Here is a 57,671-nt window from a genome sequence, read left to right as displayed (position 1 = left end):
AGTTATTTGTTGCTCCTGCGTCAATCTGTTTTTCGCTACAAATAAAAGTGCGGTCTTCAACACGAGCCACATCTGATGGGTCAGAAAATGCCAAATAAGAATCAGGATGCTTCTCTTCATTCAGTTTGACCATTGTGCCATTATCAATCATGAGTTGGATTAGGCGATCATACTCTTCTTGTGAACCATCACACCACTCAATGCGAGCAGGTTTGGTCAGTTTGGCAATCTTAGCAACCCAATCAATGATGGCTTGATGGCGAACAAAATCAGGAGTGTTTAGAGTGGTTGTGGTCATAAAAATCTCGCTTGATAAAAGTGGGTTTATGGTGAGTTATTTATCAGTAGAATTAAAAAAATACGCTATTAAACCATATTTTCTTATGAATTGTAATATTTATTTACTTAAAAAATGAATGTATTTTCAAAAAAAATGAACATATCTGAATATGTTCATTTTAGGTTAAGTACTGATATATTAAAGTCAAGAGACTATCTTAAAAAGAAAAAAGCCCATATTGTAACGATGGCAATGGATATGAAGTTTAGGATAAGACCAACTTGCATCATCTCTTTTTGTTTGATGTATCCTGTGCCCATGACGATGGCATTTGGTGGTGTGGCAACAGGTAACATAAACGCACAAGAAGCGCCGATGCCAATGACCATGATAAGTGCCTCAGGGGGAAGACCAAGCTGTACGCCAATCGGAGCAAATAGTGGCACAAGTAAGGCGGCAGAGGCGGTATTTGAGGTGAATTCGGTCAAGAAGATAATGAATGCAGTGATTGCCAAAATAACTACAAATATCGGTGCAACCGATAAGGCATTGGCGATTTGTTCACCCAACAAAGCAGAAGCACCCGAGGTTTTCATGACCTCTGACAGAGCAATACCACCGCCAAAGAGCATGAGTACACCCCAATCGGTGTTATCAGATACTTGTTTCCAACTGACCAGACCGCACCCAAGCACTGCCACCGCTGCTGCCAAAGCAATGATGGTATCAGGGGATTTAAATGCGAACATCTCACCGAGTTGTTTGCCAAAAATCCATGATAGGGCAGTAGCCACAAAGACAACGATGGTTAAAATCCGTGATGGTGTCCATGGAATGACCTCATCGTTGATGACCACATTCTGTTTTAGGTTGGGTTTTAAAAAGACGTACATCGCCCCAAGCAGTATCGGAAGCATGACAAGCATCATCGGTACACCAAATTTCATCCATTCTATAAAACTAAGCTCCAATGCTTTGGCAGCAATACCGTTTGGTGGTGAACCAATCATCGTGCCCAATCCGCCGATACTGGCACAATAGGCGATACCTAGTAGGACAAACAAAAAGGTAGAACGGTCTTTTTCTTTGTCAATCTGCCCTAAAAGTCCCAAGGCCAGTGGCAACATCATGGCAGCGGTTGCGGTATTGCTGATCCACATTGATAAAATGGCGGTAGCAAAAAAGATATAAAATACTGCCAAGCCCAGCTTTCCACCTGCCAGCTTGACCAAGCCAAAGGCGATTTTACGGTCAAGTTTTTGTACATGTAAAGCAGCAGCCAAAGCAAAACCGCCAAAGAAAACAAAGATGATGGGGTGAGCAAAATTTGCCAAGGCTTGTTTGGTGTCAAATTCAGGTACGCCAAATAACACCGCAAGAATTGGCACCAAAATGGCTGTGGCGGTTACATGAATGGCCTCGGTAAGCCACAATGTGCCAATGAAGATAAGTATCGTCAAGCCTTTATTGACATCAGTGCCAAAGGGCATGACCTGATATAGCACGATGCAAATAATGGCAGTAACAGCAAAAATAATTATGCCTTTGATGGCGTCTTTGGTAATGACGCCAGATGGCGTTTTATCGTTGCTATCACCCATAAAGTCGGTGTCTAAGGTAAGTTTGGAGGCATGTTCGTCGCTATTGTGTTTATGACTGTTGTGTTGATTGGGACTGGTCATGATTTTCCTTTTTTTATCAAATATCATCGCTTGAAAATCAGTCATTACTAAAAGGTTAATGAATGAGTGGCATAAAAATACCAATATGACACATCTGACCAATGATTACCTTAGAGTCATGTGTGTTGTTATTGGTATGTTTGTTTGTATCATGTTAAAGTCAAATATCACTAAAATGATACGTTTACACAAATTATAATAACAGAATTGTAATCATTTGAAAATGGTTTGTTGATTTTGTTTTTAAAAATAGACAACGTTTAACCCATTTGTCTAAATAATCATATTTTGCAACAAAATATTGACAATAAAGACATAATAAAGACCTAAGACTTGAAAAATTTGCTTGCTTGATGAGAAGTGATTGGGTAAAATGAGTTTTTTGTTTAGCTGAGAATGACATGCCTAAGACCAGTAGCTCTCCAACAACTTTCAAAGAAGCCTATGACATCTTAAAACGCAACGCTGATGCATTAGAACACAGTCAAACGCCAGACATTGATAATTTGCTGGATGTGGTAGAACAGTCCATTGGTGCTTATAGAGTCTGCCAAGAACGTATCAGTGCCGTAGAACAAGCATTAAAGCATGCCTTTGACATCTATAAAAAAGATGACACCGCCTCAAATAACTAACTCATTGACCACACTTATGACTGATTTTAACCAAAATAACGACAGCACTTTCTTAAAAAGCTTTTTTGAATCCAAAACTTTGACCGAACTTGGCGTTTATGGGCGTACTTTGACGGTCTCTGTCAATTATGAAGCATGCCAATTTGAAAAAACAGGCATGCTTGATTTTGCCAGAAAAATACCCCCATTAAAGGAGCAAACCCCATTTCGCTCACCAACACTTGATATGGACATTGATTTATCCTGTGTGGTGCTAGATGACTCACATCAAGTGCTAGACAAGGTTTGGTATGGTAACGTGCGAAGTGCTGATGAGAATATCCGTTACATTGGGTCGTTGACAGGAGCGGATAACTTTGAAGAGACACTCATGCCACAAGAGCTTATTACCATCAAACTAAATGAGCTACCTAGTACGGTACAACGGTTGATATTCGTCATATCAAGTCATCATAAACATCCACTTTGTCAAACCAAAAGAGGCATCACGAAAATCAGTGATGATGGCAGTATCATTCATGCCTATGAGTTGGCAACGGTAAGTGCAGGCGAGCATGGAGTGGTGGCGTGGATTCTTGAACGTGATGGCGATGATTTTAGGCTGTCTGCCCCACAAAAGAGCTTAGGCAGGTCATTTAATACTGATGCACTGGCTGATGAATTGGATAAACTGGCAAATGGATTCTAAGGTGATACTATATAAGAGCATGTTAAAAATAAGAACATGTAAAAGCGTGCTGGGTTTTACCTTTGATGACAATCGTTATTTGTCAAATCATTTGGTCAAGTGTCAAAACCATTTACGGCAATAACCCGCTCATCAGTTAAGCGATAAGCCACAAGCCTGCCTCCCCATACACAGCCCCCATCTAAGGCACGGACGTGTTGGGTGTCAATCCTTGCTTGTAGTGCTGCCCAGTGCCCAAATAAAATCTTGCGTTTGCGTGTCATTTTCCATAAGAACCAAGGGCGAAACCCCTTAGGCATCTCATCATTTAGGCTTTCTTTGAATGAAAATTCAAGTGTGCCATGCTTGTCGCACAGTCGCATGCGTGTTAGATAGTTGGCGATGAGTCGCAGGCGAGCATGTCCTGTTAGTTTGTCAGACCAAGACTCAATGGCTTTACTGTACAAATTGGGTAAAAGCTTATCAAGTTCATCCAAATCACCAGCAAATGCCTGTTCTAATTCTCTGGCATACCTTTTAGCATCTTTGATTTTCCAATGAGGTGGTATGCCAGCGTGGGTTAATACCGTGCTGTCATCAGGGTACACCAAAAATGGCTGATGACGCAACCAATCTAGCAACTCATCACAATCAGAGGCGGTAAAAATGGGTGCGGTTTTATCTTTGGGTTTGATGGGCAGCACCCCACGCCATGTGGCGATGAGTGTGATGTCATGATTGCCAAGCACGGTTGTCAACGCCCCAATCTCCGATAAACGTTTGACCTGTCTTAGGGTGTCCAATGAATTCTCACCACGGGCCACGATATCACCACACAGCCAAATTTTATCTTGGGTCTCATCAAAGTCCAAAGCAATCAGCAAGCGGTTAAAGGCGTAAAAACAGCCCTGCAAGTCGCCAATGACATATTCATGGCGATAAGTTTTTTGTGGATTTTGGATTGTCATGTTTGTGTCAATTTTTTTGTAATCTTTCAAAGGCAATATCAGACAGTCGCACAAAGTCTGCCACGCTCAGCGTTTCGGGGCGAGCTTGTGGGTGAATGCCTGCCTTGCTAAAATCATCATCGTCCAAAGTTGGCAAGACATTCACGCTTTTAAAAATCGCCCTCAAGGTTTTGCGTCTGTGGTTGAAAGTCTCACGCACGACGTCAGCAAAGAGTTTTTCATTTTGGGCTTGTAAGGGTTTAAGCTCAAATGGTGTCAAGCGAAATACCGCAGAGGTAACTTTTGGTGGAGGGTTGAATGCACCATTTGGCACGGTCAAAAGATAATCAGTGGTGCAATGATATTGCATGATGACCGACAGACGTCCATAGGATTTGGTGTTTGGTTTGGCAGTGATGCGGTCAACCACTTCTTTTTGGAGCATAAAATGCATGTCGGTGATGACCTCGCTAAATGCCAACAGGCGAAATAAAATGGGTGTGGAGATATTATAAGGTAAATTACCAACCACACGGAACGGTCCACGCCCCACACGCTTGGCAAGCTCGTGATAGTTAATGTGCATGGCATTATCATTGATGATGGTGAAATTTGGATGGCTGTTTGCCCCAATGTTGATTTTTAGAGCATTTGCCAAATCACGGTCAAGTTCAATGACCGTCATGCCATCCACCTCTGCCAACAATGGTTCGGTTAATGCACCAAGCCCTGGCCCTATTTCTAGTAAATTATCCGAGCGAGAAAGGTGAATGCCATCAACAATCTGACGGATAATGCCTGTATCATGTAAAAAGTTTTGCCCAAAACGTTTGCGTGGTGCGTGGTGAAATTCCTTTGGCGTGCGTATGCTCATGATTTGCCTATTATTAAAACTTAACTTTAAGATTTTAGCCAATTATAGCACCCTTTGCCAAAAAACAAAAATCGGACGAACTGTCCATTCACGTTAATGATGGGAAATTCGTCCAATGATGTGACCTGCACCGAATTTTACATGCCACTTTGAAAGTGGTCAAAAGAATAACTGTAAAAGGGTAATTATTGTGCAGGATTGATGACCTCAGGGGTTACCGAAATGATGTTGTTTAGTTTCCACACAGGAACGACCTTGCCTGCATTGGTGTCATTGACCGCTGTTTGGCTGATGTTTAGCACATAACGGTTGCCCTCTTTGAAGTTAAACCCTTCGATGTCGCCACTTAGAACGTTGTAGTTACGCTCGTGAGTAGCACGATATTGTAGGCATTCGCTGGCAACACTATTACCTGCGGTGTCGGTTAACTGACAAGTGGCTTTGCGTGGTGCAATTTCAATGTCAAAACTTGGGATATTAACGACTTTAACGGCTTTAATTTCGCCCTCAACGGTCTTGACACGAGTGTCATCAAGTTTAGCACCAACACAACCAGTAAGTGCCAAAGCCATAATGGATGATAGTGCAATGATTTTTTTCATGGGATATCCTTTGGGTATTTATGATAAAATTTTGCAAGGCACATGATTGCCTGCAATTTCATTGTAGCTTTTTTATCTTGCTATATTCTTTGTAAATTGTAATAAAAGGTAATAAAACGTTGATTTGCCTTATATTTAAACAGTTTTTTTATGAAAAATGAAGATATGATGAGTTTTATTAGGTTTTTGATATGGTTTGATTGGTATTTTAAAATAATTTTTAATGTCTTTACAAAAAATAGCAATCGCTTAACAAGTGGCGGTTGTGAATTTGTTATACTGGTCATTCCTTGCCTGTCTTATGAAGACTTTTTGTCATGATTTTATGATAAGTGCCATTCACTCATCAGCCAAAAAATTCAACCAAGAGAGAAGAGATATTAAATTATGCGTTTATTTAACAGCACCGCTTTGATTTTGACTGTCCTAATTGGCATGCAAGCGTCTGCTCACTCAACCACAGCATCTTATTATGCCGATAAGTTTAATGGTCGTAAAACTGCCAGTGGTGAAATATTTAGCAATGATGGCATGACTTGTGCCTCTAACCGCTACGAGCTTGGGACTTATGTGGAGGTTACCAATGTCAAAACAGGCGAATCCATCACTTGTAAAGTTGATGACCGTATTGGCAAGGCGGGGCGTATTGACCTGACCAAAAACGCCTTTAAACAGCTTGCTCCACTATCGGTTGGCTTGCTAAAAGTGCAAGTAAAGCCTGTGGATACAGATGGTAAACAGGAGAACACAGCTGATGTCATGTTTGCCAAAGATGCTCTTGCTAAACAAAAACTGGCACAAGATGAGCAAAGGATAAATAAAAACAATCAAGATGGCACAGTGCATTTGGCATTTGACCAAGACAGATGATTTAAAATCACTGCCAAAATCACTGCCATTTTTTTATTTGCTTTTATCAATCACAAAAACAATTAATCACAAAAACAAAAATCCGTCATGTGATTTTAACTGGCGGATTTTTTGTGTTTATTTTGAAAAAGCTGACAAGTGGTATTTATACAAGAATCAAATATATAATTTTGCTCCGATAGCCAATCTCGGCTTACCTTGTAAAATGTATTGTCAAGTTCGGCTTTACGTTCTGTTAATTGTTGCTTGACTTGGACTTGGGGGTCAATATTTTGGCAGTGGATTTGACAAGTAGCGACAAGCCCCTACCATCATACAGGCGGTAAGGTTTGGCGATGGGCTTGGCGTTGTCAATCTGTTTTACGGTAAGAGGTTTAATAACTTTCATAATCTTTGTAGTATGTTGGTTGGCGTACTACAAAGCATACTACAAAAATAGAGCGATTACAAGCGACAATGAACGACTTTAAGCGACAATAAAAAATAAAAAACCCTGTTTTTACAGGGCTTTGGCGATAGTTAGCGACAATGAGCGATTTATACTGACATTTTCCAGTCAAAGGGCATCTCATGATGCCCACGCAGTGCCATCATGAGTGTTTGTTTCATGTGTTGTAAGACCTCAGGGGTATAAGAGATGGCAGGATGACCCCAAACAGGATTGGGCCATTTGGTATCATTTTGATAGCGGACGACATGATGAAAGTGCAGTTGGGATACTTGATTGCCAAGGGCGGCAATGTTCATTTTGTCCGCCCCAAATATTTTAGCCATTTGACCAGATACCCAGCTTGATTCACGTAAAAATTGTATCTGATCAGCTTCGCAGAGTTCATAAATCTCTTTGATGTTTGAGACACGTGGCACTAAAATTAACCAAGGAAATTGACAGTCATTCATTAAACGCACGGTACACAGGGGCAAATCGCCAACCAAAAAAGTATCTTTGGCAAGAGTGGGATGTAACTGAAACATGGGTTCGCCTTTTTTAATGATGAAGTTTAACAGAGTATTGTAACATGATTTTGCCAAAAATTTTAGCGCTGTGGCGAAATTTTACAAGTTTTTGGCACTCTGTATGTATTTGTCTGATGAAATTTGAAATTTAAGCTGGTTTTTTGGCATGAATGTGTGTTAAACTAGACGAGAAAAACGCCAAAATTTGGCATTGGTTTAACTTTAAAAAGGTGAAAGAGATGGGTAAAAATGTTGTTGTGCTTGGCAGTCAGTGGGGTGATGAGGGCAAGGGTAAGATTGTGGATTTGCTGACCGAAAAAGCAAGTGCAGTGGCACGCTATCAAGGTGGACATAATGCAGGACACACGTTGGTGGTTGATGGCGAAAAGACCGTACTACACCTTATTCCATCTGGAATTTTACGTGAGGGGGTAACCTGCTTTATTGGTAATGGTGTGGTGCTGGCTCCTGATGCTTTATTAAAAGAGATGAAAGGCTTGATTGACAAAGGCGTGCCTGTGCGTGACAGACTGCGTATCTCGCCTGCCTGTCCGCTTATCATGCCTTATCACAGTGCCCTTGACCAAGCTCGTGAGTTAAAGCGTGGCAATGGCAAAATCGGTACGACAGGGCGTGGCATTGGTCCTGCTTATGAAGACAAAGTAGCTCGCCGTGGACTTAGAGTGGCTGATTTATTCTGTGAAAATTTGGCGGACAAATTGGCGGATATTTTGGAATATCATAATTTTGCTCTGACGCAGTATTATAAAGTTCAAGCGATTGACTATGATGCTACTTTTGCTTTATGTCAAACATGGGCAGAGGAGTTAAAAGCGTTGGTTGTGGATGTAACGGACGAATTAGAAACACGCCGTCAAGCAGGCGAAAATCTGATGTTTGAGGGAGCTCAGGGTACTTTGCTTGATATTGACCACGGTACTTATCCTTTTGTTACCAGCTCTAATACAACCGCAGGAGGCGTGGCAACAGGTACAGGTTTGGGGCCTTTGTATTTTGATTACGTGCTTGGTATCACCAAAGCTTATACCACACGTGTCGGTTCAGGGCCTTTTCCAACAGAGCTTTTTGATGATGTGGGCGAACATTTGGGGCGGATTGGTCATGAATTTGGGGCGACCACGGGGCGCGCCAGACGTTGTGGCTGGCTTGATGCTGTGGCTCTAAGACGTGCGGTTGTGCTAAATTCCATGAGCGGTATCTGCCTAACCAAACTTGATGTGCTAGATGGTCTTAGTGAGATTAAGATTGCCACAGATTATACCTTACCAGCGGGTGAGATTAAGGGGGCGTATGATGCTAAGTATTATGCCAAGGTAGTGCCTGTTTATGAGACGCTACAAGGTTGGAGCGAATCTACAATTGGTATTACTAATTTTGATGATTTGCCAGATAATGCTAAAATCTATATCAAACGTATTGAAGCATTGGTTGGCTGTCCTGTGGACATCATCTCAACAGGGGCAGACAGAGATGAGACCATTGTGTTAAGAGACCCATTTGATGCGTGATATTTTTTAACATAAAAACCACTTATTTTTACAATAAGTGGTTTTTTGTTGTTATTATTTTACCATAATCTTGAAAAAATTCTTGACTTTGGGGTCATAAAACGATTATATTTAGTTGTCATTTGGGCATGTGGTACGCCTGCCTTTTATATTTGCTATAAGAGTGATGCAAAAGGACAAAAGACAGGCAGATACATCACAACTCAAATAACAAAAGTCAATTCATTTTTATCTGATATAAGGACATCCCATGAATGCAAAATTTGCACCATCAGCCTTGCTCGTGTCGCTCAGCCTTGCCTTGTTTGGCTGTGGTGATAATGGGTCAAATGCCAATACGCCAAATGCCAACACATCGGCGGATGGTGCATCAGTTGTTGCAGGCGAACTTGCTGACACCCAAGAGATAACTATCAATAACGCCGCCGAGCCTGAGTCGTTAGACCCACATAAAATAGCAGGCTTGCCAGAGTCTAACATCATCCGCCAGCTTTTGGTTGGTCTAACATCAACTGATGCCGATGGTAATACTGTGGCAGGCATGGCACAATCGTGGGAGAGTACTGATAATAAAGTATGGACATTTAAAATCCGTGATGCCAAATGGTCCAATGGTGACCCTGTAACCGCTCAGGACTTTGTGTATAGTTTTAGACGTTTGGTAAATCCTAATACAGCATCGCCTTATGCTACTTATTTGTCAGGACTTAAAGTGGTCAATGCCCAAGAGATTGTAGATGGTAAGGCAGGCGTGGAGACGCTCGGTGTCAGAGCCGTTGATGATAAGACACTTGAAATTAGCTTATCTGAACCTGTGCCTTATCTGCCTGATACACTGATTCACACCGCCGTCAAACCTGTCAATCAAAAAGCGATAGAACAGCATGGCGACAAATGGACGGCACCGGGCAATTATGTCGTTAATGGTGCTTATAACTTAAAAGACTGGCAAGTCAATGAACGCATTGTACTAGAACGTAATACCAGCTACTATGATGATGCCAATACAACCATCAATACCGTAACGATATTGGCAATCCCATCGGAGGTAACTGACGTAACCCGCTACAAGGCAGGCGAGATAGATTTAACATCAGATTCTCTGCCATCAGAACAATTTAAACAACTTCAAGCAGAGCTGGGCGATCAAGTTAAGATTCAGCCTAAGCTATGCACTTATTATTATGAGTTTAATCACACCAAAGCTCCATTTGATGATGTGCGTGTACGCAAAGCACTGTCCTTGACACTAGACCGTGAGATCGTCACGAATAATATCTTGGCACAAGGTCAGACGGTGGCTTATCAATACACGCCAAACGCCATCGCAGGCATGATAGATTATGAACCTGATTGGAGGGCATGGGATAAAGCCAAACGCATAGAGGAGGCTAAAAAGCTACTTAATGAAGCAGGTTTTAACGAATCTAACCCTTTAAAATTTGAACTGCTGTATAACACCTCAGAGTCACACAAAAAGCTGGCAGTGGCAGCGGCATCGTTTTGGAAGGATTCTTTGGGCTTTGTTGAGGTAAGTCTTAACAACCAAGAGTGGAAAACTTATCTTGAAACTCGGCGTACTCAAAAACATCAAGTCTCTCGTGGGGGCTGGTGTGCTGACTATAACGAAGCATCAACGTTCCTAAATACATTCGTCTCAACCGATTCTAACAACTATGGCAAATATAACAGCCCAGAGTTTGACCGTCTGATGAATGGTACTTTGGGGGGAGATGTAACAGCAGAACAACGTGCCCAGTTATATCGCCAAGCTGAGGCGGTGCTGGACAAGGACAGTGCGACCATCTTTGTGTATCACTATGTATCACCTCGTTTGGTAAAATCATATGTTCTGGGCTATTCAAGCAACGACCCACAAAATACATGGCAAGTCAAAGACTGGAAAATCGCCAAACACTAATCATGTCATGACAGCACAAATCGCCTGTTGGTGATTTGTGTTTGCTGTTTATGATTTTTGACCATCATGCCATTAATAAAATCAGCAACATGCCATCAGTCAGATTAACACGAACATATTAAGTTAGATGACATCTGCCAAGATTTGTCATCCGTTCATCATCATGGAGAAGTAAGATGAAATTATCAACACTAAGTTTAGCCATATTCACGCTATTTGGAGTTTTTGCTCTATCAGGTTGTGGGAGTGATAACCAACAGTCTGCACCATCTTTGGCGACAACAACCAAAGATGAGATAGCCATTCCCAATGGTGCAGAGCCTGAATCGTTGGATTTGCATAAGGCATCAGATTCAAGTTCATTTGCCATCATTCGCCAAATGTTTGTCGGATTGGTCAGTGCTGATGAAAAAGGAGCGACCATACCAGCATTGGCAAGTGAATGGGACAGTGCCGATGGTAAAGTGTGGACATTTAAAATCCGTGATGCCAAATGGTCAGATGATACACCGATCACCGCTCATGATTTTGTGTATAGTTTTAGACGTCTGACCGATCCAAATACCGCATCACCATATTCTAGCTATTTGGTGGATGCCAAAGTCGTCAATGCCAGACAAATATCCGATGGTAGGGCAGGCGTGGAGACGCTCGGTGTCAGAGCCGTTGATGATAAGACACTTGAAATTACCCTGACCGATACCGTACCTTATTTGCCTGACTTATTGGTATTGCCTGTGGCGTATGCTGTGCCAAAACATGCCATTGAGACCCATGGCGACAAATGGCTTGACCCTGCCAATATCGTGGTCAGTGGTGCGTATAAATTGACCGATTGGGTGGTTAACAGTCATATCAAAATAGAGCGAAACCCTGCTTATTTTGGGGAAGTGGCGGGCAATATCAATAAGGCAACTTTTTTGCCCATTACATCAGCATCCACAGAGGTCAATCGTTATAAGGCAGGTGAGGTTGAGATTGCTGCCATTCCATCGGAGCATCTAACCAGCATCAAAAATGAGTTGCCAAATGAGGTGCATTCATCGCCAAAGCTATGCACTTTCTTTTTAGAATATAATCACACCAAAGCACCATTTAACGATGTTAAAATTCGTCAAGCCATCTCTATGGCATTAGACCGTGAGACGATTGCCGAAAAAGTGTTGGGTCGTGGTGAGAGGGCAACTTACCAATTTACCCCACCTGCCATTCATAACATGGGTGAGGTTAATTACCCATGGACAAAAATGGACAAAACAGCACGTATGGAACATGCCCAAAAGCTGATGTCACAGGCAGGTTACTCATCTGATAATCCACTTAAATTTGAGCTACTATATAGTACCAGCGAAACAGGCAAGCGTATCTCCACAGCAGCGGCATCCATGCTAAATGAGTCATTTGGTGGCAGTGTCAATGTTTCTATCATCAACCAAGAATGGAAAACCATGCTAGATACTCGCCGTCAAGGTAAGTTTGATACGGCATTTGCAGGATGGTGCTCTGATTATAATGAACCATCATCCTTTTTAAATGTGTTGCGTTCGGACAACAGTAATAACTCAGGCAAATATGCCAACCAAGCATTTGACCATCTGCTTGATTCAACCTTGAATGCAGGTCTAGATGATAATGCTCGCATGAACAAATATCATGAAGCAGAACAAATGCTTGATAAAGATGTTGCCATTTTGCCTATTTATAATTCTGTATCAGTACGCCTACAAAAACCTTATTTGCAAGCAGAGTCATTGAACGACCCAAGCAATAACTGGCAAATCAAGGATTGGTCATTTGACCGTAATGCACAATAAATCTGATGTCGGTCTGATGTTTGTTTCGGTTTTGTGGAAAAAATAGGGCGTATTAGAGCAATGTTTGTATACTTAGGTGCGTCCTAATTAAATTGCCTTTGTAATTTGCCATGGATTTGCAAATAATAAGAGAGAGCTTATGTTTAAACTCGTTTTTAAGCGTGTGTTAGAAGCCATTCCAACCATGCTATTTTTGATTACCATTTCGTTTTTTATGATGCGACTTGCCCCTGGCAGTCCTTTTACAGGCGAACGTAACCTACCTCCTGCGGTGCTTGCCAACATTGAGGCAAAATATCATCTCAATGACCCGATGTGGCTTCAATTTGTCAATTATCTAAAACAGCTTGCCCAAGGGGACTTTGGGCCATCTTTTAAGTATAAAGACCACACCATCAATGAACTGCTCGCCCAAGCCCTGCCTGTGTCGGTAGAGATTGGATTGTACGCTTTTATCATTGCGGTGGTGTTGGGGATTGGTTTGGGGGTGATTGCTGCCTTAAAACAAAACAGCTGGCTTGATTATACGTTGATGACATTGGCAATGACAGGCATAGTCATACCAAGTTTTGTCAAAGCACCGCTACTTGTGCTTATTTTTGCGGTCATGTTAAAATGGTTTCCTGCTGGGGGCTGGAATGGTGGGGCATTCATGAATTTGGTGTTACCTGTGGCAGCATTGGCGATAGGTTATGTGGCAAGCATCGCTCGCATCACAAGAGGTTCGATGATTGAGGTGATGAATAGCCCCTATATTCGTACCGCCAAGGCAAAGGGATTACCTTTATCACACATTGTGATTAAACATGCCTTGCGTCCTGCCATGTTGCCCATCATCTCTTATTTGGGGCCTGCATTTGTGGGGATAATCACAGGCTCTATCGTGATTGAGACGATTTTTGGTTTGCCTGGTATTGGTCAGCTTTTTGTCAATGGTGCTTTAAACCGTGATTATAGCCTTGTGCTAAGTTTGACGATTTTGGTGGGGGTATTGACAATCCTATTTAATGCGATTGTTGATATTTTGTATGCGGTGATTGACCCAAAAATTAAATACTAATAATGAAGGAATGTGTATGTCTATGAATGCAAGCAAAACCGTGCAAACCATAGAACCTGTGGTAAAGGGACGAAGTTTGTGGCAAGATGCATGGCGACGTTTTCGCCGTAACAAAGCTGCCATAGCAAGTGGTGTGGTATTACTTCTTATCACGGCATTTGTGATTATTGCCCCCATGTTGTCATCATTTGGCTATGCTGATACGGATTGGAGTAACATGGGTATTGCCCCATCCATGCAAACCAAGCACTATTTTGGTACAGATACCTTAGGGCGAGACCTGCTCGTACGGACGGCAGTCGGCGGACAAATATCACTGATGGTGGGGATTGCAGGTGCTTTGGTGGCGGTACTGGTAGGTACGGTTTATGGTGCAGTCTCTGGCTTTTTGGGCGGCAAAGTGGATATGGTCATGATGCGGTTTTTAGAGATTTTAAGTGCCTTTCCTTTCATGTTTTTTGTGATTTTGCTTGTTACCTTGTTTGGGCGTAATATCATCTTGATTTTTGTGGCAATCGGTTTGGTCTCATGGCTTGATGTGGCTCGTATCGTGCGTGGTCAGACATTGAGTCTAAAAAACAAGGAATTTATTGAAGCTGCCCGAGTAACGGGGGTTACCAGCTGGCAAATTGTCATCCGTCATATCGTGCCAAATGTATTGGGTGTGGTTGTGATTTATGCATCTCTTATTGTGCCTGGGATGATTTTATTTGAATCATTTTTAAGTTTTTTAGGGCTAGGTGTGCAAGAGCCCAGAACCAGTTGGGGGGCACTGCTTCAAGAAGGAGCTCAAACCATGCAGGTTGCTCCGTGGCAGCTGCTTGTGCCATCTACTTTTTTGGTGATAACACTGTTTTGTTTTAACTTTATCGGCGATGGTTTGCGTGATGCCTTAGACCCAAAGGACAGATGATATGACATTATTACAAGTAAAAAATTTGGATGTATTTTTAAAAACCGATGAAGAGCTTGTCCATGCGGTCAAAGATTTATCATTTACCGTAGAAAAAGGGGAGACGCTTGCCATCGTCGGTGAGTCAGGCTCAGGTAAGTCGGTAACGTCAATGGCAATCATGCAGCTTTTGCCAAAAAATATCACCACTTTTGGCAAAAAATCATCGGTGCTTTTTAATGGTAAAGAGCTGCTTGACTTATCTGAAAGACAGATGCGTGCCATTCGTGGTGATAAGATTGCCATGATTTTTCAAGAACCCATGACATCACTCAATCCATTTGTCCCCATTGGCAAACAAGTGGCAGAAGCGGTCAGTATTCACAATCCAAGCGTCAGTCGCTCACAGGCGAATAAGCTGGCACTTGAAACTTTACAAAAGGTCAAAATCCCCAATGCTGACAAAAAAATGACAGCATATCCACATGAGTTTTCAGGTGGGCAACTTCAACGTATCATGATTGCGATGGCAATCATTAATAAACCCGACCTACTCATCGCCGATGAACCGACTACCGCTCTTGATGTAACCACGCAGGCAGAGATTTTAGATTTAATGCTAGAATTGCAGCGTGATTTGGGCATGGCGATTATTTTAATCTCTCATGATTTGCGATTGGTGAGAAAGTACAGCGATCAAGTGTGTGTCATGCAGTATGGCGTGATTATTGAACGTGGCACGACCCAAGAGGTCTTTGATAATCCACAACATCCTTATACTGTTGAGCTGTTGACCCCCATTCCCAACAATCACAAACCCATCCTTGATGAATCCGCCCCAAAGCTCATCACAGCAGAGGACATTAAGGTGGATTATGTCATCGCACGCAACTTCTTTGGCAAGCCTACCAAAACCTTTAATGCAGTCAAGGGCATCACACTTGACCTAAAAAAAGGCGAGACATTGGGCATTGTCGGTGAGTCAGGTTCGGGAAAATCCACATTGGGACGTGCCATCATGCAGATTGTACCGTCTGTGGGCGATATTCGTTTTAATGGTGAAAAAATCATTGACACCACAGGCGATAAACGCCAAGCATTGCGTCGTGACATGCAAATTGTATTTCAAGACCCCTTTAACTCATTGTCGCCTCGTCTGACCGTGCGTGAGATTATAGAAGAGGGGCTTACTGTACATTTTCCGCAGATGAGCAAAGAAGAACGTCGGCAAAAGGTGGTTAAGATCTTAAAAGAAGTTAATCTGTCACCTACCATGATAAATCGCTATCCACATGAGTTCTCAGGGGGTCAGCGTCAGCGTATCGCCATCGCCCGAGCGATTATTTTAGAGCCAAAATTTGTTTTGCTTGATGAACCGACATCTGCCCTTGATCGCTCTACCCAAATCATGGTAGTCAATCTTTTAAATGACCTACAAAAAAAATATGGACTAAGCTATATTTTTATCAGTCATGATTTATCGGTGGTCAAAGCACTCTCTGACCGTGTGATTGTCATGAGTGAGGGCATGGTGGTGGAGATGGGTACGGCAAAACAGATTTTTGAAGAGCCACAACATGAGTATACCCAGCTTTTGGTACAAGCCTCTAATTTGTCTTAACTTTAACATTGACCAAACAAAAACCAGTCAGGCGACTGGTTTTTTGATGATTGTCTTAAAAATCAGTTTAAGCATCCTAGCCGATAATTTGAAAAAATTGTAATAAAAACAGTACGGTAAACCCTGCCAAAAACACAATGCCACAGATGGCATAAATGTTCATCATAGGTGAGTATTTCTTGCCATGACTTTTGATGAGTGAGTAATTAAGATAGGCAAAAATGGGTGCAGTAACAAAGGCTGAAATCATCGCAAATTTGAGCAAGGTTGCCATCTGCCCCATAAAAAATGTAATGAGCCCAAAACCTGTGATGGCGGTAACCGTCGTCCAAAATGACGTGATTTTGCCTGTTGATTTGTGTCCGCTGATGAGTGCAAAACATTCGGCATTGGCACGCCCATAGCCATCCACACACGTGATTATTGTGCCAAACATACACAAAAAGGCGATGAATGTTACCAAACCTCTTGACCATTCGCCAATGGTGTTGGTGTACATATTGATGAGCTGTCCGATATAAGCACTGCCCTGCATGGCAATTTCTTGTCCTGTGCCATATTGGACAAACACTCCCAAAGCCAAGAAAAATAACGCCAAAATGGCAGAGCTAAGATAGCCGACATTAAAGTCAAGCAAGCCTTGTTCATGTGTTGGATGGTCATCACGAATTTTTTTGGATGTCCATACCGATGAGATGACGGAGAATTCTAATGGTGTTGGCATCCAGCCCATCAAGGCGATGATGAAGGAAAGTCCTGCCATGTTAAACGGTGATACTGCCACAAAGTCATGGGCAGGTGGTGGTGCTTTTACCCCTGCGATGATGACTGCCAAGATGGTCGTAACGGTCAGCAAAATAATGATCCATTTGGTCACATTATCAAGCATCCGAAAATGCCCAAAGATGAGCAATGTCCAAGATGCCACCACCATCACCGCCGACAGTACAACTGTGGAGAGTTCAAAGGGGAGCATATAACTTAAAATCACCGCTGTCAGCAGTACCACAGCCCCTGTACTGATCATGCCTGATATCATGGATAGAATGAAAAATGCCCAAAGATAAAATTTAGACTTTTTGGCGTAGCCTGCAATGAGACTCTCACCCGTTTCATAAGCGTAGTCGGTGGCAAAGCGAAAAAAAGGGGTATTTAAAAAAGTTTGCCAATAAAATGATGATGGCAAGTTGCCAACCATATAACGCCCCCGCCTGTGTTGATGCGATCAAGTGTGAACCACCAATGGCGGCAGATGCAATCAAAATACCTGGCCCAAAGGCTTTCCAGTTAATGCCAATTGCCATAATTACCCCAAAGTAAACATAAAGTAGAAAATAAAGTTTTTGAATATTAACATATTATATCTTATTATTTCATAATTTTTTATGATAAATTATTTGTATTTTTATACAAACAGTTATATTTTGAGCCAAATTTGGTTTGAATGCACTTGACTGTGTCATTTATTTAAGCCGTACCCTTTGTATTTGAGTATTTGCCCCCATCATATGTCATTATTTTTTAAGAGCCATTGTAAATGACCGCTTCAATGACCACATTTGTCAGTTTTAACATTAATGGGCTACGTGCCAGATTACACCAACTGCTTGCTGTACGTGATACGCTTGGAGCGGATATTATCGGTTTACAAGAAACTAAGGTTCATGATGATGCCTTTCCCTTACAAGAGGTGATAGATTTGGGCTATCATGTAACATTTTTTGGACAAAAAGCACATTATGGTGTGGCGATTTTGTCCAAATTTGAGCCGATTTTTGTGCAAAAGGGCTTTCCCTTTGCTGATGTGGATGCTCAAAGACGGCTCATTCATGCCCGATTTGATGTCAATGGGCGTGAGATTGATGTTATCAACGGCTATTTTCCCCAAGGCGAAAACCGTGAACATGAGACCAAATTCCCCATGAAACGTGCTTTTTATGCCGACCTAAACCGCTACATTGACGAGCTAAAAGGGCAGGGGCGTGAGCTTGTCATCATGGGCGATATGAACATCTCGCCCCATGACAACGATGTGGGCATTGGCGAGCCAAACGCCAAACGCTGGCTAAAAAATGGTACTTGTTCGTTTTTACCCGAAGAGCGTGAGTGGTATGATGCCTTAATGAGTCGTGATTTGCACGACACTTACCGTAAGTTTAAGCCTGACAGTGCAGACGAGTTTAGTTGGTTTGATTACCGCTCAAAAGGCTTTGATGACACGCCAAAACGAGGGCTTAGGATTGACCATATTTTATGCACAGACCAACTCATCAAAGACTGCGTGGATGCTGGAATCAGTTATGATATTAGGGGGTTAGAAAAGCCATCCGACCATGCTCCGATTTGGGCAAGGTTTAAGCTGTCATGAGTATTTGACAACGTCATCGCAAACCATTTTAAAATACCAATAACTCAAATTACCATCAATACACGCTCAACACGCTCATTTGGTATTTTTATTTTTAAAATTTATTTAACATAATCATATTTAAGTTTTCAAAAATTAATCCTAAAATCCTAAAATCCTAAAATCCTAAAATCCTAAAATCACCTATATAAGTAGCATTTTCTATATTTTGTTTTTATGTTATAATAAATCATTTTCACCTTTTAAAAATATGAACACTCTAAAACCAACAACTTTAATACCTGCCAAGCATATAAACAATGACGCTGTACTTGAAGTGGATGCTCATTGGACAAAGTCGGACACACTTGCTCTGATTTGTCATCCCAACCCCAAAGCAGGAGGAACGATGAATAATAAGGTCGTTACGACCCTATACCGCTTTTGTAAAAAATCTGGCATGGACACTGTGCGATTTAATTATCGTGGAGTGGGGCGGTCAAGTGGTGAGATTGAGTATGGCAATGGCGAGTATTTGGACAGCCTATGCGTGCTTGATTGGGCATTAAAACAAACCTCTGCCAAAGTACTGTGGCTTGCTGGTTTCTCTTTTGGTGGATTTATTGCATGCCGTGTGGCGGATAAGGTGTTGACGGATAGAGATGTTAATCTGCAAAAACTCACGCTCATCGCCCCGTCTGTGGAGAGAAATGACTTGACAGGTCTTAAATTGCCGACAGATACGCTTGTCATCTATGGCGACCAAGACGAGTTTGTTCGCCCAAGCAGTATGGCGGATTTTGCCGATGAGTTTGGCATACGCAGTAAAGTGATGACAGGGGCGAGCCACTTTTTTCATGGGCGACTTAGTGAGTTAAAAGAATTGATTGAAAAATAAACCATGTCAAAATCAAAAGACCCAAATAAAGTCAGTCTCGGCGAAGTGTTTGCTTTAATAACAAGCAATAAAGCGTTATGTTGGGTGGTGGTTTTGATTACTGCTTTGATAATTGCCGTGCTTTGTGGGATTGCTTATCACAATCAGCAAAAAACCATAAAGAAACATGAGTTATTAAAAGACAATGGCGTGTTGATATTAGCCACGTCCTACCGTGAACATTGTGGAAAGAATGCCACAAGATTTTATCGTTTTGATGTGAATGGTAAAAGGTACATCAAATCTGTTGGAATGTCTTGTGGTAAGCCTTTGGGCGATACTGTCGAAGTGTATTATTTAAAAGACAAACCGCACATCAATTTATTTAAAACACAGTTACAACATGGCGTACCAAGCCATTGGCATTCGGTATTTATGATAATTGTGTGTACGTGTTCGTTGTTATTTTTGACCGTTTATAAAATCATACATTCTTATTTGGTTGCCGAAAAACATTCACAAAATGAGCTTAAATTAAGGAAAAATAATGACCAATTTATCCCCCCAAAAACGCTATGATGAAGCCCTAGCCACAGGCAATTTTAGTCACGATGACGTACAAGCAAAGGCAGTTGCCTATCTTGACAAATTGCACCATGAAATCATAGCAAACCAAAATACAAATCAAGGATTTTTTGCCAGCCTGTTCAAATCCAAACCCACAGCTCCCAAAGGCTTATATATGTGGGGCGGTGTTGGGCGTGGCAAGACGTGGCTTATGGATATGTTTTATGACAGCTTGCCAATAGAGCGAAAAATGCGACTGCATTTTCATCATTTTATGAAACGAGTGCAATCTGAACTTGTCAAATTACAAGGGCAATCTGACCCCTTGCAAAAAGTGGCGGACATCATTCATGGTGAGGCAGTTGTTATTTGTTTTGATGAGTTTTTTGTATCAAACGTATCAGATGCCATGATTTTGGGTGATTTATTCACCATGCTCTTTGAGCGTGGCATTACCCTTGTGGCAACCTCTAATATTGAACCATCTGGGCTGTATAAAAATGGCATTCATCGTCATCGTTTTTTGCCCGCCATCCATCAAGTTGAAACACACACAACCGTGATGAATATTGATGCAGGCGTGGATTATCGGCTAAGGCTATTAAAGCAAGCCAAACTCTACTCATCACCTCTAACAGATGATACCAAAGACTGGCTGTCCAAGCGATTTGATACGCTTGCCAGTGGTCAAAAAGTAGTAAAAGACCCCATCATTATTGGTGGGCGTGAGATTTCTATCATCAAGCGTACCGAGACCATGCTTTTGGTAAATTTTAGGGATGTGTGTATGCAACCTCGTTCAGCATCTGATTTTATTGAGATTGCCAGTGATTTTGATACGGTCATGGTGGACAATGTGCCTGCATTAACTGATACATTGATGGACCCAACCAGACGCTTTATTTATTTGGTGGATGAGTTTTATGACCGTCGTGTCAAACTCCTTGTGCGTGCTGAGCAGTCCATTTTGGACTTGTATCAAGGTGAAAAACTTGCCTTTGAGATTGAAAGAACACGTTCACGCCTGCTTGAAATGCAATCGGAGGATTATTTATCAGAAGAGCATCGGATGGAATAAGACAATGAATTTTAAAAATCAATCATTAGCCATTTTTAATCAAGGTCATTTTGAACCTATTAATAGAGAGTTTTTAACTAATAGAGAGTTTTTAACTCAAACCACATCCGCCATAGCCCCTTTATTAAAAATTCAAGAAGAATTCAAAAAATTAGATAATGATACTTTCTTTAACGAATATAAAGACAGTTTGATTGCCAGTTATTTAAATTTTGAATTAGTAAATACCCAAAAACATGGTTTTGATGCCAAAAAATCTCACCATGAGAATATATATTTAGAGGTTAAGCAAGCATCTTTATCTGCAAAAAGTTGAAGAATGACTTTTAATGATACAAGTGAAGAAAAAGCCGAAGCTTTTATGGACAAAAAAATGTTTTTGGCTTTGAGTGTCGTATTGATATACCAAGCTATCGTTAAATCATCTTGCCATTATGCCAAATGGTGAAAAGTGAATTTAAGAAGAATGGTATTATCAGTGCTAACAGTTTACTAAAAAATAAACTTAAATATTATAATGATGAGATGCTTCGTTGGATAAAAAATTATTCTATTGTAGACGAAAATGGTGATATTTGTTTTGCCAAAGATTTATCCACACCATCAAGACCGCATGATTTAGACATTCCAGAGATTAATATACATTTACCAGCTTTAAAAACTCGTGGTTGGTCATCAAAAGAAAAATTTATACAACTTTATCATGAAAATAAACTCATTTTTAAAGATGGCAGACCTTATGAGAAACATCTGTTGATTGATAGTAAAGACAGTGCAATGAGCATTCTTAATTTTTATTCAAGGCAAGGTAAGCATGATTTGGAAAAATTAGGCTTAGGGCATATGTTTAAAACTGCAAAACCTGTTCAAATGATAAAATACTTTATCAAACTTTGCACCTCTGATGATGATGTTGTCATGGATTATTTTGCAGGCAGTGGCACAACTGCTCAGGCAGTCATTGAATGCAATCTAGAAGATGGGTACAACAGATGCTTTTTGTTATGCCAAATTGTTAAACCCATCAAAAATAATCCAGAAGCCATTCAAACATTATTAAAATATGGTTATACTGCTACTATTGATAATATTGCAAGGCTAAGATTAGAAATTCTTGATAACAGACACCAATATGAACAAGTTCAACAATAATCTTTATTTTAAATGAGAAACCCATGAACGATTTAATCCATCTCATTCACACCAGACGCAGTATTGGCAATTTATCTCTACCCATGCCAAGCCATGATGAGCTAAACAGTGCCCTAGCATGTGCAATGAGTGCCCCTGACCATAAGGTATTACGCCCTTACCGTTTTAGTGTCATGACAGGCAAAACCCTTGATGATTTTGGTCAGGTACTGTTACAAGCAGGGCTTGATAACGCCAAAGCGGACAAAAAAAGCCTAGATGACATCGCACGCACCAAACTTATTAATATGCCAAAACGAGCCCCCATGATTATCACGGTGGCAACCGATTATAAACAGCACCCAAAAGTACCACAATTTGAACAACTTTTGTGTGTAGGGGCAGTGGTACAAAACCTACTACTTGCCTTACAAAGCATGGGCTACCAAACGGTATGGCGAACAGGTGATTTGTGTAACACGCCTGCCATCAAAGATTATTTTGGTGTCAGTGATGATAATACTGTCTGTGGATTTATTTATGTTGGGTCAAGCGATGTTGTCATGCCCAAGCGTGAAGCGGTAGATTTGGCACAATTTGTTCATTTTTATCAATGAGTCAAAATATAGAAAATGAACAGATAAAAATCATTATCCAAAAAAGTCATTCAAGGATAAAAATACCATGAAATTGCCAAAAGACAATCCCAAAGTCAAAAAAATTGTAGATGTAGCAAGCCAAAGTATCAATCAAGGCTTAGAAGAAGCCCGTCATTTGCTTGAAAAATCCGAATCCGAAGGTGGGCTTTTGGCAAACCTTGCCCACTTTACCAAAAAACGCAAAAAACAAACAGACCTTGACACACTTGGCATTCATGTGGATAAAGACACAGACACGCCCTTACGTATCGTGGTGCTTGGTGGTGGCAGTTTTGGTACAGCAATGGCGAATTTATCCGCCAAAAACGGTTGTGAGACGACCCTGTGGGTGCGTGATAAAAAGACGGTCAAAGCCTTACAAAAGACCTATATTAACAAAAAATATCTGCCCAATCATGTGCTAAGCCCTCATCTGACATTTAGCCATGATTTGGCACAGTCGGTCAAAAACAAAGACATCATCTTTGTGGCAGTGCCAAGCTCGGCGGTGCGTGAGACCCTACAAAAAATTCGCCCTCACATCACCCATCAGGCGGTGGTATCTTTGACCAAAGGCATAGAAAAAGGCACGTTTGCCCTAATGAGTGATATCATTAAGGATGAATTACCACAGGTGAATTTTGGGGTGATGAGTGGCCCCAACCTTGCCCTTGAAATCATGAATAACATGCCGTCCGCCAGCGTCATCGCCAGTCCGTCCGAGCCACTCAGAGTAGCGGTACAGACAGCACTACATAGTGCGTTTTTTCGGGTGTTTGCCTCCGATGATGTCAAGGGTGTGGAGCTTGGCGGTGCATTAAAAAATATCTATGCTCTGGCCATGGGTATGGCGAATGCCTATGGTGTGGGAGAGAATACCAAGGCCATGCTCCTAACTCGTGCATTGGCAGAGATGAGCCGATTTGGGGTGAATTTGGGGGCAAACCCCTTGACTTTTTTGGGGCTGTCAGGCGTGGGGGATTTATACGCAACCTGCAATTCCACGCTAAGCCGAAATTATCAAATTGGTAACATGCTTGGCAAGGGCATCACCCTTGACAGTGCCCTTAAAAAGTTAGGACAAACCGCCGAAGGGGTCAATACCATCGCTCAGGTAGAAGAACAGGCAAAAAAATTGGGTGTGTATATGCCCATCACTCATGCTTTATATGCCATACTGTATGAAAATAAATCAGCACTGAGTGTGGCGGTAAACCTGATGGAAACAGGATTTAGAAGTGATGTGGAATTTGTCATGCCTCATGATGAGAGTAATGAGAAACTCTCAAAAGAGTTTGATGAAGTGTTAAAAGCAAGCCTGCAAAATCAACCCAAAGATGACAATATGCGTGAAAAGTAAACCATTACGCAATGGCATCAATGATATCAACGACATTAATAATTTTAAAAAGAGACGATTTGGGAGTATTGATATGAAACTTATCTTTATCCGACACGGACAAGCAACCGCTTACTGCGGTGATGACATGAGACGTGATTTGACAGAATTTGGACAAACTCAGGCAAAAGAGACTGGCACACATCTAGCCGACAGACACAACCTTGATATGATTATCACCAGCCCCTTTCATCGTGCCAACCAAACTGCCAAAATCTTACAAAATATCGCCCAAGACAAAGGACAAAATCCTACATTGATTACACTAGACAGCATCACCCCAAATGATGACCCTGTGGCAGGCGTGTCAGACATTGAGCAGATTGTTGCATCGTATTATGGGGATGAACCTAATAAGACAATCGCAGTGGTATGTCACATGCCGATAGTGGCTCGTATGGTGGCGTATTTGGCAGGGGATTTACCATCCATGTTTGAGCTGGCAGAATATCGGGTGATGACAACCGATGTTATCGCTTGGGGTCAGGCACGCCAAAGTGAACGATTTTCTCCCACACAGCCTTGATAAGACAACGCTTTTAAAAATTTGATTTATAAACCGCCACTTCTTGATGGCGGTTTTTTAGGCTTAAATAAAAATAAGTTACCTTTTATCAATCAAAACCATAAAAATATTACAAATTTTAAAAATTGTGCATTAGGGATTGACTTTTGGACATGGATGGGCGTACAATTCTTTAAAGATATATTTTAAATGTATCTTTAAAATGGTCATCCAGATGATTATGTCATCTTAATGACCATATAATCAAAATTCCTAATCAAGCCACGTATAAGGAGCAAGAGATGGGTGAGTATAAAAAGCACTGGTGGGTGCTGTTTGGGGTGTTACTTTGCACTTTCACATTACTAGGTTTGGGTGGGGCAGAAGTCTATCGCTCTGCACCTCCCATTCCACAGCAGTTCATAGACAGTCAAGGTAACATCATCATGACCGAAGATGATATCCTAAAAGGTCAATCAGCATGGCAGACAACAGGCGGCATGCAATTGGGTTCGGTGTTGGGGCATGGTGCATATCAAGCTCCTGACTGGACGGCTGATTGGTTGCATCGTGAATTGGTGGCTTGGCTTAATATTCGTGCTAATGAAATCTATGGCAAAGGGTATGATGCCTTAACATCATCCGAACAAGCAGGGCTACGTCAGGCTCTAAAAGAGGAATACCGCACAAGTGCAAATGATGGCACACAAATCGTGGTACTCTCTGATACACGTATCAAGGCAATCCATGAGGTTGCTCCCTATTATGTCAAGCTGTATGGTAATGACCCTAAGTACATCAAAACTCGGGAAAATTTTGCCATGAAAAATAACACATTACCTGATTTGACCGCACGGGAGCATTTGGCGAATTTTTATTTTTGGACAGCATGGATTGCATCAACAAATCGTCCTGGTACTGATGCCACATTTACCAATAACTGGCCACACGAACCACTGATTGACAACGTGCCAACCGCTGAGAACTTTATATGGTCAGTTGCCAGCGTGGTGTTTTTGATTGCTGGGGTGGGATTTTTGATTTGGGCATGGGCATTTTCCAAAAAAGAAGAAGAGATTAAATTGGCGGTGCCAGAGTCTGACCCTTTGACCAAAATAAACCTAACCCCATCACAAAAAGCATTAGGTAAATATGGACTGCTTGTGGTGGCCTTATTTGTGCTACAAGTATTTTTGGGTGGTTTCGTTGCTCACTACACGGTGGAGGGGCATGCGTTCTATGGCATTGCTGTGGCAGACTGGTTGCCTTATGCTTTGGTACGAACGTGGCACATCCAGTCGGCGCTGTTTTGGATTGCCACGGCATTTTTGGCGGCAGGTTTATTTTTAACCCCCATCATCAATGGTGGCAAAGACCCTAAATTCCAAAAATTGGGTGTGGACATCTTGTGGGTGGCGCTCATCATCGTGTGTGTGGGTTCATTCATTGCCCAATTCTTTGCTCTAAAACACATCATGCCTGCCCATCTTAATTTTTGGTTTGGGCATCAAGGTTATGAGTTCATTGATTTGGGACGTTTTTGGCAAATTTTAAAATTTGTTGGTATTTTGCTGTGGCTTGTGCTGATGGCACGTGGTTGGGCTAATGGGTTTAAGCAAAAAGGGGATAAGAATCTATTGTCCATCTTTGTGGCATCTGTGGCATGTGTCGGTCTGTTTTATGGCTCAGGTCTGTTTTATGGCGAACGTACCAACATTGCCATCATGGAATACTGGCGTTGGTGGGTGGTACATCTGTGGGTTGAAGGATTTTTTGAGGTATTTGCAACGGCGGCATTCGCCTTTATCTTTTATAACCTTGGTTTGGTGCGTTATAAAACCGCCACAGGAGCAACCATCATCTCAGCAGCACTGTTTTTATTAGGTGGTGTTCCAGGGACGTTTCATCATTTGTATTTTACAGGCACAACCACGCCAATCATGGCAATCGGTGCATCGTTTTCTGCCTTGGAGGTTGTACCATTGGTGGTTTTAGGTTATGAAGCCTATGAACACTGGGAGAAACAACATCAAGCCCCATGGATGGACAAGCTAAAATGGCCCATTTTGTATTTTGTGGCGGTCTCATTTTGGAATATGGTTGGTGCAGGCGTGTTTGGTTTTATGCTAAATCCACCATTGGCACTGTTTTATATCCAAGGGCTAAATACAACCGCCGTTCATGCTCATGCTGCATTATTTGGGGTATATGGATTCTTAGCTTTGGGCTTTGTGCTGTTGATTGTGCGTTATATTCGTCCAAACCATCTCTTTGATGATGGCTTGATGAGGTTGAGTTTTTGGGCACTAAACGCAGGTCTTGTACTGATGATAGTTACAAGTTTATTGCCCATTGGGGTGTATCAAGCCCATGCATCCATCACCGAAGGTCTGTGGTATGCTCGCAGTGAGGGTTTTTTACAACAGGACTTTTTGGTTAGGCTAAGATGGATTCGTACCATTGGTGATGTGGTATTTATCATCGGGGCAATGGCGGTGGCATGGCAGGTGATAAAATTGGTCTTTGCCAAAACAGATGATGACAATCATCACCGAAATGCTCCTATCAATCGGTAAAATGCCATCATCACAAACCGCCTCAAAACCACTGGGGCGGTTTTTAAAGTCCCATGGTCAAAATCAAGCGTGGGCGATTAACCTTTTGATAGTTGGATGGAATGTGTTATAATGTCAAAAGATGTATTCATTTTGAGAGAGCCATGTCATACAGCTTACTTCGCCCTTATCTGTTTTCTATGCATCCTGAAAAAGCCCATGAATGGACGCTTGAAAATTTAGAGCGACTGCATAAAGCACATTTGCTTGGATTTGCTTATCCACGCCAGTCAATGCCCACCAACTGCATGGGTATTAGCTTGATGAACCCTGTGGGAATGGCAGCAGGGCTTGATAAAAATGGCGAGTATATTGATGCCTTGGCTGAGCTTGGTTTTGGGTTTTTGGAGATTGGCACAGTAACACCAAAACCACAAGCAGGTAATGAGCGCCCAAGAATGTTCCGTTTGGCAGACAGTGGGGCAATCATCAATCGCATGGGTTTTAATAATGATGGCGTGGATAAGATGATAACCAACATTGAGCGTGCCAAATATAAGGGGGTATTGGGCATTAATATTGGTAAAAATGCAACCACGCCCGTTGAACGTGCTTTGGATGATTATGTGTACTGTTTAGAGCGGGTCTATCCTTATGCCAGTTATATCACCATTAACATATCCAGCCCCAACACCGCCAATTTACGAAACCTACAAGGGGCAAATGAGTTGGCTCATCTGTTAGATGGTATTAAGACTTGCCATACAAAACTGGCAAATGAATACGGCTATTATGTGCCACTTGCCCTAAAAATCGCTCCTGACTTAGAGATAAGCCAAATAGATGACATCGCTAAAAATCTCATTGACTTTGATATTGATGGACTCATCGCCACAAATACGACATTATCACGGGTGGGGGTTGAAGATCAAGAATATGCCCATGAAACAGGTGGATTGTCAGGCAGACCACTTAGCCATCAAAGCACACTGGTGCTGACATCATTTGCTAAGAGACTGGCAGGCAAAGTAGATTTGATTGGCGTGGGTGGCATTGATACAGGTGATTTGGCAGTACGCAAACTAAGTGCAGGGGCGAGTGCTATACAACTGTATTCAGGACTGATTTATAAAGGCCCCTCTTTGGTGCAAGATTGCATACAAAGTATTGCCAATTACAAAGAGCGTACCTTGACCATGACAGATGAGCCCAATGATTTTGATGATTTAAGCAACACAAACAAACATGATTTGGGCAGTGCGAACAAGGCATGAGCATACTTGATATTCTCATCGCTATGATGGTACTCGTAGGTCTGTGGCGTGGCTTTCATGCAGGGGCGATTAAGACGGTCATGTCTTTGGTGGCGTGGTTTGTTGCGTTCATCATGGCATCAGCACTTGCCAAAACATTCTCGCCTTTATTCATCCCTGTGGTGGATAATGAGATTTTGCAAATCTCATTGGCGTTCTTAGCGATTGTACTTATTATTGTTAGCATCACACATCTTATCTCATGGCTTGCATTAAAAACCTTAAAATTTTTAAAATTGGGATTTTTGGACAATCTTTTAGGTGGCATTTTAGGGGCTGGCAAAGGGGTGTTAAAAGTGCTGATCATCCTAAGTATCACATCTCCGTTACTGGTTAAACTGCCCCAATGGCAAGGGTCTGTACTTGCCCAAAATTTATTACCTTTTGCTCCTGTGGCACAGACGTTATTAACCCAAACACTTGATAAGGCATGGAATCAGGTGGAAAATCCGTATCAATAGGACGGATTTTTTAATGCAAAAATCTCTTATGCCTGCCCAGCCAAAACAGCACATTATCTTATGATGCACAGGTGTGATGGCAGGCGTGTGATGATGATAAATTTTTATTTTTATAAATCTTAAACTAATTGGCATGTTGCCAGACTTTTGGAGTAAGTAATTATGTGTGGTGTGATTGGTGTGTGTGCCCATGAACCTGTGGCTCAAATGTTATACGATGGCTTGACCATGTTACAGCATCGAGGGCAGGATGCGGCGGGGATTGTTACCCTAAAAGATGACCGCTTGTATCTGCGTAAAGATAATGGCATGGTGCGAGATGTGTTTTTAAACAAACACATGGTAAATTTGGTGGGAAATTTTGGTATCGGTCATGTCCGCTATCCGACCGCAGGCACATCAAGCACAGCAGAAGCACAGCCTTTGTATGTTAATTCACCCTATGGCATTGCTTTGGCACATAATGGCAATTTAACCAACGCCGACACACTTGCCAAAGAAGCCTATGAGTATGACCGCCGTCATCTAAATACCGACTCGGATTCGGAGGTTTTACTCAATATTCTTGCCCATGAGTTGCAAAAATTCACCAAAACCAAACTCGCCCCCGATGACATTTTTACCGCCTTACAAGCTGTCTATGACCGCTGTCAAGGAGCGTACGGCGTGGTGGCGATAATAGCAGGTCATGGCATGCTTGCATTTAGAGACCCTAACGGCATTCGCCCCTTAGTTTATGGTCGTCGCCTAAGTACCGCTGGTGTTGAGTATATGGTGGCATCTGAGTCGGTGGCTTTGACCGCTTTGGGCTTTGAGGTGGTGCGAGATATTAACCCCGGTGAGGCGGTATTTGTTGATTTGGATTATAATTTGCACACCAAACAATGTACTGACAAAATCAAGCACACACCTTGCATCTTTGAGTATGTCTATTTCGCTCGCCCTGACAGTATCATTGATAACATTTCGGTGCATAAGGCTCGCATGCGTATGGGGGAAAAACTTGCCCAAAGAATCATCTCCGAATGGGGTGAAAATCACGAAATTGACGTGGTGATTCCCATTCCTGATACTTCTCGAAATTCAGCATTAGAATGTGCCACACATTTGGGTGTCAAATATCGTGAAGGCTTTAACAAAAACCGCTATATTGGGCGTACTTTTATCATGCCAGGTCAGTCCATGCGTAAAAAAAGCGTTCGCCAAAAGCTAAATGCCATTACCTTGGAATTTAAAAACAAAAACGTCCTACTGGTGGATGACTCTATTGTACGTGGTACAACATGCCATGAGATTATTCAGATGGCACGAGATGCAGGGGCGAAAAATGTCTTTTTTGCATCTGTTGCACCGCCTGTGATTTTTCCAAATGTCTATGGCATTGATATGCCAGTACGCAGTGAGCTTATCTCATCGGGTCGTACGGTTGATGAGGTGCGTGAGATTATCGGAGCTGACCGCTTGATTTTTCAGGATTTGGATGATTTGGTAGAAGCGGTCAATAACACCAAATACAGTCGTGTTGATGGTTTTGACTGTTCGGTATTTGATGGCTGTTATGTGGCAGGGCAGATTAACGAAGAATATCTACAACAGCTACAAGCCAAGCGACATGATGGTGCTAAAACACAAATTACCAACAACCCTGTGGATATCACAGGAATTATGGAATAAATCAGATGAATAAAATTAAAATAAGCCTATCAACTGATGGGCTTATTTTTTATACAAATTACAACATACAAATTACAGTTTACACGCTCCGCCTGCACAACCATCATCTAACTCGCCTTGACTGTCATCCGCTCCATCTCGGGTATTATGATAATACAAGGTCTTCACGCCCAATTTATAGGCACTAAGCAGGTCTTGAATCATGACTTTCATGGGGACTTTTCTGCCCTCAAACTTAGCAGGGTCATAGTTGGTATTGGCAGAGATGGACTGGTCAATGAATTTTTGCATGATGCCGACCAATTTTAGATAGCCGTTATTATCAGGCATTTGCCATAATAGTTCATACTTCTCTGCCAAATTTTCAATATCAGGTACAACTTGTTTTAAAATGCCGTCTTTGGACTGTTTGACCGATACCAAACCTCGTGGTGGTTCTATGCCATTGGTGGCATTGGCGATTTGACTGGATGTCTCAGATGGCATAAGAGCTGACAAGGTAGAATTACGTAACCCATGCTGTTTGATGCTAACACGCAAAGCCTCCCAGTCTAAATGTAATGGCTCATCACAAATGTTATCCAAATCCGCCTTATAAGTGTCAATTGGTAAGATGCCTTGACTGTATGTCGTCTCAGCAAAGGCAGGACAAGACCCTTTTTCTTGGGCAAGTTTATTAGATGCTTGTAGCAGATAATATTGCAATGCCTCAAAGGTACGGTGAGTCAATCCAATCGCTTTTGCCTGTGAATAGCGTGTATCATTTTTGGCAAGATAGTAAGCGTAGTTAATCACACCCACACCGAGTGTACGACGCTTCATACTGCCATTTTTGGCAGCAATGACAGGATAATCTTGATAATCAAGCAAAGCATCCAAAGCACGCACGATAAGTTCAGCAGGTTCTTTGATGTCTTCTGGTTTGTCAATTTTGCCCAGATTGATGGCGGACAATGTGCAAAGGGCAATCTCGCCATGCTCATCGTTGATATTATCTAGCGGTTTGGTTGGTAGGGCGATCTCCATACATAGGTTGGACTGGCGAACAGGAGCAACTGATGGGTCAAATGGGCTGTGCGTATTGCAATGGTCAACATTTTGAATGTAAATACGCCCTGTGCTGGCACGCTCTTGGAGCATGAGACTGAACAATTCACGAGCAGGGATTTTACGTTTTCTGATGCTCTCATCATTTTCATAACGTGTATAAAGACGTTCAAATTCAGCTTGGTCAGCAAAAAACGCTTCATAAAGCCCCGCCACATCAGAGGGAGAGAATAGGGTTATCTCTTCATTTTTGATGAGTCGGGTGTAGAGTGTTTTGTTAATTTGAACACCGTAATCCATATGGCGAACACGATTATCCTCCACACCACGGTTATTTTTTAGGACAAGTAAGCTCTCCACCTCCAAATGCCATAATGGATAAAACAAAGTCGCTGCTCCACCACGAACACCGCCTTGTGAACAAGATTTAACCGCTGCTTGGAACATTTTAAAAAAGGGAATGCAACCTGTGTGTTGAGCTTCACCACCACGAATGGGCGAACCTAAGGCACGAATTGCCCCTGCATTCACCCCAATGCCAGCACGCTGTGAGACGTAGCGAACGATGGCGGATGTTGTGGCATTAATACTGTCCAAATCATCGCCACACTCTATTAGCACGCATGAACTAAATTGGCGAGTGGGCGTGCGTACACCTGACATGATGGGCGTTGGCAGTGAAATGTAGAAATTGGATGTGGCATCATAAAAACGCTTGATATAATCTAGTCGCACCGCCTTATCATAACTGGCAAACAGACACATACCAACCAAAACGTACAAAAACTGGGGGCTTTCATAAACTTTTTTGGTAACACGGTCTTGAACCAAATATTTGCCCATCATCTGTTCAACTGCCGCATAAGCAAGATTCATGTCACGTTCGTGATTAATGTAAGCATTTAATTCATCAAATTCAGCACGGTCATAATCTGCCAAAATATGTTTATCATATTTGCCCATCTTAGTCAAGCGGACAACATGGTCATATAAATGTGGTACTTCATAGTCGCCATAGGCAATTTTACGCAGGTGAAAAATGGCAAGACGAGCCGCCAGATATTGATAATCGGGTGTTTGTGCTGAGATTAAGTCCGCCGCCGCTTTGATGATGGTTTCATGAATGTCACGAGTGGCAATACCATCATAAAACTGAATGTGTGATTTTAGCTCCACCTGTGATACTGAGACGTTGTTTAATCCCTTAGCTGCCCATGTGATAACTTTGTGTATCTTATCAAGGTTAATGGGTTCAAAAGTACCATCTCTTTTTTTAACTTTGATTTGGTCGATATGTGTCATAAAATCACCTGTTTTGTTGTAAATTATAAAAAATTACCAAATCTCAATGACTTAGCTGTTTTCGCATTTAAAAATTAACCACTAGATGTAGTAATTCATTTTTAAGGTAGCACAATATAGCCTAAAAATTTTTAAAATACTAGCTTGTATTTTATGATAATCTGTGATTTTGTTATTTTGTTTATCAATGGGTGAGATAATGACGCATCTCTAACACATTCTAAAATTTTGGTTTTAAGGATATTTTATGCCCAAAATAGAGTTTTTAATTTGTTATATCAATAAAAAAACCGCCCAAAGACGGTTTTTGATATGAAAAACATCAATCATCTTTCAATCCATTGACGGATTTTTTCACGCTCTTCTGGGCTGGCATCAAGCCATAACTGCATAAAGCCATCCAGATTGTCCTTGGGAGTAACCATGGTTTTGGTGGCAGGCTGTGAGGATGATGGATTTTGGGAGATGATGACTCTTTGGTTGGCAGCGATGCCATCATGACGACCAAAGAGCCTACCAATACTGCCTCCTAGGGCAGATAACACGCCAGAGTGACCCTCCGATGTCTGCTCAAAAGCCAATAATTTGCCATTTTGGCTGATGGCAAGAGTAGGGTTTTTGGCATATTCTTTGGCAGCTCGATAGTTGTTGGGCTGATTGGGCATGACCAGTTGATAAGTTTGATTATCTTCTAGGTCAGCGGTGATGGTTAGGTTAGCTGATTTTAGATAGTCATGCTCGCCACGGGTCAAATCAAATAAGCGATCGTAATGGGCGGTGATGACATGGCGACCAGCATCAAGGATGAACTCACGTTTTAGTGGTTGCAAGGCTCCATGTTTAATCTCTTGTCCATTAATGGCGGTAACTTTGATATGCTCATCAACAGTTAGGTGTATATTGGCAAAAGCAGGGGTAAAAAGAGCGATGATGAGCATTAGGCTTAGTTTTTTCATGGTATTTCCTATTGGGGTGTGAGATGAAGCCAAAAAGTGATGGATGTCAATTTATTAAATTTGTGTTAAATCCAAGTTATCAATATCATCAATGTAACCACCCAGCTCTAAAAGCAGAGTTTGTTTGTTGATTATTTTTTTGGCATCTTCTAAGGTTTTTTTGCTAACAGAGGTGCGTGTCAGTCCCGTGAACAAGGGTGAAATGCTGTCTAATACGCTCATCATGTCCGTGGCATTATAAGGGCCATCACTGACCAGATGATCAAAAATAACAGGAGGCAGTCGCCAGTTTTTGCGTCTTAGGATGGATTTTAACATTGCCTCACGGTCAGCAGGGTTATCACCGTCAGGCAGTTTAAAAGCAGGAGCGAGTGACAGTCGTGTGAGTAAGTCAAGCAGAGGAATGTCTAACTCACGGGCAGGGTTGTTGGCTAAGAATACCAATTGCTTTTGTTCACGTCTGACCTCGTTGATTAGATGAAACAGTCCCTCTTGCCATTCATGACTGCGTGCTACTGCATTAACATCGTCTAGTATGACAAGATCAAACAGTTGCAAGCCTTGTAATGCTAAGGCATCATCACCCTCACTTTCTATCATTTTGTCAAGTGATAAGCTGATGGCAGTTTTGCCTGTTGTGGTATATTCATTGTAAATGGCAAGAGCAAGATGGGACTTACCAGAACCTTTTTTTCCATAAATAAAGATTTCTGATAATTCGCCTTGACAGAGTTTTTGGGCTGCGATGACAACGGCTTGATAACCCATGGACCTAAAATCCGAAAGTTGAGATTCTTCTTGCACATCAAGGTCTAGGGCGGACTGAAAAAGGTCGGTCATGTAAGCTTAGTATCCAAAAGTCTGCTATCAATACTCAGTTGTATCTTGGTTGTGTTCAACTGATTTAAAATGTGCTATATATACCAAATTTTTGATGATTTTGCAAGTTGTATTACCTTAATGCGTAAAAAATAATGCCTTTGTCATCATCGTCATTGTCATTGTCATCATATGATTAATGCAAGATACAATTTACCACAACGTCAATTGTTTTTGTCCCTTATGCCAATCGCTGTCCAAATAGGCACTGTATGTATGATGAAATAGAACATTTAAAATTGCTGAGACAGGCAGGGCGATAAGCATGCCCACAAAACCGAATAAAGACGCTCCTGCCAATACTGAAAAAATCACCCAAAGTGGTGACAGTCCGATTTTATCACCAAGTAGTAGAGGTTGTAATACATAACCTTCCATCGCCTGACCAATCATAAATGCCCCGATGATAAGACCGATATAAATAGCGTCAAAGCCAAATTGGAACAGTCCCACCACAATCGCTACAATAATCCCTAACGCAAAACCCAAGTACGGCACAAAACTTGCCACGCCTGCCCCAATACCAATGAGTAATCCAAAGTTTAACCCAATCATTTGTAGTTGTATGGCATAAATAGACCCAAGTAGCAACATAACACTAAGCTGACCTTTGATAAAATTCATCAGCGTGTCATCACAGTCTTTGGCAAGTTCTAAGGCTTTTTTTTGATAAGGTTTAGGTATGCTATGTAACCACATATCTAGGCGTTTTTGCCAACCGATTAAAAAATAAAAGGTTAATATTGGCACCATCACCGCCATGCCAATATTATTTGCCACCACCATGCCCGAACTTAACACCTGTTTGATGAGCAGCTGAGCATCTGCTACTTGATAATTTTTTTGGGCATATTCCATGAGTGCATTAGAGATAACATCCGCTTCTAGCGGAATAAGCTGACCATCTATGCGTTGACTTATCCATGCTCTTGCTGTGGTATTATACCACTCTACAAGCAAAGGCAACGATTCCCATACCAAGGTAATTTGTTCCCATAATACAGGCATAAACCACACAATCAATGCACCTGTCAATAAAATGCTGGCAAAGTACACGACCACGATGGCAAGCATGCGATTCATGTAGCGAGCCAATCCTGTCACCAAAGGATTTAGCATGTATGCCAAAATAAATGCTGCCAAAAAAGGCAAGAGCACCGTCCGCATCAGATACAAGGCGTACAAAAAAATCACCCAAAACAGTATGATTAGCATTCGGCGAAAAAAAGGGTCAAGGGTATAGTGTCGCATGATAGAGTAGCACAAAATAAAGTGGGCAAATATCGAGGTATTTTATGCTATTTTTGATAAAAGAGTAAGACATTTATGATGAATTTTATAAAAAGATGAATTTTATAAAAATAAGTAAAGTGCATTAAAAATATATCAGATGATGGCATTTAAAAACCCCCTAAGTCAGGGGAGACTTAGGGGATAGACTGGAAAAACCAGTTAAAAATGGCGCAGCGGACGGGACTCGAACCCGCGACCCTCGGCGTGACAGGCCGATATTCTAACCAACTGAACTACCGCTGCTAAGGTCGCTTACTTTTATTAGTAAAAGTACAAAACTTGACTGGTGGGCGGTAACGGATTCGAACCGCTGACCCTCTGCTTGTAAGGCAGACGCTCTACCAACTGAGCTAACCGCCCAAACGAGCTTACTTAACTAATTTAACCTGACCAACTAACCAATTTAGCTTAATTTTAGCTTAGTTAACTTAGTTAATGATGTCGCTTGTTGTGGTGCGTATTATATAGATTTTTTGGCAGGTGTCAAATGGTTTTTTAAAAAAAGTTTAAATTTTTTAATAAACATTTGATTTTTAATAAACTTTATTCACAATATTGCCATTATTTGTGCTACTAAATTCATAATTTTTTATACCATCCTAAGCCACCTATTGGTTTTCAAGATGAATGGATGCTGAATTGATGCAATATCTCATGCCCGTGGTCTGCTTTGGTCCATCTGGAAAAACATGCCCCAAATGTCCGCCACAGTTGGTACAAGTGACCTCAATGCGTCTCATGCCACGCGACAAATCAAGCGTTTCGGTTAAGGCGGTGTCATTGATTGTTTTATCAAAACTTGGCCAGCCACAACCTGAATGGTATTTGTTATCACTGTCAAATAATTTGGCGTTACAACCCTTACAGCGATAGACACCTTTATCAAACACGTCGGTGTAAAATCCTGTAAATGCTCGCTCAGTGCCTTTTTGGCGTAGAATGTGATACTCATCATCACTTAGACGATTTTGCCAATCTTGTTCGGTCAGTTGAGCGATTTCATCGGGACTTAAAGTGTTGTCAGATAGCATGATTATTCCTGATTAAAAAAATTTGGTTAAATAAGAATGAGTAAGATAAGTATAGCATGATTTGGCAAAGGGACAAATTGGCTTTTTGTAACGGTTTTTGACACTTGTTGGTGTGGATAAAATAACACATACATTTAACACCATGGCACAAGCATAAAAATAGACAACAAGGACAGAGTTATACATTTTTCCAACTTGTAAAACACTTGCAAAATGTCCTAAATAAGCGTATGATTATTGCAACTTTTACTTGCAACAATCACCATGACGAAAAATGTCTGCCCAATACCCACCACACAGGGTGAACGCCTAAAACAGCTTCGTAAATCCCTGGGATTGTCCGCCCAAGCCCTGGCCGATGAATTAAATGCACATGGTGCATCTGTCAGCCGTGGAGCGATTGCTAACTGGGAGTGTGGTAAGAACGGCATTACCAGCAGTAAATTGCCCACGGTTGCTCGGGTGTTAGGTACAACCGAAAGTTATTTATTAACAGGCAGATATGAGCGTCCGCTTGATTTGACAAACCAATCAGCAAACAAAAACACGATAAAAGAACTTCAAGGTATTGATTTTCAAGATAATATTATAAATTCATACCACTTATCTAATCAGGTGACAACCATGAAACCCCTAAAAAAATCCGCCAAACTTGCCAATGTCTGCTATGACATTCGTGGTAAACTTCTACAAACTGCCAACCGCATGGAGGCTGAGGGTCAACGTATCATCAAGTTAAACATTGGCAACCCTGAACCTTTTGGGCTGCTGCCTCCTGATGAAATTGTTCAAGATGTGGCAATGAATTTACAAAATGCCTCTGGCTATTCAGATTCAAAAGGAATCTTTTATGCTCGTAAAGCGATTTTGCAATACTATCAAGCCAAAGGATTGTTATCGGCGACCGATGTCAATGATGTCTATGTCGGTAATGGCGTCTCAGAGCTTATCGTCATGACTTTGCAAGCCTTGCTTGATGACGGTGATGAGGTCTTAATTCCCATGCCTGATTATCCACTTTGGACAGCAGCCACCAACCTTGCAGGGGGTAGGGCGGCACATTATCGCTGCACAGAAGAGGATGATTGGCACCCTGATTTGATGGATATTGAAAAAAAGATTACCGACAAAACCAAAGCCATTGTCATCATCAACCCCAATAACCCCACGGGGGCATTATATAGCAAGCAAATCTTGCAACAAATTGCTAATTTAGCGGTCAAACATGGTCTGGTCATCATGGCAGATGAGATTTATGACCGTATTTTATACGATGATGCGGTGCATGTACCCATGTGCACCATAACCGACAAGACACTTATTTTGACCTTTAACGGCTTATCAAAATCACATCGCATCGCAGGCTATCGTTCAGGTTGGGTCATGTTGTCTGGTAAAAAAGACCATGCAAGCGATTTTATTGAAGGCTTAACCATGCTTGCCAGCATGCGACTGTGTGCCAACGTACCTGCTCAATACGCCATACAGACGGCGATGGGCGGTTATCAGTCCATGCAAACCTTAACTGCCCCCACAGGACGACTGTATAAACAACGTGAAATGGCCGTGTCTCGTCTCAATGCCATCAAAGGCATCAGCTGCATCAAACCAAAAGGGGCGTTTTATTGCTTTGCCAAAATTGATAGGGGCATTTATCCCATTGATGATGACATGGATTTTATGATGGATTTGCTTATTAAAGAAAAGGTACTGATGGTGCAAGGTACAGGTTTTAATTGGGATAAGCCCGACCATTTTAGAGTGGTGTTTTTGCCAAACCTGATAGACCTAGAAGAGGCCATGGATCGGCTTGACAGATTTTTTACCAATAAGCGTAAGGAATTTGGTACGCAATAGAGTAGGGTGATGTATTTTAAGCACTAATAAAAAGGGCGATTGGTTTCGCCCTTGGCAACACATTATCCGATTATCCCAAAAAACCCCAATAAAAACAGCCCAGCAAATCCTGCTAAAAAGGCGATACCAAGTAGGGCATAGATGTTCATTTTAGCAGTGAGTAGATGTTCAGTTTTTGCCAAAGAATAGTTAAGATATGCAAAAATCGGAGCAGATACAAAAGAGCTTATCATGGCAAATTTAAGCAAACTTGCCATCTGACCTGCAAACACATTAATCAAAACAAATCCACCCATGACCATAATACTCGTCCAAAGCATGACATATTTTTCGGTCAATTCGGTTGTACCTGTTTTGATGAGTGACAGACTTTCAGCATTGGTGCGTCCATAGCCATCGGCACTGGTTATCACTGTACCAAACATGCACAAAAAAGCGATGAATGCCACAAGTATTTTTGACCAACTGCCAATGGTATCTGTATACATTTGTACAAGTTGGTTGATGTAAGCACCACCTTTGGTAGCAATTTCTTCGCCTGTTCCATATTGCACAAAAACCCCAAGCGTTAAGAAAAATAACGCCAAAATCGCTGATGTCAAATAACCAACGTTAAAATCAATCATGCCTTGACGTGGCGTGGGATGGTCGGTACGAATCTTTTTGGATGTCCATACAGAGGTGATGACCGAAAATTCAAGCGGTGCTGGCATCCAACCCATCAGAGCAATAATAAAACCCAAAGATGCCAGATTCCAAGGCGACATTGGCACAAAATCAGGGGCGATTTGTTTTGGTGAGATACCTGCAATAATCACCGCTGCAATGGTAGCAACAGTCAATGTTAAGATAATCCATTTTGAGATGTTATCTAGAACCTTATAATGTCCTGCAACGAGTAGCCCCCATGAAACTGTCATGACCATGACAGATAAAATGAGTGGATTTAGTTCCACAGGAAGCATAAAGCCTAAAATAGTCGCACAGAGCAAAGCTACCGCCGCTGTGGTTATCATGCCTGATACAACAGACAAGGCATAAAATGCCCAAAGATAGGCTTTGGATTTTTTGGCATAACCTACCACAAGGCTATCGCCTGTTTTATAAGCGTACTCTGTACCAAAACGATAAAAAGGGTATTTAAAAAAATTGGCAAGTATTATCATGATGGCAAGTTGCCACCCATACAATGCCCCAGCTTGTGTGGATGACACAAGGTGCGATCCACCAATGGCAGCCGATGCCATCAAAATCCCGGGCCCAAAGGCTTTCCAGGTGAGTTTTTCTGCTTTGTTGGGCGTTGAGATTGTCATAATAAATCAGTTGTTGGTAAAGACTTTTCAATTATAAAATTAAATTGCCTTTGTTGCAACTGTTGCAACATGGAAGAGCCTAAAACTCATCTTTGTAAGAAAATAAAAACTTCGCATAATGGTAATTATGTTAAATAGCCTAAATTTCGGTTTTATTGCATCATTGCCAAATCTTGTCAGGGTTCATGATATTTTTAGGGTCAATGGCAGATTTAATGGCTTTCATGACTGCCAAAGCACCGCCATGCTCTTTTGCCATATATTGACGCTTTCCTTGTCCCACACCATGCTCACCTGTGCACGTGCCATCCATGTCAATGGCACGTTCGGCAAGTCTTGATAGAATTTGTTTGGCGTGTATAACCTCACGTTCATCATTTAAGTCCACCAATAATAATACGTGAAAATTACCATCGCCAACATGACCTACCACAGACCCTAACATGCCACATGTTTGTATGTCTTCAACAGTCTTAGTTACACACTCAGCGAGGCGTGAAATTGGCACGCATGCATCTGTGGATAGACCACTGGCAGTTGGGCGTAAGGCACGGCTGGCATGATAAGCATTATGGCGAGCCATCCAAAGTTGTTTGCGTTTATTCTCATCTGTATCCCATACAAAGTTTTGCCCATCAAAGTCAGCAATGATTTGCCCAAACAGCTCTACCTGCTCTGCCACGCCTGCATTTGTACCATGAAATTCCACCAAGAGCGTGGCACTTTCTTTGAGTGATAGCCCAGAATAGGCATTACATGCCTTAATTTGTGTGGCATCCAATAGCTCAATACGAGCAATTGGTAAGCACATCTGTATGGTTGCCATGACCGCCTGACATGCCATATCCACATTGGGAAAATGACAAATACCACTGCCAATACATTCAGGTAAACCAAACAGCTTAACTGTAATCTCAGTTACAATCCCAAGCGTACCCTCAGAGCCAATGATAAGACGTGTTAAGTCATAGCCTGCTGATGATTTTTTGGCACGGCTGGCGGTGCGGATAATCTCACCATCAGGCATGACAACCTCAAGTGAGAGTACCACATCTTTCATCGTACCATAACGCACAGCATTAGTACCACTGGCACGAGTTGCTACCATACCGCCAATTGTAGCATTTGCCCCTGGGTCTATGGGGAAAAAAAGCCCTGTGTCTCTTAGGTATTGATTAAGAGCCTCTCGGGTCACGCCTGCCTGCACTGTCGCGGTCAAATCCTCACCATTAACCTGTAAAATTGCATTCATCTGACTCATGTCAATACACAGTCCGCCATGTGGAGCATTAAGTTGTCCCTCTAATGATGAACCCATCCCAAAGGCAATGATGGGCATGCCATGAGCGTGGCAAATCTTGACCGCATCGGCAACATCTTCTTTGGATGCCACCGTCAGCACCGCATCAGCAGGCTCATTGTCCAGCCACGTCATGGTATGGGCATGCTGTTGTCTGATGGTAAGATTTGTGCTCAAAGCGGCACCAAAACGGTTCTGTAATTCACCAATGGCAACATTAAATCTGGCAGTCATACAATGTCCTTATAAAAGTAGAATAAATAGATAATGCAGGATTATCCATGATTTGACAAATTTTTGCAAGTGCATTTACAAGTGTATTTATTGGGCAAAATACATCACCGCTTTACCTGCCACCCAAAGTCCTTGTAAGTGATTTTGTCCGATAAGATAAGACAAATCGGCAGGTCTGTCTATGTCCCACAACGCCACATCAGCATCCATGCCTAGTGCAATTTGTCCTTTACTATTTTGCAGTCCTAAGGCCTTAGAAGCATGAATGGTTGTTCCCGCCAAAGCTTCTTCGGGCGTTAGACCAAACAGTGTGCATGCCATATTCATGGCAAGCAGTAGGCTTGTGGATGGCGATGTGCCAGGATTACAATCGGTAGATACTGCCATTTTTATGCCATACTGTCGCATGGTATCAATGGGGGGCAGTTTGGTTTCTTTTAGGGTATAAAAGGCGGTCGGCAATAATACACCTACCGTATCATGTTTTGCCATCTTGATGATGCTGTCGGTGGATAGATATTCAATGTGGTCGGCAGATAAGCCATTAAATTCTGCCACAAGCCCTGCCCCACCCATATCACTCATCTGTTCGGCATGAAGTTTGACAGGCAGTCCCAATGATTTGGCGACATCAAAAAGCTGACTTACCTGATTCTTATCAAAGGCAATAGACTCACAAAACGCATCCACCGCATCCACCAAATTCTCATCATGCAACACTTTTAGCCAATTGCACGCTTGATTAACATATTCATCTGCCTTTGCCATATATTCTGATGGCAGGGCATGTAAGGCAAGGTAGGTTTTTTTGACGCTAATGCCAAAGTCATCACCCAACTTTTTGGCAACTTGGAGCATTTTGCGTTCACCATCTAGGTTAAGCCCATAGCCTGATTTAATCTCAATGGTTCCAACACCCTCTTTCATCAGACTTTTAAACCGTGGCAAGCTAAGTTTGTAAAGCTCATCAATGCTTGATTGCCTGGTGGCTTGTACAGTAGATAAAATGCCACCCCCTTGTTTGGCAATCTCTTGATAATCCATACCATTTAGACGCATCTCAAATTCATCACTGCGATTGCCCCCATAGACGAGATGAGTATGGCAATCTATCAAAGCAGGTGTCAGCCAACTTTGTTTTGCATCAATGATTTTATGAGCATCTGCCACACCGAGTTCATCTTCGGTGCCAACAAAGGCAATTTTGCCGTCTTTGATACCGAGTGCACCGTCATGTATTGCCCCATATGGGGTTTTTTTGGCATAACCAAAAGCATCACTCATGGTGGCGATGTTGGTGTTTGTAATTAGGACATCAAATTGCATCATATTTACTCGCATATTTTATTTTAATTAACTGTTTTTTGACTAAACGCCTATTTTAATGGCAAAACACGCTTTAATAAATACGTCTCCACACACACCAAAAGCAGTCGTGCCACAGTTTTCGCTCCACGGTTATCAATATCGTAAGTTGGATTAAATTCAGCAAAATCAAGCACTTTGACTTTGCCTGTTTGTATGAGTTTTTCAAGCAAAAATTCTACCAAATCAAGCTCAATCCCTTTGGCATTAACCGCACTGAGTGCAGGCATGACCCCAGCTGACAGACAATCCAAATCTACCGTAATATATAACACATCAACACTTTTGACAAAGTCATCAAGCCTTGCCCAAATCTCATCATAAGCCAAACGATGGCAATCATCATCACTGATGATACCAACGCCTAAGGCATGGGCTTTATCAAATAGGCTTGCTGTATTAGCAAAACGATTGATGCCCACACAAAAATAATAAAACGCATCATCAATCATCTCAGCGATTTGTAAAAATGGTGTGCCTGAGGTGGCGTATTCATCTGTTCGTAAATCAAAATGGGCATCAAAATTAATAATGCCAATCTTAGCCAAACTTTTAACATTCGTTTGCAGGTATTTATATAATCCTAAAAAACTGCCATAAGCAATCTCATGCCCACCGCCCAATCCTATCGCCAGTGCATTTTTTTGCAAGGCGTCGGTGATGTATGTGGCGTATTGGTTTTGGGCGGATTCTAAACTGCCCTTGACGATGGTGTCATTATCATGGCACACCACATCACCACAGTCGCCCACAAGGCTTGACAAATCAGCGTAGGCATTTTGCACATCTGCTGTGATGGGTGATTTGGCAAAAAACTCTTTGATGATAGGAGGAGCAGATTTGGCTCCTACCCTACCCTGATTACGCCTGACCCCTTGATGACAGGCAAAACCCACCAAAGCGATGGGCTGAGCATCAAAGGCTTGTACGGTATGATGCCAATATACCGCCCTATCGCTTTCAAATGGGTCGGTGCGTCCTGTATAATGGTCGGGATTAAAAGGGGCATGGGTGGCATGGATGTAAGTCATGGTATTTTGGGCTGTTTAGAGTTGAATGAATAAAATTAGTTAAGAAAAATGAGAATCTAGATGGACAGATGGACAAATAAGCCCTCTTACACAGCCATCATCAAAACCTCAAATATTGTCAAACCAATTTTGGCGAAGCTCATCCCACCCATCAAGCAACTCACCTGATAAGACAAGCTCTTTGGCTTTTTCAATATCTGGGGCAAAGTAGCGGTCTTTATCGTAATGGGCAACATTGGCACGCACTTTTGTGTGAATATCCATCAACAGCTTATCACTGTGATAACCCAAATCTTTGCCATGAATGTCCATGCCTTGGGCAGCCGCCAAAAGCTCAATGCCCACAACAGTCGCTGTATTATGTGCCATCTCAAATAGGCGACGTCCTGCATAGGCTGCCATCGATACATGGTCTTCTTGGTTGGCAGAGGTTGGAATGCTGTCAACAGATGCTGGGTGAGCGTGTGATTTGTTTTCAGACACCAAAGCGGCGGCGGTAACATGTGCTATCATAAAACCTGAGTTTACCCCTGCATTGCGTACCAAAAACGCAGGTAATCCTGATAAATTACTATCAATGAGCAAAGCAATACGCCTCTCACTCATTGAACCAATCTCACAAATGGCAAGTGCCAAAGTGTCAGCAGCAAAGGCAACAGGTTCGGCATGAAAATTACCTCCTGAGATGGCAACAGGCTCATCATCACCAAAAATAAGCGGATTGTCGGTAATGGCATTGGCTTCTATAAGTAGCGTTTTACCCGCTTGATTGATAAGGTCAAGACATGCCCCCATCACCTGAGGCTGGCATCGCAAACAATAAGGGTCTTGCACACGCAAATCTGCCACACCTCGATTGTTAGCTCTAAATTGACTATGTTCAAGCAGTGCCTTGTAGGTTCTGGCAAGCTCAATTTGTCCATGATGACCACGTGCCTGATGGATGCGTGGGTCAAAAGGTGAATCACTGCCACAAGCCGCCTCAACTGACATGGCTCCTGTGATGACTGCACTTGCCAAAAGGTCGCACGCCATAAAATAACCACCAATGGCAAGTGCTGTGGAGGTTTGTGTACCATTGATGAGTGCCAAACCTTCTTTGGCAACAAGCGTGATGGGCGACAGTCCTGCCTTAGCAAGTGCATCTTTGGAGGACACACGTTCACCATGAACAAGAACATCACCCTCCCCCAAAATCGCCAAAGTCATGTGCGATAAAGGAGCCAAATCCCCTGACGCTCCAACCGAGCCTTTGGCAGGAATGATGGGCATGATATCATGGTTAATAAGATTAATCAGTGCATCCACCACCTCACAACGCACCCCAGATGCCCCTTGTGATAGGCTTGATACCTTCATGGCGATAATTAGGCGAACCACACCCGCAGGCAATGTATAGCCTGTACCTACCGAATGACTTAGAATGAGATTTTTTTGTAAAAGTTCAAGTTCATCATCCACAATGCGAGTTCTGGCAAGCATTCCAAAGCCTGTATTAATGCCATAGGCAGGTTCATCACGGGCGATGATTGCTTGCACTGCTTGGTGTGATTTTGCAATGGCATCGTAGGCAGATGGGTCAAGGCGGATATTAACAGGGCTATCATAAATGGTGCGTAGCTCACTAAATGTTAAGTGACGTGGGCTAAGGGTAATATTAGGTCTCATGGGCTGTCCTTATTCATTCATAAAAGATAAATTTGTCTATACAAATATAACAAGAAATCAAAACAAGTGCAAGCCCTGATACAAAAAATTACCGCAAGATTTATGGCAATGTGTTGTACATGCCCCACCCATTTATCGCACATTCTAAGCCAGCCATCCTACCATCATGGCAAACTGTCCAAACCAGCCTGCAAGCATAATGGAGAGTGCCACACGAATGAACCACACCATCACCATCTTGCCAACGCTTAGCGGTATCTTAGTGGCAAGCACGCACGGTATCATTGCTGAAAAAAATATAATGCCCGATACCGATACCACCGCTGTTACATAACGAGTTAATACATCTGTTTTGGCAAGCAATAAGGCAGGTAGGAACATCTCTGCAAGACCCGATGACATACCTTTTGCTGCCATCATTGGTTCATCCAATCCACCGATGAGTGTGAATGGATATAAAAATACACCTAAAATATCAAAAATGGGCGTGTACTTTTCTAGTAGCAATCCAATCAAGCCAATGGCGATGATGGATGAGACGATGGCAGATGCCATGTCAATGCCATCTTTTAAATTTTGCCAAAGTAATGTGGTTAGGCTTGGGGCATTTTTGGCGGTATGAATGCCTGTATTAATGGCAATATGTAGACGTTTGGCGGTAAGTTCATCATTATCTGGCATGCTTTTGTTGTCATCATATCGGCTAATAGGAGGCAGGCGGGCGGTGATTGCTGTTACTAAGAATGTGATAAAAAGACATGACCAAAAATACATGCTCCAAAATGGCATAAGCTCCAATGTCTTGGCCACAATCACCATAAAAGCGGTAGAGACGGTTGAGAATCCTGTGGCGATAATAACCGCTTCTTTGGCAGAATACGCTCCTTGCTGATACACTCTATCGGTAATTAAAAGTCCCACCGAATAACTGCCCACAAAGGATGCCACCGCATCGATGGCAGACTTGCCCGATGTTTTAAATAAGGGCTTCATCACAGGTTGCATGAGTACGCCAATCATTTCAAGCAAGCCAAATCCCAACAAAAATGACAGCATTAGCGCCCCAATTGGCACAATCATGCCCACAGGCAAGGCAAGTTTTTCAAACAAAAAGGGTAACATGTCTTTTGTCATCAGATTGTCAGGGGCAGTATTGGTGATATAAAGGCATGCCAATATAAGTCCCAATATCTTTAAAATGCTTAGAACTTTGTTGGCCAGGTTTATGCTAACGGTTTTTTGCATAAAGGGCTTTATGATGCCATATATCATCTGAGCAAATAATAAGATGATGGCAAGATTTCTTTGTTCTTTGACCAGATAACTTGCCATATGGTCAAAGGCGATGGTATTTTTACCACCGATGTCAATGGGTACAAAAAACAAGAATATCCCAAGTGCACTAAATCCAATCAATTTGGCAAGTGCCACATGATTTTGTGTTGTCATACATTATCCTTAATATCTATCATCACAAAAAAACAAGTCATCAACATGTTGCCGACGACTTGTTTTAATAACCTTAAAATCACTTAAAAGTTATTTCACCATCGGCAAATTCAAACCATAGTTTTTGGCAGTTTCAATCGCCAATTCATAGCCTGCATCAGCATGACGCATGACCCCACTGCCACAGTCATTGACCAGCACATTGGCAAGGCGTTTGGCGGCCGCTTCTGTGCCATCGGCGACAATCACCATGCCAGAATGTTGGCTATAACCCATGCCCACGCCGCCGCCATGGTGTAGGCTGACCCATGTTGCCCCGCCTGCCACATTGAGCATGCCATTTAATAATGCCCAGTCGGACACCGCATCGGTGCCATCTTTCATGGATTCACTTTCTCGGTTGGGGCTGGCAACTGACCCTGTGTCTAAGTGGTCTCGTCCGATGACAATCGGGGCTTTTAGTTCGCCATTTTTCACCATCTCATTAAATGCCAGACCTGCTTTGTCTCGCTCACCCAAACCCAGCCAGCAAATGCGAGCAGGCAGACCTTGAAAGTGAATGCGTTCTTTTGCCATGTCTAGCCAGTTATGCACATGTGTGTTCTCTGGAAACAGTTCTTTGATTTTTTGGTCGGTTTTATAAATGTCCTCAGGGTCGCCAGAGAGTGCCACCCAACGAAACGGGCCCTTGCCTTGACAAAATAGCGGACGAATATAAGCAGGCACAAAGCCTGGAAAATCAAAGGCATTTTTCACCCCAGCGTCAAAGGCAACTTGACGGATGTTATTGCCATAATCGGTGGCAGGCACGCCCATCTTTTGCAAATCAAGCATGGCTTGCACATGAATGGCACACGATTTGGCAGCCTCTTGGGTCAATTTGGCATGTTGGCTTGGGTCTTGTTGGGCAGCCCTCCAATCATCCACCGTCCAGCCAATGGGCAGGTAGCCATGAATTAAGTCATGGGCTGATGTTTGGTCGGTCACAAAATCAGGCTTGATGTCGCCATTTTTGGCACGCTGAACAATCTGTGGCAAAATTTCAGCAGCATTACCCAAAAGAGCGATGGACACCGCCTCGCCTTTACTGGTGTGTTCTTTGATAAGCTCATAAGCGTGGTCAAGGTCGTTTGCCTGCTTATCCACATAGCCTGTACGCAAACGAAAATCAATGCTCGACTGTTGGCATTCAATGTTTAATGATGTCGCCCCTGCAAAAGTCGCCGCCAGTGGCTGAGCCCCACCCATGCCACCAAGCCCTGCGGTCAAAATCCAACGCCCTTGCCAGTTATTGGTGCTTTTGTCGCCTTTTTTTGTGCCAAAGTGCTGTCGCCCTGCTTCGGCAAAGGTCTCATAAGTACCCTGCACGATGCCTTGTGTGCCAATATAAATCCAACTGCCTGCGGTCATCTGCCCATACATGAACAAATCTTTGCGGTCAAGCTCGTTAAAGTGTTCCCAAGTTGCCCAGCGTGGCACAAGGTTGGAGTTGGCAATTAACACTCTGGGGGCATTTTCGTGAGTGTTGAACACGCCAACGGGCTTGCCTGATTGAATGAGCAGTGTTTGGTCATCTTCTAGCTGTTTTAGACTTGCCAAAATTTGGTCATAACATTTCCAGTTGCGTGCTGCCCGCCCAATGCCACCATAGACCACAAGACTTTGGGGGTTTTCGGCGACATCAGGGTGTAGGTTATTTTGTATCATGCGGTAAGGGGCTTCGCTAAGCCAGCTTTTACAGGTCAATGCTCTGCCTGTGGGGGCTTTGATGACACGGCTTGTGTCGGTGCGAGTGAATTGGTTCATATGTATTCCTTGTGTTCTTGGATGTTAGTCAAGTTGCTCATTTAAGTTAAATTTGTCTATACAAATTTAACTTAATGTAGCAAAAAAATTGGACAAATGCAAGGGATTTTTGGACATTAACCCAAAAACGCTGTCTTTAATTTTATTTTAAAATACGCTATACTGTTTTTTTCTTCATATATGATTGACAAATGCCAAAAATACCTGCCTACCAACGCATCAAATCCACCATCTTAACCAAAATTCACACAGGACAATGGGCGGTTGGCTCTGCCATTCCCACCGAGATGGCATTGTCTCGTGAATTTGATGTGGCTCGCATGACTGTTAATCGTGCCCTAAAAGAGTTGACCGATGAGCAAGTTTTAGAACGCCGTCAAGGTTCAGGAACATTTGTGGCTCAGCAGCGGTTCAACCAGACTTTTATCACCGTTCGTAATATCGCTCATGACATACAAAACACAGGCAAACGCTATCATGCCAAAGTGATAAGCCAGCTTGCTCTACCCAAAAGCGACCTACCGCCATCGGCCCGGGCAGTGTTTGATGACACTCAGCGTCTTTATCAAGTGGAGATTGTGCATTTTGGCGATGGCAAGCCTGTGCAATTTGAACGGCGTTTTGTGGATTTGACAATCATTCCCGCCTTTGAATATCAAGATTTTAATACAGTCAATACCAGCGACTATCTTATCAGTCAAGTACCGCTTGTGCGTGGCTGTTATTTCATTGAAGCAATGCCTTGCCCATCTGATGTGGCGAATTTTTTGGAATGTCAGGAAGACTCGCCTGCTTTGTGTCTGTCTCGCTACACTTATTCAGGCGATAAAGTGGTTACTTTTGTACAAATGTGGCATGATGGAGCCACGTTTCGTTTTGATGGAACAATAGGTTAGCCATCTCATCGCCACAGCCAAAAACCCCAACCTGCTCTTAGATTGGGGTTTTGTGTCATTTATCCTATAAAGATAAAAAAATGAGTGAAAATTTTAAAATATCGGTGTTTAAACTGCTTTTAAATCATTAAGCTCACTGAGTAATACTGACAGCTCTGCCAGTCCCACCTTGTCTGACAGACTGTCTATCTGCCCTGCCAGCTCTGCCAACTGTTTTTGGTGCTTATCTTGCCACACTGACAGATTGCCCAATGCCAATACATCAGCGATAAGCGTCATAAACGCGCGTTTAAACTCGCCTGCCAATGCCAAAGACGCTTTTATGTCCCAATAGCTCTCAGCAGGCAAATTTGCCACCGCTGATGTTAACTTGTCCATACGCAACTGCAAAAACACGCCAAAATATGCCTGTGCTACATCGGTTAGTGCCACCTGCTTTTGTTTGGCAAGTGCCACAATGTCAAGTGCATGCACATAGATGGGCAGGCGAGCAAAGACGTACGCATCATCATCGCTAAGTCCTTGGGCGGTCAAATCAGCGACATCTTTGGCGATATACGCCCCAAAATGCTCATCAATGACATCATAAGAGAACAGCTCTGCCACCATGTTTTTAAAGGTCAATGCTGTCTGTGCCACACTCTCGCCTGTCAGCTGACGGTTTAAGAACCATGTCATGCCTTGTTTTAGCACGTCTTGGATGGTAAGTTCAAGCTCGATTTGGGTGTTGCCAGCGACGACATTGTCAAGGCTTGACAATCTGTCCCACACCGCTTGCACATCAAAGACATCACGTACGATGGCATAGCTTCTGGTAATGTCTGCCATGCCATGACCTGCATCGCTCATGCCAAACACATTTTCAATGCCCAAACGATTCACCAGTGCGTTGGTCAGATAAGTACAAATAATCTCACGGTGTAGACGGTGATGGGTCATCTCATCAAAAAACTGCTCACCGAGTGCATCTGGAAAGTACTTTTTAAGTTCATGCAAAAAGTAAGCATCTTCGGTCAAGCCACTGTTAAGCAATTCATCGTACACCCACATTTTGCCATAAGAGAGCATGACTGCCAGTTCAGGGTTGGTCAATCCACGCCCATCTTTTGTCTTGCGTTTGATGAGAGTATCATCGCTTGGCAAGTATTCAATGAGACGGTCAAGGCGACCTTTTTGCTCCAAAAAGTTCATAAAACGAATGTGTTCACTTGCATGTTCAAAGGCTTGGTGGGCAGACAGTTCAATGGTCTGTGGTTGTAAGTAGTTTTGGCGTAATACCAAATTTGCCACCGTATCGGTCATGCTTGCCAACAAGTCATTACGCTCTTTGATGGTCATCTCACCACGTTTGGTAAGTGCACCCAGTAAAATTTTGATATTGACCTCATGGTCTGAACAGTTCACACCGCCTGAGTTGTCAATGGCATCGGTGTAGATGCGTCCACCATTTAGGGCATACTGGGTACGTCCACGCTGAGTACAACCTAAGTTGCCCCCCTCACCGATAACTTTGGCACGCACATCACGCCCGTCCACACGAATGGCATCATTGGCACGGTCACCGACATCGCTGTGATCTTCATCAGATGATTTGACATAAGTACCAATACCGCCATTCCAAATCAAGTCCACAGGGGCTTTTAACAGTTTATTTAGTAACTCATTGGGTGTAAGACTGTCTTCATCAATATCAAAACACTCTTTCATCTGGGCACTGATGGCGATGGATTTGTCCGTACGGTGAAACACACCACCACCTTCACTAATCAGTGCTGTTTGATAATCTGTCCATGCCGAACGTGGCATATGAAACAGACGTTCACGCTCATCAAAACTTACCTTGGCATCAGGGTTTGGGTCAATGAATATGTGCAAGTGGTTAAAAGCTGCCACAAGACGGATGTTTTTAGACAGCAGCATGCCATTGCCAAAGACATCTCCGCTCATATCACCAATGCCCACCACGGTCAATTCATCACGGGCTTGAATGTCTTTGCCCATCAAACGAAAATGGCGTTTGACACTCTCCCATGCCCCACGAGCGGTAATTCCCATGCCTTTATGGTCATAACCTGCCGAGCCACCTGATGCAAAGGCATCTTGTAGCCAAAAGTTATATTCAGCAGACAAGGCATTGGCAATGTCTGAAAAAGTCGCTGTGCCTTTGTCAGCTGCCACAACCAAATAGGGGTCATCTTCGTCATGACGGACGGTGTTGGCAGGCGGAACAACCGTGCCATCAACCAAATTATCGGTCAAATCAAGCAAACCACGGATATAGCTCTGATAACATGCCACACCATAAGCCTGCCACATTTCACGATTTGCCTGCTTGGATTTGTCTTTACACACAAAACCGCCTTTTGAACCCACAGGCACGATGACTGAGTTTTTAACCATTTGTGCTTTAACCAAACCCAGCACCTCAGTGCGGTAGTCCTCCATGCGGTCAGACCATCTAATCCCACCACGAGCCACCTTGCCACCACGCAAATGCACCCCTTCAACTTTTGGCGAGTATACATAAATTTCAAACATGGGTTTGGGTTTGGGCAAATTGGGAATATCGCTTGCTTTGAATTTAAAAGATAAACGGTCTTTTCTTAATCCATCTTTATCGGTCTGATAAAAATTGGTACGCAGCATGGCATTAAATAAATCCAAGAACCAACGCACAATACGGTCCTCATCAAGGCTCGTAACAGAGCTAAGCTCACCGTCAATCTGTGCCAAAATCGGAGTGGTGTCCGCTTGCTCAGTAGGCGACATCTTGGCGTGAAAGAGTTTGACAAGCAAACTGGCAATGACGGGATTGCCCACAAGTGTGCTGTGAATGTACTCAGTAGAAAATGGGGCTTGGGCTTGAATGATATAACGAGACAAGGCACGCAGTACCACCACATCATAAGTATCAATCTCTGTGGTCAAAATCAGCTCATTTAGGTGATCAGATTCCACCCTTTCTTGCCAAATCTCATCCAAAGCATGCTCTACTTGTGACTTAACCGTCGTTAAATCTACCGTCAATCCTGCTTTTAGGGTTAATTGATATTCTTGCAACCATAAATTAGCATCATGAGCATCTTGTCCACCAAAATCATAGGTAGATGCTGAGATGACCGCCACCCCAAAATGCTCTAATATGGGCAATACATGTGATAAGGTCAAAACCTCGCCTCTGCCATAGAGTTTTAAAGTTAAGCTGTCCGCATCTTGGTCTGCTAACTGACACAACTGCCAAATCTTAGGATTGTCATTATCAAGCGAGAGTAATTTGGCAGTGTCTGCCACCGCCGTCATCACATCAAAGCGTTCCTGATACGTCAAAGGAATGCTTGCACCCAGTGTTGCCAATATCTGTCTGGCACGAATTTGTCCCATTTGCTCACTTAGGGCTTTGGCATACTCATCACGCCAATCGTGCATGAGTGCTGACAGTTCACGCTCCAATTTAGCCAAATCATAATCTTTTACTTTGCCTGTCTCGGTGCGTACATGGATATGCACACGTGCATGATGAAGTTCATTAAATTCAGTGGTAAAGCTTGATGAGACACCGCCAAAGGCTTGGGTTAGGGCATCTTGTATTTTTTGGCGTAAACCGCTGTTAAACTTAGACAGTGGCACATAAACCAAGCACGACACAAATCGCTGATAATGGTCGGTACGCACAAGCAGGCGTAGGCGATTTTTATTGTGCAAATTGGCAATGCTTGTTACCATCACATAAAGCTCATCGGTACTGGCTTGAAATAGGTCATCACGGGGCAATGTGTTGATGATATGGGTAAGTTTAAGATAAGCATGGCTGTTTTTGGGCAGGCGTGACATGGCAAGGATTTTGCCAGCTTTTTCATTAAGTAGCGGAATGTTTGCCACGCTGGTTTGATAAGCACGTGATGTTAGCAGTCCAACGAAACGATACTCACCAATGAGCTGTCCTTGACTGTTGTATTTTTGAATGCCCAAAAAATCCAAATAGGCAGGGCGATGGATGGGTGACAGACGTGCTGATTTAGATAAAATCAGTACTTGTGGTCTGGCAATGAGATGTTTTAGATGCGTGGGCAAACCATGAAAGCTATTAGACAGCTCGTCGGTGTCTTTGCCTTGTAGTACACCCAGTCCACTGCCACCGACTGAGTATAACTCAGGCACGCCATTGTTGTTTTCAAAGCGGTACTCACGATACCCCATAAAGATAAAGTTATCACGCCCTACCCACTCTAAGAAGTCTGTTACTGCATCTTTGGTGTAATGCGTTGTCGGAATGGGCAGGCTTTTTAGCTCTTGATTAATCTCATCGAGCTTGCCTGCCATCGCCACAAAATCACCGACGATGACATCAATGGTGTGGATTTTATCCAATAATGCTTCTTTGATTTGTGTTAGTTTGTCATCACTTTGGCGGTCAATCTCAATGTGCACAAGTGCAAAGTGACCCTGTGCTTGACCATTACTTTCATAAACGCCATGAACGTTAGTTATGTGCTCATCCGTGCGTTCTACCTGAATGATGTTATTATAAATGCGATGAACACCAATGCCCTGACTCTCTAAACTCATCAGCAATGTGTCGGTCAAAAAAGGACGGTCAGGTGCAACCAAGGAGATGATGGTATGCTCGCTGTCAAATAGGTCTGACTCACAAGGGTTAATGACACTGATGCTGGGGTTTTTTCCATCATGCGTTTTTAATAGATTAAAATGGTGCAACGCCATGCCCGATAACGTTTCATCAGAAAATTTGTCCGCCATTTCCACAGGCAGGTGCTGATAATAAATGGGAATGAAGTTCGCCAATATCTCTTGATTTTTGCCATGATTGTCATGATGATGACTTATGGCATGATGGGTGATATTGCTGATGCGTTCATGGGCGATGGTTGGTTGCTTATGTGTCATGTTTTTTCCTGTTGGCTTTAAATGGTGATTGTTTAAAGATAAACGTATATAAACTAAACCAAAGCCCATAAAATAGCAAATGGAAAAACTTTGTGTTATTATCAGTTTTTATGATAAATATAAAATTTTTTAGATAGATTTCTAATAAGTGTTTTGGCATGGTGCATGATGATGGGCGATAAAGATGAGCATCACTTTTGCCGATGACGGCGATCAGCATTTTATTTTAAAAAACATTCTCCAAAATCTGATTTTGCATTATAATAGGGCTTTGGTTGCCTATGATTTTGTGGGCATGCTCTCTTACTTGTATATATGAAACGAACATACGCCATGAAAAAATCCTTACTTAGCCTAACGCTACTTTGTCTTAGCCTGCCTGCTGCCTCCCAACCAAATACATCAGCCCTTGATGGCTTAACCATTGGCGTCTTAGCCAGCTTAGATGCAAATGCCTATGCCACTGATGACAAAGTGGGCGTGTTGCCATTGGTGTTATACGATAATGACCATTTTTATGCCGAAGGCTCGGAGTTTGGGTTTTATGCTCACAAAGACAGCAAAAATTGGTTTCGTGTGGGTGTGGGTCATGAATCTCGCCACTTTAAGCCAGATGATGCCACCAAAGTTGCCCTAAAAAACCTAAACCCCCGTCAATCCAGTGCCAACCTGGTGCTAAGTTATACCTCCATCACGCCCATAGGTGGTTTTGAGATGAAGGCGGGCTTGGACATGATGGACAGAAGTGGCGGTCAAACGCTGTCATTGGCTCATCGGAGTCTGTTTAAATTCGCCGATGATAAACTCACCATTTATCCTAAATTTGGCATAAACTGGTACAGTGATGATTACAATCAATACTACTTTGGTGTATCAGAACAAGAAAGCATTAAAACAGGCATGAATGCCCACACCGTTAAATCAAGCTACTCACCGTTTGTTATGGTCTCTGGCAAATACCGATTTGGCGACCATGTCGGTGCCTTTGCCAGCACCAAAGCCCAATGGCTCTCATCAACCCAAAAAAACAGCCCCCTAACTGATGGCAAAATGGACATTAAGGCAAATATGGGGTTAACTTATACTTTCTAAATCATCAAAGCAATAATAAAAAAAGAGCAAATGCGGTGTTTGCTCTTTTTTTATTATTGGTTAATTTTAATTCATCAATCCATTTTTATCAGTTTTCACCAGATTGTAATTGGATGTAATTTTGAGTGCCAATATCTGCCATCTTCTCTTGCTGAGTTTCTAACCAATCTTCATATTCTTCGTTAGCGTCCTTTAATTTGATGAGCAGTTCACGAGAAACAAAATCACGCTTGGAGGTGCACACCTCTATTGCCTCTACGAGTATGTCATGTTTGCGTTTTTCCAAACGCAAATCACAGCCCAAAATCTCTTCTACGGTCTCGCCAATCATCAGTTTACCCAAATCTTGCAAATTTGGCAAACCCTCCAACAACAAAATCCGTTCAATGAGTTCATCTGAAAATTTCATCTCAGCAATTGACTGCTTAAAAAATGAATCGTTTAATTCCTCTACGCCCCAGTTTTTTACGATACGGGCATGTAAAAAATACTGATTAATGGCAATTAAGGATTGACCCAATACCAAATTTAGCTGACGGATAACGTCTTTATCGCCTTTCATGTACTTACCTTTTTGTTTCATGTTTGATTTTTTGCATCTACACAGGGCTTCTGTGGCATCAAAAGGGTGTTAAATGCTAACGCCCTTTTTTGCCCATTGCCCGCATCACTATTTAGTGTGTAGCACCCGCCATGTTCGGATTGCCACTTTGGCTTTGTAGGTAGTTTTGTAGTCCCATAAGTTCAATCAAACGCAACTGTTTTTCTAACCAATGAGCATGGTCTTGTTCAGTGTCTTCTAGCTGACGCACGAGCATGTCACGGGTAACATAATCACGTTCAGCTTCACAGATGGCAATGCCCTCTTTTAGGTGTTCTTGCACGGTGTATTCAAGATTTAAATCATTTTTTAGCATGGCAGGCACGTCTGTACCGATGTTAATCTTGCCCACCTGCATATTTGGTGTGCCACCCAGCATGATGATGCGATTAATAAGCAGGCGTGCATGTAAGGTCTCATCTTCCATTTCATGATAAATGCGATCATGTAATTTACCAAGTTCCCATTCAGCATACATTTGTGAATGGATAAAATACTGGTCTCTGGCACCCAACTCGCCTGATAATAAGAAATTGAGATAATCAATGACTTTTTGAGATGATTTCATGATAAAATCCTATGTTAAAAAAATAAGATACAATTAGCTGGTGCTATATGATGAGACACATCATATAGCATAAAGGGGGGAATTGACAAGAGAGAATTTGTATGACAAATGAACTGCGAATGACTTACGCAGTGAGAATGGCTATTACAATAACAAAAATTTTCACCCAAGCACTAATCTTA

General features: G+C 42.4%; 47 protein-coding genes, 2 tRNA genes and 2 pseudogenes (1 of these 51 cut by a window edge). 26 read left to right on the top strand and 25 right to left on the bottom strand.

Annotation, left to right across the window (positions count from 1 at the left end):
- Window positions 1–298, bottom strand: partial view of a phosphoenolpyruvate carboxykinase (GTP) gene (locus tag A7456_RS08345; protein WP_067009492.1) — the beginning only. Its footprint begins 1,541 nt before the window's first position; only the first 298 of its 1,839 coding nucleotides appear in the window; it begins with the start codon at window positions 296–298; its stop codon lies off the left edge, out of view.
- A gap of 194 nt (window positions 299–492) precedes the next feature.
- A complete protein-coding gene (locus A7456_RS08340; RefSeq protein ID WP_067009969.1) occupies window positions 493–1,881 on the bottom strand; it encodes an SLC13 family permease in 1,389 nt (462 codons plus the stop codon).
- Window positions 1,882–2,363: 482 nt separating this feature from the next.
- Here A7456_RS08340 and xseB point away from each other — a divergent pair, with 482 nt between their 5' ends.
- Together xseB and A7456_RS08325 are read left to right on the top strand one after the other, a co-directional pair.
- Window positions 2,364–2,597, top strand: coding sequence for an exodeoxyribonuclease VII small subunit (gene xseB, locus A7456_RS08330; protein ID WP_066890936.1), 234 nt, complete (start codon window positions 2,364–2,366; stop codon window positions 2,595–2,597).
- A gap of 16 nt (window positions 2,598–2,613) precedes the next feature.
- A complete protein-coding gene (locus A7456_RS08325; RefSeq protein WP_067009490.1) occupies window positions 2,614–3,285 on the top strand; it encodes a TerD family protein in 672 nt (223 codons plus the stop codon).
- A gap of 95 nt (window positions 3,286–3,380) precedes the next feature.
- Here the strand turns inward: A7456_RS08325 and A7456_RS08320 are convergent, their stop codons facing one another.
- From A7456_RS08320 to A7456_RS08310, 3 genes are all read right to left on the bottom strand, one after another.
- Window positions 3,381–4,232: a symmetrical bis(5'-nucleosyl)-tetraphosphatase gene (locus tag A7456_RS08320; RefSeq protein WP_066890930.1), complete on the bottom strand. Its 852-nt coding sequence runs from the start codon at window positions 4,230–4,232 to the stop codon at window positions 3,381–3,383.
- Window positions 4,233–4,239: 7 nt separating this feature from the next.
- A complete protein-coding gene (rsmA, locus tag A7456_RS08315; protein WP_066890928.1) occupies window positions 4,240–5,085 on the bottom strand; it encodes a 16S rRNA (adenine(1518)-N(6)/adenine(1519)-N(6))-dimethyltransferase RsmA in 846 nt (281 codons plus the stop codon).
- A gap of 185 nt (window positions 5,086–5,270) precedes the next feature.
- Window positions 5,271–5,687, bottom strand: a complete 417-nt coding sequence (locus tag A7456_RS08310; protein ID WP_067009488.1) for a DUF4377 domain-containing protein — start codon at window positions 5,685–5,687, stop codon at window positions 5,271–5,273.
- Between the two features lie 387 nt (window positions 5,688–6,074).
- Between A7456_RS08310 and A7456_RS08305 the strand changes: the two genes are divergently transcribed.
- Window positions 6,075–6,557: a septal ring lytic transglycosylase RlpA family protein gene (locus A7456_RS08305; protein WP_066890922.1), complete on the top strand. Its 483-nt coding sequence runs from the start codon at window positions 6,075–6,077 to the stop codon at window positions 6,555–6,557.
- Between the two features lie 235 nt (window positions 6,558–6,792).
- Here the strand turns inward: A7456_RS08305 and A7456_RS11480 are convergent, their stop codons facing one another.
- Window positions 6,793–6,945: a hypothetical protein gene (locus A7456_RS11480; RefSeq protein WP_156628952.1), complete on the bottom strand. Its 153-nt coding sequence runs from the start codon at window positions 6,943–6,945 to the stop codon at window positions 6,793–6,795.
- 149 nt (window positions 6,946–7,094) lie between these two features.
- On the bottom strand, window positions 7,095–7,532 hold the full coding sequence (locus A7456_RS08300) for an HIT domain-containing protein (protein WP_066890919.1): 438 nt from the start codon (window positions 7,530–7,532) through the stop codon (window positions 7,095–7,097).
- A 221-nt stretch (window positions 7,533–7,753) separates the two neighbouring features.
- Here A7456_RS08300 and A7456_RS08295 point away from each other — a divergent pair, with 221 nt between their 5' ends.
- The 6 genes from A7456_RS08295 to A7456_RS08270 all read left to right on the top strand — a co-directional run bounded on the left by A7456_RS08295 (window position 7,754) and on the right by A7456_RS08270 (window position 16,351).
- Entirely contained in the window at window positions 7,754–9,043 is a 1,290-nt protein-coding gene (locus tag A7456_RS08295; RefSeq protein ID WP_067009966.1) for an adenylosuccinate synthase, read from the top strand.
- A 250-nt stretch (window positions 9,044–9,293) separates the two neighbouring features.
- The gene (locus tag A7456_RS08290; RefSeq protein ID WP_067009486.1) at window positions 9,294–10,964 is read left to right on the top strand and encodes an ABC transporter substrate-binding protein; all 1,671 of its coding nucleotides are present in this window, start codon (window positions 9,294–9,296) and stop codon (window positions 10,962–10,964) included.
- A gap of 176 nt (window positions 10,965–11,140) precedes the next feature.
- Entirely contained in the window at window positions 11,141–12,778 is a 1,638-nt protein-coding gene (locus A7456_RS08285) for a peptide ABC transporter substrate-binding protein (protein WP_067009484.1), read from the top strand.
- A 139-nt stretch (window positions 12,779–12,917) separates the two neighbouring features.
- Window positions 12,918–13,838 (top strand): oligopeptide ABC transporter permease OppB, encoded by a 921-nt coding sequence (gene oppB, locus A7456_RS08280; protein ID WP_066890910.1) that lies wholly within the window; start codon window positions 12,918–12,920, stop codon window positions 13,836–13,838.
- Window positions 13,839–13,854: 16 nt separating this feature from the next.
- Window positions 13,855–14,751, top strand: a complete 897-nt coding sequence (oppC, locus tag A7456_RS08275; protein WP_211266071.1) for an oligopeptide ABC transporter permease OppC — start codon at window positions 13,855–13,857, stop codon at window positions 14,749–14,751.
- A gap of 1 nt (window position 14,752) precedes the next feature.
- Window positions 14,753–16,351, top strand: coding sequence for an ABC transporter ATP-binding protein (locus tag A7456_RS08270; protein ID WP_067009479.1), 1,599 nt, complete (start codon window positions 14,753–14,755; stop codon window positions 16,349–16,351).
- A gap of 76 nt (window positions 16,352–16,427) precedes the next feature.
- Here the strand turns inward: A7456_RS08270 and A7456_RS08265 are convergent.
- Window positions 16,428–17,655: pseudogene (locus A7456_RS08265) on the bottom strand (NRAMP family divalent metal transporter).
- A gap of 245 nt (window positions 17,656–17,900) precedes the next feature.
- Between A7456_RS08265 and xthA the strand changes: the two are divergent.
- The 13 genes and pseudogenes from xthA (at window position 17,901) to purF (ending at window position 30,896) form a co-directional block, all read left to right on the top strand.
- Entirely contained in the window at window positions 17,901–18,719 is an 819-nt protein-coding gene (gene xthA, locus A7456_RS08260) for an exodeoxyribonuclease III (RefSeq protein ID WP_066887669.1), read from the top strand.
- Window positions 18,720–18,969: 250 nt separating this feature from the next.
- A complete protein-coding gene (locus tag A7456_RS08255; protein WP_067009476.1) occupies window positions 18,970–19,596 on the top strand; it encodes an alpha/beta hydrolase in 627 nt (208 codons plus the stop codon).
- Between the two features lie 3 nt (window positions 19,597–19,599).
- Window positions 19,600–20,154, top strand: coding sequence for a hypothetical protein (locus tag A7456_RS08250; RefSeq protein WP_066887610.1), 555 nt, complete (start codon window positions 19,600–19,602; stop codon window positions 20,152–20,154).
- Window positions 20,123–21,220: a cell division protein ZapE gene (gene zapE / locus A7456_RS08245; RefSeq protein WP_067009473.1), complete on the top strand. Its 1,098-nt coding sequence runs from the start codon at window positions 20,123–20,125 to the stop codon at window positions 21,218–21,220. The genes A7456_RS08250 and zapE overlap by 32 nt, the downstream gene beginning before the upstream one ends.
- Window positions 21,221–21,224: 4 nt before the next feature.
- Window positions 21,225–21,536, top strand: a complete 312-nt coding sequence (locus A7456_RS08240; protein WP_067009470.1) for a hypothetical protein — start codon at window positions 21,225–21,227, stop codon at window positions 21,534–21,536.
- A gap of 128 nt (window positions 21,537–21,664) precedes the next feature.
- Window positions 21,665–22,372 (top strand): DNA methyltransferase, encoded by a 708-nt coding sequence (locus A7456_RS08235; protein ID WP_197940240.1) that lies wholly within the window; start codon window positions 21,665–21,667, stop codon window positions 22,370–22,372.
- A 23-nt stretch (window positions 22,373–22,395) separates the two neighbouring features.
- Entirely contained in the window at window positions 22,396–22,968 is a 573-nt protein-coding gene (locus tag A7456_RS08230) for a nitroreductase family protein (RefSeq protein WP_066887617.1), read from the top strand.
- Between the two features lie 67 nt (window positions 22,969–23,035).
- The gene (locus A7456_RS08225; protein WP_067009464.1) at window positions 23,036–24,349 is read left to right on the top strand and encodes an NAD(P)H-dependent glycerol-3-phosphate dehydrogenase; all 1,314 of its coding nucleotides are present in this window, start codon (window positions 23,036–23,038) and stop codon (window positions 24,347–24,349) included.
- Window positions 24,339–24,914 carry a phosphohistidine phosphatase SixA gene (sixA, locus tag A7456_RS08220; protein ID WP_227713402.1) on the top strand — a complete coding sequence of 192 codons (576 nt, stop codon included), beginning with the start codon at window positions 24,339–24,341 and terminating at the stop codon, window positions 24,912–24,914. The genes A7456_RS08225 and sixA overlap by 11 nt, the downstream gene beginning before the upstream one ends.
- Before the next feature lie 281 nt (window positions 24,915–25,195).
- Complete coding sequence (locus A7456_RS08215; protein ID WP_066887621.1) at window positions 25,196–27,469, top strand: nitric-oxide reductase large subunit; 2,274 nt, start codon at window positions 25,196–25,198, stop codon at window positions 27,467–27,469.
- Window positions 27,470–27,612: 143 nt separating this feature from the next.
- Window positions 27,613–28,626: pseudogene (locus A7456_RS08210) on the top strand (quinone-dependent dihydroorotate dehydrogenase); the annotation flags it as partial.
- Between the two features lie 92 nt (window positions 28,627–28,718).
- The gene (locus A7456_RS08205) at window positions 28,719–29,222 is read left to right on the top strand and encodes a CvpA family protein (RefSeq protein ID WP_066890838.1); all 504 of its coding nucleotides are present in this window, start codon (window positions 28,719–28,721) and stop codon (window positions 29,220–29,222) included.
- A 162-nt stretch (window positions 29,223–29,384) separates the two neighbouring features.
- Window positions 29,385–30,896 (top strand): amidophosphoribosyltransferase, encoded by a 1,512-nt coding sequence (purF, locus tag A7456_RS08200; protein WP_066890841.1) that lies wholly within the window; start codon window positions 29,385–29,387, stop codon window positions 30,894–30,896.
- Between the two features lie 72 nt (window positions 30,897–30,968).
- Here the strand turns inward: purF and nrdA are convergent, their stop codons facing one another.
- The 7 genes from nrdA to msrB all read right to left on the bottom strand — a co-directional run bounded on the left by nrdA (window position 30,969) and on the right by msrB (window position 37,404).
- Entirely contained in the window at window positions 30,969–33,245 is a 2,277-nt protein-coding gene (gene nrdA / locus A7456_RS08195; RefSeq protein WP_067009461.1) for a class 1a ribonucleoside-diphosphate reductase subunit alpha, read from the bottom strand.
- Between the two features lie 326 nt (window positions 33,246–33,571).
- A complete protein-coding gene (locus tag A7456_RS08190) occupies window positions 33,572–34,201 on the bottom strand; it encodes a DUF2057 domain-containing protein (RefSeq protein ID WP_067009458.1) in 630 nt (209 codons plus the stop codon).
- 54 nt (window positions 34,202–34,255) lie between these two features.
- Window positions 34,256–35,041, bottom strand: a complete 786-nt coding sequence (locus tag A7456_RS08185; protein ID WP_067009455.1) for a DnaA ATPase domain-containing protein — start codon at window positions 35,039–35,041, stop codon at window positions 34,256–34,258.
- A gap of 192 nt (window positions 35,042–35,233) precedes the next feature.
- Window positions 35,234–36,331: an AI-2E family transporter gene (locus tag A7456_RS08180; RefSeq protein WP_067009452.1), complete on the bottom strand. Its 1,098-nt coding sequence runs from the start codon at window positions 36,329–36,331 to the stop codon at window positions 35,234–35,236.
- Between the two features lie 208 nt (window positions 36,332–36,539).
- A tRNA-Asp gene (locus A7456_RS08175) sits at window positions 36,540–36,616 on the bottom strand.
- A gap of 41 nt (window positions 36,617–36,657) precedes the next feature.
- Window positions 36,658–36,733: transfer RNA gene (locus A7456_RS08170), tRNA-Val, on the bottom strand.
- A 248-nt stretch (window positions 36,734–36,981) separates the two neighbouring features.
- Window positions 36,982–37,404 (bottom strand): peptide-methionine (R)-S-oxide reductase MsrB, encoded by a 423-nt coding sequence (gene msrB / locus A7456_RS08165; RefSeq protein WP_066887635.1) that lies wholly within the window; start codon window positions 37,402–37,404, stop codon window positions 36,982–36,984.
- Between the two features lie 264 nt (window positions 37,405–37,668).
- On the opposite strand from msrB, the gene A7456_RS08160 reads away from it, so the two are divergent.
- Window positions 37,669–39,261 carry an aminotransferase class I/II-fold pyridoxal phosphate-dependent enzyme gene (locus A7456_RS08160; RefSeq protein WP_067009956.1) on the top strand — a complete coding sequence of 531 codons (1,593 nt, stop codon included), beginning with the start codon at window positions 37,669–37,671 and terminating at the stop codon, window positions 39,259–39,261.
- Window positions 39,262–39,323: 62 nt separating this feature from the next.
- Here the strand turns inward: A7456_RS08160 and A7456_RS08155 are convergent, their stop codons facing one another.
- From A7456_RS08155 to hutU, 7 genes are all read right to left on the bottom strand, one after another.
- Complete coding sequence (locus A7456_RS08155; protein WP_066887639.1) at window positions 39,324–40,574, bottom strand: NRAMP family divalent metal transporter; 1,251 nt, start codon at window positions 40,572–40,574, stop codon at window positions 39,324–39,326.
- 160 nt (window positions 40,575–40,734) lie between these two features.
- The gene (locus A7456_RS08150) at window positions 40,735–42,108 is read right to left on the bottom strand and encodes an FAD-binding oxidoreductase (protein ID WP_067009450.1); all 1,374 of its coding nucleotides are present in this window, start codon (window positions 42,106–42,108) and stop codon (window positions 40,735–40,737) included.
- A gap of 87 nt (window positions 42,109–42,195) precedes the next feature.
- A complete protein-coding gene (hutI, locus tag A7456_RS08145; RefSeq protein WP_067009447.1) occupies window positions 42,196–43,449 on the bottom strand; it encodes an imidazolonepropionase in 1,254 nt (417 codons plus the stop codon).
- Window positions 43,450–43,484: 35 nt separating this feature from the next.
- Entirely contained in the window at window positions 43,485–44,504 is a 1,020-nt protein-coding gene (hutG, locus tag A7456_RS08140) for a formimidoylglutamase (protein WP_067009444.1), read from the bottom strand.
- Window positions 44,505–44,612: 108 nt separating this feature from the next.
- On the bottom strand, window positions 44,613–46,172 hold the full coding sequence (hutH, locus tag A7456_RS08135) for a histidine ammonia-lyase (protein ID WP_067009442.1): 1,560 nt from the start codon (window positions 46,170–46,172) through the stop codon (window positions 44,613–44,615).
- 144 nt (window positions 46,173–46,316) lie between these two features.
- Window positions 46,317–47,621, bottom strand: a complete 1,305-nt coding sequence (locus A7456_RS08130; protein WP_067009439.1) for a YjiH family protein — start codon at window positions 47,619–47,621, stop codon at window positions 46,317–46,319.
- A gap of 90 nt (window positions 47,622–47,711) precedes the next feature.
- Window positions 47,712–49,427 carry a urocanate hydratase gene (hutU, locus tag A7456_RS08125; protein WP_067009437.1) on the bottom strand — a complete coding sequence of 572 codons (1,716 nt, stop codon included), beginning with the start codon at window positions 49,425–49,427 and terminating at the stop codon, window positions 47,712–47,714.
- Between the two features lie 191 nt (window positions 49,428–49,618).
- Between hutU and A7456_RS08120 the strand changes: the two genes are divergently transcribed.
- Complete coding sequence (locus tag A7456_RS08120) at window positions 49,619–50,323, top strand: UTRA domain-containing protein (RefSeq protein ID WP_067009434.1); 705 nt, start codon at window positions 49,619–49,621, stop codon at window positions 50,321–50,323.
- A 108-nt stretch (window positions 50,324–50,431) separates the two neighbouring features.
- On the opposite strand, the gene A7456_RS08115 is transcribed toward A7456_RS08120, so the two are convergent.
- Complete coding sequence (locus A7456_RS08115) at window positions 50,432–55,228, bottom strand: NAD-glutamate dehydrogenase (protein ID WP_067009431.1); 4,797 nt, start codon at window positions 55,226–55,228, stop codon at window positions 50,432–50,434.
- 184 nt (window positions 55,229–55,412) lie between these two features.
- On the opposite strand from A7456_RS08115, the gene A7456_RS11945 reads away from it, so the two are divergent.
- A complete protein-coding gene (locus A7456_RS11945; RefSeq protein WP_265091062.1) occupies window positions 55,413–55,547 on the top strand; it encodes a hypothetical protein in 135 nt (44 codons plus the stop codon).
- A 14-nt stretch (window positions 55,548–55,561) separates the two neighbouring features.
- The gene (locus A7456_RS08105) at window positions 55,562–56,320 is read left to right on the top strand and encodes a MipA/OmpV family protein (RefSeq protein WP_066887648.1); all 759 of its coding nucleotides are present in this window, start codon (window positions 55,562–55,564) and stop codon (window positions 56,318–56,320) included.
- An 88-nt stretch (window positions 56,321–56,408) separates the two neighbouring features.
- On the opposite strand, the gene bfr (A7456_RS08100) is transcribed toward A7456_RS08105, so the two are convergent.
- Window positions 56,409–56,882: a bacterioferritin gene (gene bfr / locus A7456_RS08100; protein WP_066887649.1), complete on the bottom strand. Its 474-nt coding sequence runs from the start codon at window positions 56,880–56,882 to the stop codon at window positions 56,409–56,411.
- Window positions 56,883–56,994: 112 nt separating this feature from the next.
- Window positions 56,995–57,489 carry a bacterioferritin gene (gene bfr, locus A7456_RS08095; RefSeq protein ID WP_067009428.1) on the bottom strand — a complete coding sequence of 165 codons (495 nt, stop codon included), beginning with the start codon at window positions 57,487–57,489 and terminating at the stop codon, window positions 56,995–56,997.
- Window positions 57,490–57,671: the final 182 nt, after the last annotated feature.

The sequence above is a fragment of the Moraxella nonliquefaciens genome, assembly GCF_001679005.1.
GTDB classification, from domain to species: domain Bacteria; phylum Pseudomonadota; class Gammaproteobacteria; order Pseudomonadales; family Moraxellaceae; genus Moraxella; species Moraxella nonliquefaciens.
Note: the sequence above shows the minus strand (reverse complement) of the source record. Positions and strands in the feature narration are given on the sequence as shown.

Bases quoted from the DNA above. Each gene is read 5' to 3' on its own strand.
- A7456_RS08340 (WP_067009969.1), bottom strand. From the start codon at position 1,881: ATGGGTGATAGCAACGATAAAACGCCATCTGGCGTCATTACCAAAGAC.
- xseB (WP_066890936.1), top strand. From the start codon at position 2,364: ATGCCTAAGACCAGTAGCTCTCCAACAACTTTCAAAGAAGCCTATGAC.
- A7456_RS08325 (WP_067009490.1), top strand. From the start codon at position 2,614: ATGACTGATTTTAACCAAAATAACGACAGCACTTTCTTAAAAAGCTTT.
- A7456_RS08320 (WP_066890930.1), bottom strand. From the start codon at position 4,232: ATGACAATCCAAAATCCACAAAAAACTTATCGCCATGAATATGTCATT.
- rsmA (WP_066890928.1), bottom strand. From the start codon at position 5,085: ATGAGCATACGCACGCCAAAGGAATTTCACCACGCACCACGCAAACGT.
- A7456_RS08310 (WP_067009488.1), bottom strand. From the start codon at position 5,687: ATGAAAAAAATCATTGCACTATCATCCATTATGGCTTTGGCACTTACT.
- A7456_RS08305 (WP_066890922.1), top strand. From the start codon at position 6,075: ATGCGTTTATTTAACAGCACCGCTTTGATTTTGACTGTCCTAATTGGC.
- A7456_RS11480 (WP_156628952.1), bottom strand. From the start codon at position 6,945: ATGAAAGTTATTAAACCTCTTACCGTAAAACAGATTGACAACGCCAAG.
- A7456_RS08300 (WP_066890919.1), bottom strand. From the start codon at position 7,532: ATGTTTCAGTTACATCCCACTCTTGCCAAAGATACTTTTTTGGTTGGC.
- A7456_RS08295 (WP_067009966.1), top strand. From the start codon at position 7,754: ATGGGTAAAAATGTTGTTGTGCTTGGCAGTCAGTGGGGTGATGAGGGC.
- A7456_RS08290 (WP_067009486.1), top strand. From the start codon at position 9,294: ATGAATGCAAAATTTGCACCATCAGCCTTGCTCGTGTCGCTCAGCCTT.
- A7456_RS08285 (WP_067009484.1), top strand. From the start codon at position 11,141: ATGAAATTATCAACACTAAGTTTAGCCATATTCACGCTATTTGGAGTT.
- oppB (WP_066890910.1), top strand. From the start codon at position 12,918: ATGTTTAAACTCGTTTTTAAGCGTGTGTTAGAAGCCATTCCAACCATG.
- oppC (WP_211266071.1), top strand. From the start codon at position 13,855: ATGTCTATGAATGCAAGCAAAACCGTGCAAACCATAGAACCTGTGGTA.
- A7456_RS08270 (WP_067009479.1), top strand. From the start codon at position 14,753: ATGACATTATTACAAGTAAAAAATTTGGATGTATTTTTAAAAACCGAT.
- xthA (WP_066887669.1), top strand. From the start codon at position 17,901: ATGACCACATTTGTCAGTTTTAACATTAATGGGCTACGTGCCAGATTA.
- A7456_RS08255 (WP_067009476.1), top strand. From the start codon at position 18,970: ATGAACACTCTAAAACCAACAACTTTAATACCTGCCAAGCATATAAAC.
- A7456_RS08250 (WP_066887610.1), top strand. From the start codon at position 19,600: ATGTCAAAATCAAAAGACCCAAATAAAGTCAGTCTCGGCGAAGTGTTT.
- zapE (WP_067009473.1), top strand. From the start codon at position 20,123: ATGACCAATTTATCCCCCCAAAAACGCTATGATGAAGCCCTAGCCACA.
- A7456_RS08240 (WP_067009470.1), top strand. From the start codon at position 21,225: ATGAATTTTAAAAATCAATCATTAGCCATTTTTAATCAAGGTCATTTT.
- A7456_RS08230 (WP_066887617.1), top strand. From the start codon at position 22,396: ATGAACGATTTAATCCATCTCATTCACACCAGACGCAGTATTGGCAAT.
- A7456_RS08225 (WP_067009464.1), top strand. From the start codon at position 23,036: ATGAAATTGCCAAAAGACAATCCCAAAGTCAAAAAAATTGTAGATGTA.
- A7456_RS08215 (WP_066887621.1), top strand. From the start codon at position 25,196: ATGGGTGAGTATAAAAAGCACTGGTGGGTGCTGTTTGGGGTGTTACTT.
- A7456_RS08205 (WP_066890838.1), top strand. From the start codon at position 28,719: ATGAGCATACTTGATATTCTCATCGCTATGATGGTACTCGTAGGTCTG.
- purF (WP_066890841.1), top strand. From the start codon at position 29,385: ATGTGTGGTGTGATTGGTGTGTGTGCCCATGAACCTGTGGCTCAAATG.
- nrdA (WP_067009461.1), bottom strand. From the start codon at position 33,245: ATGACACATATCGACCAAATCAAAGTTAAAAAAAGAGATGGTACTTTT.
- A7456_RS08190 (WP_067009458.1), bottom strand. From the start codon at position 34,201: ATGAAAAAACTAAGCCTAATGCTCATCATCGCTCTTTTTACCCCTGCT.
- A7456_RS08185 (WP_067009455.1), bottom strand. From the start codon at position 35,041: ATGACCGACCTTTTTCAGTCCGCCCTAGACCTTGATGTGCAAGAAGAA.
- A7456_RS08180 (WP_067009452.1), bottom strand. From the start codon at position 36,331: ATGCGACACTATACCCTTGACCCTTTTTTTCGCCGAATGCTAATCATA.
- msrB (WP_066887635.1), bottom strand. From the start codon at position 37,404: ATGCTATCTGACAACACTTTAAGTCCCGATGAAATCGCTCAACTGACC.
- A7456_RS08160 (WP_067009956.1), top strand. From the start codon at position 37,669: ATGACGAAAAATGTCTGCCCAATACCCACCACACAGGGTGAACGCCTA.
- A7456_RS08155 (WP_066887639.1), bottom strand. From the start codon at position 40,574: ATGACAATCTCAACGCCCAACAAAGCAGAAAAACTCACCTGGAAAGCC.
- A7456_RS08150 (WP_067009450.1), bottom strand. From the start codon at position 42,108: ATGACTGCCAGATTTAATGTTGCCATTGGTGAATTACAGAACCGTTTT.
- hutI (WP_067009447.1), bottom strand. From the start codon at position 43,449: ATGCGAGTAAATATGATGCAATTTGATGTCCTAATTACAAACACCAAC.
- hutG (WP_067009444.1), bottom strand. From the start codon at position 44,504: ATGACTTACATCCATGCCACCCATGCCCCTTTTAATCCCGACCATTAT.
- hutH (WP_067009442.1), bottom strand. From the start codon at position 46,172: ATGAGACCTAATATTACCCTTAGCCCACGTCACTTAACATTTAGTGAG.
- A7456_RS08130 (WP_067009439.1), bottom strand. From the start codon at position 47,621: ATGACAACACAAAATCATGTGGCACTTGCCAAATTGATTGGATTTAGT.
- hutU (WP_067009437.1), bottom strand. From the start codon at position 49,427: ATGAACCAATTCACTCGCACCGACACAAGCCGTGTCATCAAAGCCCCC.
- A7456_RS08120 (WP_067009434.1), top strand. From the start codon at position 49,619: ATGCCAAAAATACCTGCCTACCAACGCATCAAATCCACCATCTTAACC.
- A7456_RS08115 (WP_067009431.1), bottom strand. From the start codon at position 55,228: ATGACACATAAGCAACCAACCATCGCCCATGAACGCATCAGCAATATC.
- A7456_RS11945 (WP_265091062.1), top strand. From the start codon at position 55,413: ATGAGCATCACTTTTGCCGATGACGGCGATCAGCATTTTATTTTAAAA.
- A7456_RS08105 (WP_066887648.1), top strand. From the start codon at position 55,562: ATGAAAAAATCCTTACTTAGCCTAACGCTACTTTGTCTTAGCCTGCCT.
- bfr (WP_066887649.1), bottom strand. From the start codon at position 56,882: ATGAAAGGCGATAAAGACGTTATCCGTCAGCTAAATTTGGTATTGGGT.
- bfr (WP_067009428.1), bottom strand. From the start codon at position 57,489: ATGAAATCATCTCAAAAAGTCATTGATTATCTCAATTTCTTATTATCA.